57 protein-coding genes, 1 tRNA gene and 1 pseudogene (2 of these 59 only partly in view) are annotated in these 57671 nt (G+C 50.9%); 13 read left to right on the top strand and 46 right to left on the bottom strand.

Annotated features, from left to right (window positions below; all coding sequences use genetic code 11):
- The 4 genes from D9597_RS06625 to yfbV form a co-directional block, all read right to left on the bottom strand.
- Positions 1-1619: the 5' portion of an SLC13 family permease gene (locus D9597_RS06625; RefSeq protein WP_130221943.1), read on the bottom strand. Its footprint begins 214 nt before the window's first position; 1619 of the gene's 1833 nt are visible here — the first part of the coding sequence; it begins with the start codon at positions 1617-1619; its stop codon lies beyond the left edge, outside the window.
- 86 nt (positions 1620-1705) lie between these two features.
- Positions 1706-2356 carry a hexitol phosphatase HxpA gene (hxpA, locus tag D9597_RS06630; RefSeq protein ID WP_130216964.1) on the bottom strand — a complete coding sequence of 217 codons (651 nt, stop codon included), beginning with the start codon at positions 2354-2356 and terminating at the stop codon, positions 1706-1708.
- A 10-nt stretch (positions 2357-2366) separates the two neighbouring features.
- The gene (locus D9597_RS06635; protein ID WP_064526599.1) at positions 2367-2861 is read right to left on the bottom strand and encodes a YfbU family protein; all 495 of its coding nucleotides are present in this window, start codon (positions 2859-2861) and stop codon (positions 2367-2369) included.
- A gap of 83 nt (positions 2862-2944) precedes the next feature.
- Positions 2945-3400, bottom strand: a complete 456-nt coding sequence (yfbV, locus tag D9597_RS06640) for a terminus macrodomain insulation protein YfbV (RefSeq protein ID WP_000106627.1) — start codon at positions 3398-3400, stop codon at positions 2945-2947.
- Positions 3401-3739: 339 nt separating this feature from the next.
- Between yfbV and ackA the strand changes: the two genes are divergently transcribed.
- From ackA to yfcC, 3 genes are all read left to right on the top strand, one after another.
- On the top strand, positions 3740-4942 hold the full coding sequence (gene ackA, locus D9597_RS06650; RefSeq protein WP_130207228.1) for an acetate kinase: 1203 nt from the start codon (positions 3740-3742) through the stop codon (positions 4940-4942).
- 73 nt (positions 4943-5015) lie between these two features.
- Positions 5016-7160 carry a phosphate acetyltransferase gene (pta, locus tag D9597_RS06655; RefSeq protein WP_130207230.1) on the top strand — a complete coding sequence of 715 codons (2145 nt, stop codon included), beginning with the start codon at positions 5016-5018 and terminating at the stop codon, positions 7158-7160.
- Between the two features lie 190 nt (positions 7161-7350).
- Positions 7351-8871 (top strand): putative basic amino acid antiporter YfcC, encoded by a 1521-nt coding sequence (yfcC, locus tag D9597_RS06660; protein ID WP_130207232.1) that lies wholly within the window; start codon positions 7351-7353, stop codon positions 8869-8871.
- A gap of 204 nt (positions 8872-9075) precedes the next feature.
- Here the strand turns inward: yfcC and yfcD are convergent, their stop codons facing one another.
- The 3 genes from yfcD to yfcF are packed head-to-tail and all read right to left on the bottom strand — an operon-like array spanning position 9076 to position 10928.
- On the bottom strand, positions 9076-9618 hold the full coding sequence (gene yfcD, locus D9597_RS06665; RefSeq protein WP_130207234.1) for an NUDIX hydrolase YfcD: 543 nt from the start codon (positions 9616-9618) through the stop codon (positions 9076-9078).
- Between the two features lie 58 nt (positions 9619-9676).
- The gene (gene yfcE, locus D9597_RS06670; protein ID WP_064526570.1) at positions 9677-10228 is read right to left on the bottom strand and encodes a phosphodiesterase; all 552 of its coding nucleotides are present in this window, start codon (positions 10226-10228) and stop codon (positions 9677-9679) included.
- A 55-nt stretch (positions 10229-10283) separates the two neighbouring features.
- Positions 10284-10928 carry a glutathione transferase gene (gene yfcF, locus D9597_RS06675; RefSeq protein WP_130216958.1) on the bottom strand — a complete coding sequence of 215 codons (645 nt, stop codon included), beginning with the start codon at positions 10926-10928 and terminating at the stop codon, positions 10284-10286.
- A 134-nt stretch (positions 10929-11062) separates the two neighbouring features.
- On the opposite strand from yfcF, the gene yfcG reads away from it, so the two are divergent.
- From yfcG to D9597_RS06690, 3 genes are read left to right on the top strand one after another with little or no spacing between them, the layout of a single operon-like run.
- Complete coding sequence (yfcG, locus tag D9597_RS06680; RefSeq protein WP_130216956.1) at positions 11063-11710, top strand: GSH-dependent disulfide bond oxidoreductase; 648 nt, start codon at positions 11063-11065, stop codon at positions 11708-11710.
- Between the two features lie 56 nt (positions 11711-11766).
- Positions 11767-12129 (top strand): dihydroneopterin triphosphate 2'-epimerase, encoded by a 363-nt coding sequence (folX, locus tag D9597_RS06685; protein WP_130221944.1) that lies wholly within the window; start codon positions 11767-11769, stop codon positions 12127-12129.
- A gap of 20 nt (positions 12130-12149) precedes the next feature.
- Entirely contained in the window at positions 12150-13043 is an 894-nt protein-coding gene (locus D9597_RS06690; RefSeq protein ID WP_130221945.1) for a TIGR01777 family oxidoreductase, read from the top strand.
- 47 nt (positions 13044-13090) lie between these two features.
- On the opposite strand, the gene D9597_RS06695 is transcribed toward D9597_RS06690, so the two are convergent.
- From D9597_RS06695 to pdxB, 16 genes are all read right to left on the bottom strand, one after another.
- Positions 13091-13981: an Rpn family recombination-promoting nuclease/putative transposase gene (locus D9597_RS06695; protein ID WP_130221946.1), complete on the bottom strand. Its 891-nt coding sequence runs from the start codon at positions 13979-13981 to the stop codon at positions 13091-13093.
- A gap of 196 nt (positions 13982-14177) precedes the next feature.
- A complete protein-coding gene (gene hisP, locus D9597_RS06700) occupies positions 14178-14951 on the bottom strand; it encodes a histidine ABC transporter ATP-binding protein HisP (RefSeq protein ID WP_130216950.1) in 774 nt (257 codons plus the stop codon).
- 7 nt (positions 14952-14958) lie between these two features.
- Positions 14959-15675, bottom strand: a complete 717-nt coding sequence (locus D9597_RS06705; protein WP_000569948.1) for an ABC transporter permease — start codon at positions 15673-15675, stop codon at positions 14959-14961.
- Positions 15672-16358, bottom strand: a complete 687-nt coding sequence (hisQ, locus tag D9597_RS06710) for a histidine ABC transporter permease HisQ (protein WP_064526547.1) — start codon at positions 16356-16358, stop codon at positions 15672-15674. The genes D9597_RS06705 and hisQ overlap by 4 nt, the downstream gene beginning before the upstream one ends.
- 90 nt (positions 16359-16448) lie before the next feature.
- Positions 16449-17231 (bottom strand): histidine ABC transporter substrate-binding protein HisJ, encoded by a 783-nt coding sequence (gene hisJ, locus D9597_RS06715; protein WP_000737621.1) that lies wholly within the window; start codon positions 17229-17231, stop codon positions 16449-16451.
- Between the two features lie 220 nt (positions 17232-17451).
- Entirely contained in the window at positions 17452-18234 is a 783-nt protein-coding gene (gene argT / locus D9597_RS06720; RefSeq protein WP_130221947.1) for a lysine/arginine/ornithine ABC transporter substrate-binding protein ArgT, read from the bottom strand.
- A 264-nt stretch (positions 18235-18498) separates the two neighbouring features.
- Positions 18499-19068 (bottom strand): flavin prenyltransferase UbiX, encoded by a 570-nt coding sequence (gene ubiX / locus D9597_RS06725; protein ID WP_130216946.1) that lies wholly within the window; start codon positions 19066-19068, stop codon positions 18499-18501.
- A gap of 94 nt (positions 19069-19162) precedes the next feature.
- Positions 19163-20680 carry an amidophosphoribosyltransferase gene (gene purF / locus D9597_RS06730; protein ID WP_130207254.1) on the bottom strand — a complete coding sequence of 506 codons (1518 nt, stop codon included), beginning with the start codon at positions 20678-20680 and terminating at the stop codon, positions 19163-19165.
- A 36-nt stretch (positions 20681-20716) separates the two neighbouring features.
- Positions 20717-21205 carry a colicin V production protein gene (gene cvpA, locus D9597_RS06735; RefSeq protein WP_000262113.1) on the bottom strand — a complete coding sequence of 163 codons (489 nt, stop codon included), beginning with the start codon at positions 21203-21205 and terminating at the stop codon, positions 20717-20719.
- A gap of 349 nt (positions 21206-21554) precedes the next feature.
- On the bottom strand, positions 21555-22217 hold the full coding sequence (gene dedD / locus D9597_RS06740; protein ID WP_130207256.1) for a cell division protein DedD: 663 nt from the start codon (positions 22215-22217) through the stop codon (positions 21555-21557).
- Complete coding sequence (gene folC, locus D9597_RS06745; RefSeq protein WP_130221948.1) at positions 22207-23475, bottom strand: bifunctional tetrahydrofolate synthase/dihydrofolate synthase; 1269 nt, start codon at positions 23473-23475, stop codon at positions 22207-22209. The genes dedD and folC overlap by 11 nt, the downstream gene beginning before the upstream one ends.
- A gap of 73 nt (positions 23476-23548) precedes the next feature.
- Positions 23549-24463, bottom strand: coding sequence for an acetyl-CoA carboxylase, carboxyltransferase subunit beta (gene accD, locus D9597_RS06750; protein WP_064526523.1), 915 nt, complete (start codon positions 24461-24463; stop codon positions 23549-23551).
- A gap of 155 nt (positions 24464-24618) precedes the next feature.
- Positions 24619-25278 carry a DedA family protein gene (locus D9597_RS06755; protein ID WP_000364330.1) on the bottom strand — a complete coding sequence of 220 codons (660 nt, stop codon included), beginning with the start codon at positions 25276-25278 and terminating at the stop codon, positions 24619-24621.
- Between the two features lie 82 nt (positions 25279-25360).
- Positions 25361-26173, bottom strand: coding sequence for a tRNA pseudouridine(38-40) synthase TruA (gene truA, locus D9597_RS06760; protein ID WP_001283597.1), 813 nt, complete (start codon positions 26171-26173; stop codon positions 25361-25363).
- The gene (locus D9597_RS06765) at positions 26173-27186 is read right to left on the bottom strand and encodes an aspartate-semialdehyde dehydrogenase (protein ID WP_130216940.1); all 1014 of its coding nucleotides are present in this window, start codon (positions 27184-27186) and stop codon (positions 26173-26175) included. Before D9597_RS06765 ends, truA begins: the two co-directional genes overlap by 1 nt.
- A gap of 65 nt (positions 27187-27251) precedes the next feature.
- Entirely contained in the window at positions 27252-28388 is a 1137-nt protein-coding gene (gene pdxB / locus D9597_RS06770) for a 4-phosphoerythronate dehydrogenase PdxB (RefSeq protein WP_130221949.1), read from the bottom strand.
- Between the two features lie 99 nt (positions 28389-28487).
- On the opposite strand from pdxB, the gene flk reads away from it, so the two are divergent.
- Positions 28488-29480, top strand: a complete 993-nt coding sequence (gene flk / locus D9597_RS06775; RefSeq protein ID WP_130216936.1) for a flagella biosynthesis regulator Flk — start codon at positions 28488-28490, stop codon at positions 29478-29480.
- Here the strand turns inward: flk and D9597_RS06780 are convergent.
- Together D9597_RS06780 and fabB are read right to left on the bottom strand one after the other, a co-directional pair.
- Positions 29477-30655, bottom strand: coding sequence for an MFS transporter (locus D9597_RS06780; RefSeq protein ID WP_130221950.1), 1179 nt, complete (start codon positions 30653-30655; stop codon positions 29477-29479). The genes flk and D9597_RS06780 overlap by 4 nt on opposite strands.
- A 265-nt stretch (positions 30656-30920) precedes the next feature.
- Complete coding sequence (fabB, locus tag D9597_RS06785) at positions 30921-32141, bottom strand: beta-ketoacyl-ACP synthase I (protein WP_000817178.1); 1221 nt, start codon at positions 32139-32141, stop codon at positions 30921-30923.
- A gap of 158 nt (positions 32142-32299) precedes the next feature.
- Between fabB and mnmC the strand changes: the two genes are divergently transcribed.
- The gene (gene mnmC, locus D9597_RS06790; protein WP_130221951.1) at positions 32300-34306 is read left to right on the top strand and encodes a bifunctional tRNA (5-methylaminomethyl-2-thiouridine)(34)-methyltransferase MnmD/FAD-dependent 5-carboxymethylaminomethyl-2-thiouridine(34) oxidoreductase MnmC; all 2007 of its coding nucleotides are present in this window, start codon (positions 32300-32302) and stop codon (positions 34304-34306) included.
- Between the two features lie 121 nt (positions 34307-34427).
- On the opposite strand, the gene D9597_RS06795 is transcribed toward mnmC, so the two are convergent.
- Genes D9597_RS06795 through prmB form a run of 6 tightly spaced genes read right to left on the bottom strand, consistent with a single transcriptional unit; the run spans position 34428 to position 38977 of the window.
- Positions 34428-34706, bottom strand: coding sequence for a YfcL family protein (locus D9597_RS06795; protein WP_000559761.1), 279 nt, complete (start codon positions 34704-34706; stop codon positions 34428-34430).
- A gap of 33 nt (positions 34707-34739) precedes the next feature.
- On the bottom strand, positions 34740-35288 hold the full coding sequence (gene epmC, locus D9597_RS06800; RefSeq protein WP_001089241.1) for an elongation factor P hydroxylase: 549 nt from the start codon (positions 35286-35288) through the stop codon (positions 34740-34742).
- On the bottom strand, positions 35288-36097 hold the full coding sequence (locus tag D9597_RS06805) for a sulfite exporter TauE/SafE family protein (protein ID WP_064526496.1): 810 nt from the start codon (positions 36095-36097) through the stop codon (positions 35288-35290). Before D9597_RS06805 ends, epmC begins: the two co-directional genes overlap by 1 nt.
- A complete protein-coding gene (mepA, locus tag D9597_RS06810; protein WP_130221952.1) occupies positions 36097-36921 on the bottom strand; it encodes a penicillin-insensitive murein endopeptidase in 825 nt (274 codons plus the stop codon). The genes D9597_RS06805 and mepA overlap by 1 nt, the downstream gene beginning before the upstream one ends.
- Before the next feature lie 3 nt (positions 36922-36924).
- Positions 36925-38010 (bottom strand): chorismate synthase, encoded by a 1086-nt coding sequence (aroC, locus tag D9597_RS06815; protein WP_001353064.1) that lies wholly within the window; start codon positions 38008-38010, stop codon positions 36925-36927.
- A gap of 34 nt (positions 38011-38044) precedes the next feature.
- The gene (prmB, locus tag D9597_RS06820; protein ID WP_130221953.1) at positions 38045-38977 is read right to left on the bottom strand and encodes a 50S ribosomal protein L3 N(5)-glutamine methyltransferase; all 933 of its coding nucleotides are present in this window, start codon (positions 38975-38977) and stop codon (positions 38045-38047) included.
- A 166-nt stretch (positions 38978-39143) separates the two neighbouring features.
- Between prmB and smrB the strand changes: the two genes are divergently transcribed.
- Entirely contained in the window at positions 39144-39695 is a 552-nt protein-coding gene (gene smrB / locus D9597_RS06825; protein WP_000730806.1) for an endonuclease SmrB, read from the top strand.
- 44 nt (positions 39696-39739) lie between these two features.
- Here the strand turns inward: smrB and D9597_RS06830 are convergent, their stop codons facing one another.
- The 11 genes from D9597_RS06830 to D9597_RS06880 all read right to left on the bottom strand — a co-directional run bounded on the left by D9597_RS06830 (position 39740) and on the right by D9597_RS06880 (position 51374).
- Positions 39740-40561: a StfH/YfcO family fimbrial adhesin gene (locus D9597_RS06830; RefSeq protein ID WP_130221954.1), complete on the bottom strand. Its 822-nt coding sequence runs from the start codon at positions 40559-40561 to the stop codon at positions 39740-39742.
- A gap of 1 nt (position 40562) precedes the next feature.
- Positions 40563-41048, bottom strand: coding sequence for a fimbrial protein (locus D9597_RS06835; RefSeq protein WP_240779317.1), 486 nt, complete (start codon positions 41046-41048; stop codon positions 40563-40565).
- 41 nt (positions 41049-41089) lie between these two features.
- The gene (locus tag D9597_RS06840; protein ID WP_130221956.1) at positions 41090-41569 is read right to left on the bottom strand and encodes a fimbrial protein; all 480 of its coding nucleotides are present in this window, start codon (positions 41567-41569) and stop codon (positions 41090-41092) included.
- On the bottom strand, positions 41566-42063 hold the full coding sequence (locus D9597_RS06845; RefSeq protein ID WP_130221957.1) for a fimbrial protein: 498 nt from the start codon (positions 42061-42063) through the stop codon (positions 41566-41568). The genes D9597_RS06840 and D9597_RS06845 overlap by 4 nt, the downstream gene beginning before the upstream one ends.
- A 15-nt stretch (positions 42064-42078) precedes the next feature.
- Complete coding sequence (locus tag D9597_RS06850) at positions 42079-42780, bottom strand: fimbria/pilus periplasmic chaperone (protein WP_135387025.1); 702 nt, start codon at positions 42778-42780, stop codon at positions 42079-42081.
- A gap of 70 nt (positions 42781-42850) precedes the next feature.
- On the bottom strand, positions 42851-45487 hold the full coding sequence (locus D9597_RS06855) for a fimbrial biogenesis outer membrane usher protein (protein ID WP_130221959.1): 2637 nt from the start codon (positions 45485-45487) through the stop codon (positions 42851-42853).
- Between the two features lie 82 nt (positions 45488-45569).
- Positions 45570-46136 (bottom strand): fimbrial protein, encoded by a 567-nt coding sequence (locus tag D9597_RS06860; RefSeq protein ID WP_130207292.1) that lies wholly within the window; start codon positions 46134-46136, stop codon positions 45570-45572.
- A 631-nt stretch (positions 46137-46767) separates the two neighbouring features.
- Positions 46768-47253 (bottom strand): phosphohistidine phosphatase SixA, encoded by a 486-nt coding sequence (gene sixA / locus D9597_RS06865; protein WP_130216911.1) that lies wholly within the window; start codon positions 47251-47253, stop codon positions 46768-46770.
- A gap of 202 nt (positions 47254-47455) precedes the next feature.
- Complete coding sequence (gene fadJ / locus D9597_RS06870; protein WP_130221960.1) at positions 47456-49600, bottom strand: fatty acid oxidation complex subunit alpha FadJ; 2145 nt, start codon at positions 49598-49600, stop codon at positions 47456-47458.
- Positions 49600-50910: an acetyl-CoA C-acyltransferase FadI gene (gene fadI / locus D9597_RS06875; protein WP_130221961.1), complete on the bottom strand. Its 1311-nt coding sequence runs from the start codon at positions 50908-50910 to the stop codon at positions 49600-49602. The genes fadJ and fadI overlap by 1 nt, the downstream gene beginning before the upstream one ends.
- Before the next feature lie 179 nt (positions 50911-51089).
- Positions 51090-51374, bottom strand: coding sequence for a YfcZ/YiiS family protein (locus D9597_RS06880; RefSeq protein WP_001296261.1), 285 nt, complete (start codon positions 51372-51374; stop codon positions 51090-51092).
- Between the two features lie 371 nt (positions 51375-51745).
- Here D9597_RS06880 and fadL point away from each other — a divergent pair, with 371 nt between their 5' ends.
- Positions 51746-53086, top strand: a complete 1341-nt coding sequence (gene fadL / locus D9597_RS06885) for a long-chain fatty acid transporter FadL (protein ID WP_130221962.1) — start codon at positions 51746-51748, stop codon at positions 53084-53086.
- Between the two features lie 61 nt (positions 53087-53147).
- Here fadL and mlaA read toward each other — a convergent pair whose 3' ends face one another.
- Together mlaA and D9597_RS06895 are read right to left on the bottom strand one after the other, a co-directional pair.
- Entirely contained in the window at positions 53148-53903 is a 756-nt protein-coding gene (gene mlaA / locus D9597_RS06890; protein WP_130207304.1) for a phospholipid-binding lipoprotein MlaA, read from the bottom strand.
- A 26-nt stretch (positions 53904-53929) separates the two neighbouring features.
- A complete protein-coding gene (locus D9597_RS06895) occupies positions 53930-54118 on the bottom strand; it encodes a hypothetical protein (RefSeq protein WP_130221963.1) in 189 nt (62 codons plus the stop codon).
- A 78-nt stretch (positions 54119-54196) separates the two neighbouring features.
- Between D9597_RS06895 and D9597_RS06900 the strand changes: the two genes are divergently transcribed.
- The gene (locus tag D9597_RS06900; RefSeq protein ID WP_130207308.1) at positions 54197-55129 is read left to right on the top strand and encodes a formate/nitrite transporter family protein; all 933 of its coding nucleotides are present in this window, start codon (positions 54197-54199) and stop codon (positions 55127-55129) included.
- A 75-nt stretch (positions 55130-55204) separates the two neighbouring features.
- A tRNA-Arg gene (locus D9597_RS06905) sits at positions 55205-55279 on the top strand.
- A gap of 150 nt (positions 55280-55429) precedes the next feature.
- Here the strand turns inward: D9597_RS06905 and D9597_RS23085 are convergent.
- Together D9597_RS23085 and D9597_RS06920 are read right to left on the bottom strand one after the other, a co-directional pair.
- Positions 55430-55585, bottom strand: a complete 156-nt coding sequence (locus tag D9597_RS23085; RefSeq protein WP_165383532.1) for a hypothetical protein — start codon at positions 55583-55585, stop codon at positions 55430-55432.
- 389 nt (positions 55586-55974) lie between these two features.
- Positions 55975-56634 (bottom strand): annotated as a pseudogene (locus D9597_RS06920) (transposase); the annotation flags it as partial.
- Positions 56635-56920: 286 nt separating this feature from the next.
- On the opposite strand from D9597_RS06920, the gene D9597_RS06925 reads away from it, so the two are divergent.
- Positions 56921-57671, top strand: the 5' portion of a protein-coding gene (locus D9597_RS06925) for an FAD-dependent oxidoreductase (protein ID WP_130221964.1). The gene runs 365 nt beyond the window's last position; the window shows 751 of its 1116 coding nt (coding positions 1-751); its start codon is at positions 56921-56923; its stop codon lies off the right edge, out of view.

Here is a 57671-nt window from a genome sequence, read left to right on the forward strand (position 1 = left end):
GCCGCGGCCAGCGCAATCGGCGCCATCAACACAGCCGTTGCCGTATTCGAAATAAACAAACCAATCACCGCCGACAAGACAAACAAACAGCCAAGCATCATATGTGGCCCGTAACCGCCGCCGATGTCCATTAACCCTTTCACCGCCAGCGCGACACCGCCTGTTTTCTGTAGCGCCACCGCAAACGGCATCATCCCAACGATCAAAATAATGCTCGGCCAGTGAATGGATTTATAGGCGCTTTCAGCATCGATACAGCGGAATTTCCCCATCAGCAGGCAGGCAATGATAGCCGCGATGGGATTAGGGATTTCATCAGTCAGCATTAACGCCACCATCAACACCAGACAGAAAATGGCATGGGGTGCCTGACTGTGCGCAGGCGATGCTTCACTCACCTCTTCCGGTAAGTTCAGCGCCACGAAGTCGCGGCCCTGTTTTGCCAGCATACCGATAAGCTTCCAGTTACCGACGACCAGAATGATATCGCCCAGCAGCAGAGGCTCATCCGCCAGCGAACCTTCCAGCGCCACGCCGTTGCGTTTCAGGCCCACCACATTCAGTCCGTAGCGCGTACGAAAGCCAATTTCGCGCACCGATTTACCAATCAACTCAGACTCAGGAATTAATGAAATCTCCGCCATGCCAACATCAAGGGCTTGATCGGAAAAATACTCGCCGCGCAGCACCATCGGTTCCAGCAATTGTTCACTACAAAATTGTCGGAGATCGACATCAGCCGCAGACATATCAATAAGCAAAACGTCACGCGCCCGGAATTCAGAAACCCCGTTCACGTTCACAATAACGCGACGAAAACGCCGCCAGCGTTCAACACCGATGACGTTAGCGCCATAACGTTCACGTAATTTGAGATCGTCCAGTCGCTGGCCAATCATCGGCGAACCGGGACGAATGGCCAGGCGACGCGCGCGCCCGGTAAGTCGGTATTCACGGATAAGATCGCGGAAGGTACGACGCGTCCAGCCTTCGCGCTGCGGGGACTGGGTATCCCCTTTCAGCATGAAACGCATCACTAACATATACAAGATGCCCAGCACCAGTACGACCAGGCCGATGGGGGTTACGCTAAAGAAACTAAAACCATGATAGCCTTCACGCAGCAATTCACTGTTAATCACCAGGTTAGGTGGCGTTGCCACCAGCGTCATCATGCCGCTGATCAGCCCGGCAAAACTCAACGGCATCATCAGGCGCGACGGCGACGTTTGCATGCGCATAGCGACGCTTAACACCACAGGGATAAAGATAGCGACGACGCCCGTTGAACTCATAAACGCGCCAAGGCCCGCAACGGTCAGCATCAACAAAACCAACATTTTGATTTCACTGTTGCCTGCCACTTTAACCAGCCATGTCCCCATTACAGTGGCGACACCCGTGCGGACTAAACCATCGCCAATAATAAACAAGGCGGCGATCAGTACCACGTTAGGATCGGAAAAACCGGAAAACACTTCAGGGACGGTCAGCGTACCGCTTAATGCAAACGCAACAATGACAAACAAAGCGACCGCATCCATACGCACTCTGCCAGTCGCAAACAAGACGATGGCAACCGCCAGTAATGAAAGAACCCAGATCAATTCACCGTTCACAACGTATCCTTGTTAATTGAGGGGGATGGCCTGATTCTGCCACAAAAAAGCCCCGTCGGGACGGGGCTAAATCATGATCTGGCGTTTCACGCAATAATAACGTCACCATTTGGCTGTTTGATCACAGTAATTTGTTCCAGACTATGGAGGACCAAATCTACCTCATTCAGACGCGGGGTATCAGCCGGTGAGTTAACCGCAATGACATGACATCCCGCGGCCAGGCCTGAAAGCACGCCAGCGGGAGCATCCTCCACCACCACACATTCCTGCGGTGCAAGGCCCAACAGTTGTGCACCTAACAGATATGCATCCGGCTCTGGTTTTCCACGTTTAACCCGCTCTGCGGTAACAAACACTTCCGGCGCGGGAAGTCCGGCGACTTTGTGACGTGCTCGCGCAACAGGCATGGAACCAGAAGTGACAATGGCCCACGGAATCCCCGCTTTATTCAAATGATTGAGTAAAGCTATCGCCCCTGGGAGTGCGGTAATACCTTCGGTTTCCGTGGCCTCGATTTGTTCCAGACGGGTAAACTCGGCGGCAATTTCCGTCTCCGATTTGCCCATCATGAAATGGCGCAGAGACGTAATCGCCTGTTTACCATGAATAAACGCCAGCACATCTTCCGGTGCTAGCCCATGACGTCTGGCCCAGTTGCTCCACGCTCGCTCTACCGCGGGCAGAGAATCCACCAGCGTTCCATCCAGATCAAAAAGAAAACCTTTACACCGCACGCGGGCCTCCTCAGGCGTTGATGATTTGGTTAATTTCGTTAGCGCTCAGGTGATACTGACGCGGGCAGGCATGCCAGACATTCAACATGCGCAGATATTTCTCCCACATTGGCGTCTGGGCATTAAAGCCGTGAGTTCCGGCATCAAAATGGGTGTAACGCCCTTCAACGTTAACCATAAAGCGGACATATCCGAGATAACGCGCTTCGGTGGCGGCGTCAAAGCCGAGGAAGGTGACACGACGTTCATCGATGGATTGCTGATCCTGTAAATTAGACCAGGAAACATGCAGCGCGTGATACATCTCCATAATGTCGATGATAGTGCGGCAGGTTTCTTCTTTCAGCTCGCCAAACTCGCGATCCAGTTCGCGCATTTGTAAACCATAACCACGCTCAATGATTGTTTGCAGGCGACGGTAACGTTCAGCATTTGCCGGATCGAGCATAGTCATCATTTTGTACTGGTTAGACAAAATAAGACGTTGCGCGTTGGTCATTTCCATTGTTGACTCCTGTATCACTCTACTACGGTGAAAAAAAAGAAGGCCGATGTCTGCCTTCTTTTATATGCGTAATCAGGGGTCAATTACAAATCATCAAGGAAAGTTTTATCCAGTTGTTTGAAGGCGCGCTTAAGCGTGTCAGCTAATGCCTGGTAATCAGGCTTGCCTTCAACAGGTGCCAGCACCTGTCCAGACTCCTGCAATTTACCGCGAACTTCATAAAACCAGTTGAGGATTGCAGGTGGTAGTGGCGTTACAGAACGCTTGCCCAGCCACCACAGTCCCTGCATGGGTAAGCTTAGGGCGAACAACGCAGTGGCGACTGCCGGACCAAGCTGACCGCCCAGCGCAATCTGCCAGCAGAGAGTAAACACGGCGATCGGCGGCATAAAGCGGATCGCATAGCGCGTCATCTTAATGACGCGATTCTCAACAAAGACCGGGGCAAGGCGTTTTTCCAGCGGCCACGTCTTTGAGTAATGCTGTCCCCGGCGAAACAAGCTAAAAAAATTAACAGAACGATTATCCGGCGTTGACATGCTTCACCTCAACTTCACATATAAAGATTCAAAAATTTGTGCAAATTCACAACTCAGCGGGACAACGTTCAAAACATTTTGTCTTCCGTACCCACAATCAGGTATCCTTTAGCAGCCTGAAATGGCCGAGTAGTACATATTCATTGAGTCGTCAAATTCATAAACATTATGCCATTGGCTGAAAATTACGCAAAATGGCATAGACTCAAGATATTTCTTCCATCATGCAAAAAAAAATTTGCAGTGCATGATGTTAATCATAAATGTCGGTGTCATCATGCGCTACGCTCTATGGCTCCCTGACGTTTTTTTAGCCACGTATCAATTATAGGTACTTCCATGTCGAGTAAGTTAGTACTGGTTCTGAACTGCGGTAGTTCTTCACTGAAATTTGCAATCATCGATGCAGCGAATGGTGAAGAGTACCTTTCTGGTTTAGCCGAATGTTTCCACCTGCCCGAAGCACGTATCAAATGGAAAATGGACGGCAATAAACAAGAAGCGGCTTTAGGTGCAGGCGCCGCTCACAGCGAAGCGCTCAACTTTATCGTTAATACTATTCTGGCACAAAAACCAGAACTGTCTGCGCAGCTGACCGCTATCGGTCACCGTATCGTACACGGCGGTGAGAAGTATACCAGCTCCGTAGTGATCGACGAGTCTGTTATTCAGGGTATCAAAGATGCAGCTTCTTTTGCACCGCTGCACAACCCGGCTCACCTGATCGGTATCGAAGAAGCACTGAAATCTTTCCCGCAGTTGAAAGATAAAAACGTTGCTGTATTTGACACGGCGTTCCACCAGACTATGCCGGAAGAGTCTTACCTCTACGCCCTGCCGTACAACCTGTACAAAGAGCACGGCATCCGTCGTTACGGCGCGCACGGTACCAGCCACTTCTATGTAACCCAGGAAGCGGCAAAAATGCTGAACAAACCGGTAGAAGAACTGAACATCATCACCTGCCACCTGGGCAACGGTGGTTCCGTTTCTGCTATCCGTAACGGCAAATGCGTTGATACCTCTATGGGTCTGACTCCGCTGGAAGGCCTGGTAATGGGTACTCGTTCTGGTGACATCGATCCGGCGATCATTTTCCACCTGCACGACACCCTCGGCATGAGCGTTGATGCCATCAACAAACTGCTGACCAAAGAGTCTGGCCTGCTGGGTCTGACCGAAGTGACCAGCGACTGCCGCTATGTTGAAGATAACTACGCGACGAAAGAAGACGCGAAGCGCGCAATGGACGTTTACTGCCACCGCCTGGCGAAATACATCGGTGCATACACCGCGCTGATGGATGGTCGTCTGGACGCTGTTGTATTCACCGGTGGTATCGGTGAAAACGCTGCGATGGTTCGTGAACTGTCTCTGGGCAAACTGGGCGTGCTGGGCTTTGAAGTTGATCGCGAACGCAACCTGGCTGCACGTTTCGGCAAATCTGGTTTCATCAACAAAGAAGGTACCCGTCCTGCGGTGGTTATCCCAACCAACGAAGAACTGGTCATCGCGCAAGACGCGAGCCGCCTGACTGCCTGATTTCACACCGCCAGCCCAGCTGGCGGTGCTGTTTTGTAACCCGCCAATCGGCGGTAACGAAAGAGGATAAACCGTGTCCCGTATTATTATGCTGATCCCTACCGGAACCAGCGTCGGTCTGACCAGCGTCAGCCTCGGCGTGATCCGTGCAATGGAACGCAAAGGCGTTCGTCTGAGCGTTTTCAAACCTATTGCTCAGCCGCGTACCGGTGGCGATGCGCCCGATCAGACAACGACTATCGTGCGTGCGAGCTCTTCCACCACGACAGCCGCCGAACCGCTGAAAATGAGCTACGTTGAAGGTCTGCTTTCCAGCAATAAAAAAGATGTGCTGATGGAAGAGATCGTCGCGAACTACCACGCTAACACCAAAGACGCTGAAGTGGTTCTGGTTGAAGGTCTGGTACCGACACGTAAACACCAGTTTGCCCAGTCTCTGAACTACGAAATCGCCAAAACGCTGAACGCGGAAATCGTCTTCGTTATGTCTCAGGGCACCGACACCCCGGAACAGCTGAAAGAGCGTATCGAACTGACTCGTAACAGCTTCGGTGGTGCCAAAAACACCAACATCACTGGCGTTATCGTTAACAAACTGAACGCACCGGTTGATGAACAGGGTCGTACTCGCCCGGATCTGTCCGAGATTTTCGACGACTCTTCCAAAGCTAAAATCAACAATGTTGATCCGGCGAAGCTGCAAGAATCCAGCCCGCTGCCGGTTCTCGGCGCTGTGCCGTGGAGCTTTGATCTGATCGCGACTCGTGCTATCGATATGGCACGCCACCTGAACGCCACCATCATCAACGAAGGCGACATCAACACTCGCCGCGTGAAATCTGTCACTTTCTGCGCACGCAGCATTCCACACATGCTGGAGCACTTCCGTGCAGGTTCTCTGCTGGTAACTTCCGCAGACCGTCCTGACGTACTGGTTGCCGCTTGCCTTGCTGCCATGAACGGCGTAGAAATCGGCGCCCTGCTGCTGACTGGCGGCTACGAAATGGACGCGCGCATTTCTAAACTGTGCGAACGCGCTTTCGCTACCGGCCTGCCGGTATTCATGGTAAACACCAACACCTGGCAGACATCTCTGAGCCTGCAGAGCTTCAACCTGGAAGTTCCGGTTGACGATCACGAGCGTATCGAGAAAGTTCAGGAATACGTTGCTAACTACATCAACGCTGACTGGATTGACTCTCTGACTGCCACTTCCGAGCGCAGCCGTCGTCTGTCTCCGCCTGCGTTCCGTTATCAGCTGACCGAACTGGCGCGCAAAGCGGGCAAACGTATCGTTCTGCCGGAAGGCGACGAACCGCGTACCGTTAAAGCAGCCGCCATCTGTGCTGAACGTGGTATCGCAACTTGCGTACTGTTGGGTAACCCGGCAGAGATCAACCGAGTTGCTGCGTCTCAGGGCGTAGAACTGGGCGCAGGCATTGAAATCGTTGATCCAGAAGTGGTTCGCGAAAAATATGTTGCTCGTCTGGTCGAACTGCGTAAGAACAAAGGCATGACCGAAACTGTTGCCCGCGAACAGCTGGAAGACAACGTGGTTCTCGGTACCCTGATGCTGGAACAGGATGAAGTTGATGGTCTGGTTTCCGGTGCTGTTCACACCACCGCAAACACCATCCGTCCGCCGCTGCAGCTGATCAAAACTGCACCGGGTAGCTCTCTGGTATCTTCCGTGTTCTTCATGCTGCTACCGGAACAGGTTTACGTTTACGGTGACTGTGCGATCAACCCGGATCCGACCGCAGAACAGCTGGCAGAAATCGCGATTCAGTCCGCAGATTCCGCCGCAGCCTTCGGTATCGAACCGCGCGTGGCTATGCTCTCCTACTCCACCGGTACTTCTGGTGCAGGTAGCGACGTAGAGAAAGTTCGCGAAGCCACTCGTCTGGCGCAGGAAAAACGTCCTGACCTGATGATCGACGGCCCGCTGCAGTACGACGCTGCGGTAATGGCTGACGTTGCGAAATCTAAAGCGCCGAACTCTCCGGTTGCAGGTCGCGCTACCGTGTTCATCTTCCCGGATCTGAACACCGGTAACACCACCTACAAAGCGGTACAGCGTTCTGCCGACCTGATCTCCATCGGGCCGATGCTGCAGGGTATGCGCAAGCCGGTTAACGACCTGTCCCGTGGCGCACTGGTTGACGATATCGTCTACACCATCGCGCTGACTGCGATTCAGTCTGCACAGCAGCAGTAATCTCGTCATAATCCGCAGCCTTACTGCTGCGGATATCAGAACCGGAAATAGCCACTATTTCCGGTTTTTTATTCTCTTAATTTGCATTACTCCTTTCTGATTATCTTGCTTAACTGCGCTGCATCAATGAATTGCGTCATCTCACTTTGCATACTTACCACTTTGTCTTGTGCAAGGGAAAATTTGCGCTATGTCAGCAATCACTGAATCCAAACCAACCAGAAGATGGGCAATGCCCGATACTCTGGTGATTATCTTTTTTGTTGCTATTTTAACCAGCCTCGCCACCTGGGTTGTTCCGGTGGGAATGTTTGACAGTCAGGAAGTGCAATATCAGGTTGATGGTCAGACAAAAACACGCAAGGTTGTAGACCCTCACTCATTTCGCATTCTGACCAACGAAGCGGGCGAACCAGAGTATCACCGCGTGCAACTGTTCTCGACGGGCGATGAACGTCCCGGCCTGATGAACTTCCCGTTTGAAGGGCTAACTTCTGGCTCGAAATATGGGACCGCCGTTGGCATCATCATGTTTATGCTGGTGATTGGCGGCGCGTTTGGCATCGTGATGCGCACAGGAACTATTGATAACGGCATCCTGGCACTTATCCGCCACACACGAGGGAATGAAATTCTTTTCATTCCGGCGTTATTTATTCTCTTTTCACTCGGTGGTGCGGTATTTGGCATGGGGGAAGAGGCAGTCGCCTTTGCCATCATCATCGCGCCACTCATGGTACGGCTGGGTTATGACAGTATCACCACCGTCCTGGTAACCTATATCGCTACGCAAATCGGTTTTGCCAGCTCGTGGATGAACCCGTTCTGCGTGGTCGTCGCCCAGGGGATCGCTGGTGTTCCGGTGCTTTCTGGCTCCGGTTTGCGCATCGTGGTATGGGTAATCTCTACTCTGATTGGCCTGGTCTTCACCATGGTGTACGCCTCACGGGTGAAAAAGAATCCTCTGTTGTCACGCGTTCATGAGTCCGATCGTTTCTTCCGCGAAAAACAGGCGGATGTCGAACAGCGCCCATTTACCTTTGGTGACTGGCTGGTATTAATTGTTTTAACCGCCGTCATGATCTGGGTGATTTGGGGCGTTATCGTCAATGCCTGGTTTATTCCTGAAATTGCCAGCCAGTTCTTCGCTATGGGTCTGGTAATTGGCATCATCGGCGTTGTCTTCCGTCTGAATGGTATGACGGTAAACACCATGGCTTCATCATTTACCGAAGGCGCGCGAATGATGATAGCCCCCGCCCTGCTGGTTGGTTTCGCCAAAGGGATTTTGCTGCTGGTAGGTAACGGCGAAGCCGGTGATGCCAGCGTACTGAATACCATCCTCAACAGCATTGCCAATGCCATTAGCGGCCTTGATAACGCGGTCGCGGCGTGGTTTATGCTGCTCTTCCAGGCGGTATTTAATTTCTTCGTGACATCCGGTTCTGGCCAGGCCGCGTTAACCATGCCGTTACTGGCACCGCTTGGCGATCTGGTCGGCGTTAACCGTCAGGTTACCGTGCTGGCCTTCCAGTTTGGCGATGGCTTCAGTCATATCATTTACCCGACCTCGGCTTCATTAATGGCCACGCTCGGTGTTTGCCGGGTGGACTTCCGTAACTGGATCAAAGTGGGGGCAACACTGCTTGGACTGCTGTTTATTATGTCCAGCGTGGTGGTGATAGGCGCCCAGTTGATGGGCTACCATTAAAAACGTTAAGAGCCGCGATTGCGGCTCTTAGATTGATGACAACGGAAAAATTGCCTGATGCGCTACGCTTATCATGCGTACATGGCCCATGCAATATATTGAATTTGCAATATTTTGTAGGCCGGATAAGGCATTTACGCCGCATCCGGCATAAACAAAGCGCACTTTGTCTACAACCTGAGAGCCGCAACTGCGGCTCTTTTTTCATTCTGCCGTTTCAGTCTCTACGGCTTCATTGTTGGCATTGCGCTTCATCCACAACGCCAAAGCTTTTAGCGAGTCTGGTGTGAACTCATCGCAACGAGCGGTGATTTCTTCTGGCGTCAGCCAGCAGACCTCGCTGACTTCATCTTCCTGAAGGGCGAAGGGACCGTGAGAAACACAGCTGAACAACGCGCCCCAGACACGGCAATTTTTGTCTTCAAAATAGAACTGCCCGTGCTCGGCAAAGGGGACACCGGCAATGCCCAACTCTTCTTCCGCTTCGCGACGTGCGGATTCCAGCAGTTGTTCATCAGCCTGGACCACACCACCAGCAGTAGCATCTAACATGCCGGGTAAAAAGTCTTTTGTCTCGGTACGACGCTGGACCAGAATTTTGCCCATACCATCATGCACGACGATGTAAGTTGCACGATGACGCAGACACTGTGCCCGCATTTGTTCCCGGCTGGCTTGTGCAATGACTTCGTTATCTTCATTGACAATATCCACCCATTCAGTACTTGCCAAACGACGCTGTTCCATTATCAGGAAACCTTCTTTTTCTGGCGCTCTTACGGCGCATTTTGAGTTGTTGGGTAAATTACGGATTAATCGCGACCTGCGCAATGATACTTTGATCATTGAGTGCGATTACGCTTAGTACGTCATCTTCGAGCATGCCGTAGCTCGCCAGATTGCCGCCTTTCGGAATGCTAACCGAACCGGGGTTGAAGTGGAAAATCTCCCCCCGCTGCTCCGCCACCGGCAGATGGGTATGACCATACACCAGCACGTCGTTCTGGTTTAACGCCGGCAGATTATCCGGGCCAAACAGATGCCCATGTGTCAGAAACAGGCGCTGTTTTTCCAGCAACACCTGTTGCCATGGCGCGGTCATTGGGAAATGCAGCAGCATTTGGTCCACTTCACTGTCGCAGTTGCCACGTACAGCGATGACTTTATGCGCCACTTCATTCAAGCGTTCCGCCACCTTTGCCGGCGCATAGCCCTCCGGTAAAGCATTGCGTGGGCCGTGATTCAGCACGTCGCCAAGAATCACCAGCCACTGCGCGCCGCTTTGGGCAAACAACTCCAGTACACGTTCCGTCGCCGGTAACGACCCATGAATGTCCGATGCAAACATCAGTTTCATCACTCACTCCTCGTCGAAAAAACGTAAGCTATGATACTGGATTCTGTCGCTGCTATCAGCCAGATTGCTTTGCTGAAAGTGCAATAAAACGCTGAACTGAAGCCCGCTGCCACTGGAATGCCGCATAATCCACCAGACGCTCCGGCACCTCATCGCCGTGCAGCACCAGACGATTAATCATTAGCGCTAAATCAGTGTCGGCAATGCACCACTCGCCAAACAAATTAGGCTGGTTATGCGTCAGTAAATGTTCTGCCATTGCGAACAGTTTCTGCGCGCTGGCTTTTCCCTCCGCCGTTAGCGGTGCTTTTTTTACGCCAGCAAAAACGACATCCGTCGAACGCTCTTCACGCAGAGGCATCAGGTCGCTCCGCAGCCATGCCTGAATTTGCCGTGCACGCGCCCGGTTTTGCAGATCTAATGGATAAATGCGTTCCCAGGTCGGCGGCGCAAAACGGTCTTCCAGATATTCCGCTATGGCAGAGGATTCACTCAACTCAAAATCATCAATCTGTAACAAAGGCACGCGGCGTGTCTGCCCGTAACCTTGCCACGTCGGCTGTAAATGTTCACCGCTGTCAAGGTCGATAGTCTTTATATGAAAAGGTAGTCCTTTCTCCTGCAACGCCACCCAGGCGGATAACACGTAGGGTGAGAAAAAATGGGCATCTGACCAAAGCGTGATAGCGGGTTTACTCATTATATCCTCGGCGATAAAGGGGCTTGCTCTCAAACTATAGAGCCTTTTTGTCACGGTTACTTGATGAAAACTCACGCGAGTCTCCGGGGTTTCTATACTTGAGATGTTCAGATTATTAGACAACCGGAGCTGCAATGATCGATCTCTATTACGCCCCTACCCCAAATGGCCACAAAATTACGCTGTTTCTCGAAGAGGCTGGCCTGGAATATCGTTTAATCAAGGTTGACCTGGGGAAAGGCAGTCAGTTTCGCCCGGAGTTTTTGCGCATATCGCCGAACAATAAGATTCCGGCAATTGTTGATCATTCACCGACTGATGGCGGCGAACCGTTAAACCTCTTTGAGTCAGGTGCAATTTTGTTGTATCTGGCAGAGAAAACGGGACTATTTTTAAGTCACGACCCGCGTGAGCGCGCCACCACCTTACAATGGTTATTCTGGCAGGTTGGCGGCCTGGGGCCAATGCTCGGACAGAATCATCATTTTAATCATGCTGCGCCACAGACTATTCCTTACGCTATTGAACGTTATCAGGTTGAAACCCAGCGTCTGTATCACGTACTCAATAAGCGCCTGGAAAACGCCCCCTGGCTTGGCGGCGAAGATTACAGCATTGCGGATATTGCCTGTTGGCCGTGGGTAAATGCATATGCTCGTCAGCGGATTGACCTTGCTATGTACCCGGCAGCGAAGAACTGGCATGAGCGGATCCGTTCGCGCCCTGCCACCGGGCAATCACTATTAAAGGCTCAATTGAATGATGAGATCTCAGATAGTTAACTGAGAAAGGTTCTCGTGTATTATTCCTGTCTAAGTAAAACAACAGGGAACCTGCAATGTCACAACCTGCCGCTATTATTCGTATAAAGAACCTTCGTTTACGTACATTTATCGGAATTAAGGACGAAGAGATTAACAACCGTCAGGATATCGTTATCAATGTCACGATCCACTACCCCGCCGATAAAGCGCGTACCAGTGAAGATATTAATGACGCGCTGAACTATCGCACCGTCACCAAAAACATCATTCAACACGTAGAGAATAACTGTTTCTCTTTGCTGGAAAAATTAACTCAGGATGTGCTCGATATCGCACGTGAACATCACTGGGTAACCTATGCTGAAGTGGAGATCGATAAACTGCACGCGCTGCGCTACGCCGATTCGGTATCAATGACCTTGAGCTGGCAGCGTTAACCGCCATATCGGGAGGCTGCATGAATATAGTGATCACCGGAGGGACGGGATTAATTGGTCGCCATTTAATCCCGCGTTTGCTGGAGTTGGGCAATCAGGTCACAGTGGTGACGCGTAACACGCAGAAAGCCAATTCAATCCTCGGCCCCCAGGTGACACTATGGCAAGGGCTTGCCAATCAAAGCAACCTCAACGGCGTTGACGCGGTAATCAACCTGGCTGGCGAACCGATTGCCAACAAACGCTGGACTCGCGAGCAAAAAGACCGACTGTGCCAAAGTCGCTGGAATATTACCCAAAAACTGGTGGATTTAATTAATGCCAGCGACACGCCGCCGTCAGTCCTTATTTCCGGTTCGGCGACGGGATATTACGGTGATTTAGGTGAAGTTGTCGTTACCGAAGAAGAGCCTCCGCATAACGAATTTACCCATAAACTCTGCGCTCATTGGGAAGAAATTGCCTGTCGGGCGCAAAGCAACAAAACGCGTGTGTGCCTGCTGCGTACCGGTGTGGTACTGGCACCAGATGGCGGTATTCTCGGCAAAATGCTGCCGCCGTTTCGCCTCGGTTTAGGTGGCCCGATTGGCTCTGGTCGGCAGTATCTGGCCTGGATTCATATCGATGATATGGTCAACGGGATTCTCTGGCTGCTGGATAACGATCTACGCGGACCGTTTAATATGGTTGCCCCCTACCCGGTACGCAATGAACAATTTTCCCATGCGCTCGGCCATGTACTGCATCGCCCAGCGATTATGCGCGTCCCCGCGACCGCCATTCGGCTGTTAATGGGCGAATCTTCAGTTCTGGTGTTAGGTGGACAACGCGCGTTACCTAAAAGGCTGGAAGAAGCGGGGTTTGCGTTTCGCTGGTACGATTTAGACGAGGCACTGGCAGATGTCGTTCGCTGATGTGGTTTACCGCGAACATCCGCCAGTTAGTGCCTGGTAATTCAGAATTAGTGGCTTTTCGCCAAAAGGTCGTCTGGCGAAAGTCGGGTCAACATCAGGATGACTTCGCGGTCAAATCCTTTTTCCAGCATCTCCTGAGCAATTCGCAGGGCTTCTTCGTGTTTGCCCTGCATTGCGCCTTCTTCACGTAATCTGTCAGCAATGGTCATCAGTTTCTCCTTTTCTTGTGGTGCACGTTCCGCTATCTCACCAATAAATGAGCGGAAGCGCTGGGCATCCCCCGTTTGTAATACGTAATTAAACAGGGCTTTTAGCTGCCTGTCATTAGTGTTGCCTGTAATAAGCAGAGAAACTATTTGATCGACTAATCCCAACAGATCGCGCTGGCGAATATGTTTCTGCATTAACTCCAGCAACGCCATTTTGCGGTGTTGCATAATCTCGTCATCCGGCACTACGGTAATATCCACCAGCGGAAAAGCCGATGAATAAATTTGGCGGGCAATAGCAGGTTCTGCAAATTCATCAAGCCAACATAGAGAATAAGGATAAGGACTTCTGCAACCATGATAAAACAGCATCGGGATCACCAAAGGCAGTTCTTTATAGCCTGCATCAAGATGGTTTTGCATTGCCGCGATAGAATAGCGCATCATGCGAAAAGCCATTAATTCTTCCGCCTTACTTTGGTGTTCAATGACGACATAAATATATCCCATCCCCTCCTCAGTTTTCACTGACCACAAGATGTCGGAATAATATTGCCGCAGGTTTTCATCAATAAAACTGTTTGGTTCCAGTTTTAACGTCGATAAATCGCAAAGTTTACGTAGCGGCGCAGGAAGGTGAATATCAATAAAATCCCGTGCGGTGTCCGGGTGACGTAAAAAGGATTTAAATACCGCATCATGCGGTGTGGAAGTTGTCGATATGGTCATGGCGTTCCGTCACCCCTCAAATTTAAGATGACGAGACAATAACCACCCTTTATAAGCAATGCAGCAGGCAGTTTTTATATCTGGACAGCGAATTCAGAACTATTTTAAGTGGACTGCAATATATACATGTCAATGGAAGCCAACTCGCAAATTAGCCTTGAAAATACTCCGGCAGCATTAGCCACCGGAGAGGAAATTATTTCAGCGATCCCTTAAGGAACTGTTGCAAACGAGGACTTTGCGGGTTGCCAAATAATTGTTCTGGCGCTCCCTCTTCTTCGATTTTCCCCTGATGGAGGAAAATAACATGTGTGGAGACATGGCGAGCAAATTCCATTTCGTGGGTTACCACCACCATCGTTTTCCCCTCTTCCGCCAGCTGCTGCATAATGCGCAGCACTTCGCCCACCAGCTCTGGGTCAAGGGCCGATGTAGGTTCATCAAACAGCAGAACTTCTGGTTCCATTGCCAGCGCCCTTGCGATGGAAACACGCTGTTGCTGACCGCCAGAAAGGTGCACCGGATATTTCCCCTGCGCACGTTCGTCTATGCCGACCTTCGCCAGATATTTCACCGCTCGCTCGCGCGCTTCCTGCTTGCTCAGGCCCAGCACCTGAATGGGCGCTTCCATGACGTTTTCCAGCACCGTCATGTGGCTCCAGAGATTGAAGTGCTGGAATACCATCGTCAGGCGTGTGCGCAGCAAGCGCAGCTGATTTTTATCGGCGACTTTGAGTTGGCCGTCTTTATCCCGCACCAGATTGATAGTCTGGCCGTTAACCACGATCGAGCCTTCACTCGGTTTTTCGAGGAAGTTAATGCAGCGCAGAAAGGTACTTTTCCCCGATCCCGACGATCCGATGATGCTGATCACATCCCCGGCGTTCGCTTGCAGTGACACCCCTTTCAGCACTTCATGTTCGCCGTAGCGTTTGTGCAAATCGATAACGTTTAATTTATTCTCGGACATCGTATTCTCAGTGCGTTGAAGAAGGTTTCACATGCTGCAACCAGCGTTTTTCCGCTCTGCGAAAGAGGCTGATCAGGACATAAGAGATGATTAAATAGAGTACCGCAGCAATGCCAAAGGCGGTAAAAGGTTGATACGTCGCGGCGTTGATATCACGGGCAATTTTCAGCAGATCCGGCACCGTGGCAGTAAACGCCAGCGCAGTCGAGTGCAACATCAGGATCACTTCGTTGCTGTAGGCCGGTAAAGCAATGCGCAGCGCCGACGGTAAAATAATGCAGCGATACATTTTAAAGGTCGAGAAACCATAGGCCCTGGCAGCTTCAATTTCCCCGTGCGGCACCGAGCGGATCGCTCCGGCAAAAATCTCGGTGGTGTAAGCACAAGTGTTAAGCGTCAGCGCCAGCACGGTACAGTTCAGGCCACTGCGGAAAAAGGCGTTAAGGAACTCGGTCCCTTTAACAATCTCCAGCGTGTACATGCCGGAATAGAACACCAGCAACTGCACATACAGCGGCGTACCGCGAAAAATATAGGTAAATAACCAGATTGGAAACTGGATGTATTTATTACTAGAGACGCGACCAATCGCCAGAAACAGCGCCAGAATTCCACCTATCACTACTGACAAAATCAGCAACCAAAGGGTAATCGCCACGCCGGTAAAGCGATAACCGTCGGTCCACAACAGCGGTTTCCAGTATTCATGTAAGATTTCGATCACAGGTCAGCCCTCTTCACACCCACGGAGTAGCGGCGCTCAAGGAACAGCAGCACACCATTGGAAACGGTGGTGAAAACCAGATAAATCACGCCACAGACGATGGCGAAATAGAACGGTTCCCATGTACTTTTGCCTGCCAATTGGGTGGCTTTCACCACATCTTCCAGGCCGAGTAACGAAACCAGGGCGGTCGATTTGAGGATCACCTGCCAGTTGTTGCCAATGCCCGGCAGAGCGTAACGCATCATCGCCGGAAACATAATCCGCCGAAATACTTGCCCGCGAGTAAAACCGAACGCCGTAGCCGCCTCTATTTGTCCTTTCGGCACCGCCATAAACGCGCCACGGAACGTTTCGGTGAAGTAAGCACCGTAAATAAAACCCAGGGTGATAATACCGGCAACCATCGGGTCAATATCAATCTGTCCGACGCCCATCGCCTCCGTCACCGTATTTAACGCAATCTGCAAACCGTAAAATATCAGCAGCATCAACACTAAATCCGGCACACCGCGAATCAGCGTGGTATATCCTTCGAAAATCAGCCCCGAGAGTCGATTTTGCGAAAGCTTACCGCCAGCGCCAATTAAACCGATGATTACAGCGAGCACTACAGAGCTGATGGCCAGCTCCAGCGTGACGAGCGCCCCCTGTAAAATAACACCTGAAAACCCATACAACATGCAGCCTGTCCTGTCGTGTGTGGTGAATTTCCTGCCTCTTGTCTCCCTCCGGTTACCCAAAGGGAGCGGGCTTTCTTTCACCGATGGTGATTAACCACCATAAACATCAAAATCGAAGTACTTTTTCGCTAATTTCTCGTAAGTACCGTCAGCGCGCATTTCGGCAAAGGCTTTGTTCAGTGCCTCGCGCAGTTCGTTATCTTCTTTACGCAGGCCCATGCCGGTGCCTACGCCAAACAGTTTTTCATCTTTAACAGACGGGCCACCGAATTTGTAATCTTTACCGACGGGCTGTTTGAGGAAACCTTCGCTGGCGGCAACTTCGTCCTGGAACGCGGCATCAATACGCCCGGCGGTCAGGTCAGAATAAATGTTGTCCTGCCCCTGATAAGAGACGATTTCAATGCCTTTTGGCGCCCAGTGCTCGTTACCAAATGTCTCCTGGGTCGTGCCCTGCAATACGCCCACCCGCTTGCCTTTCAGCGATTCTACTGTCGGCTGAATGTCGGAATTTTTCGCCACAACCAGGCGAGAATCGGCGGCGTACAATTTGTCGGTGAAGGCTATTTCCTGCTGACGTTTTTCGGTGATGGAAAGCGATGACATGATGGCGTCAATCTTCTTCGCTTTTAATGACGGAATTAACGCATCCAGCGGGTTTTCGACAAATGTACATTGCGTATTGATGCGTTTGCACAGTTCCTTCGCCAGGTCGATATCAAAGCCAACCAATTCACCTTGTGAATTTTTTGATTCAAACGGTGCATAAGTTGGGTCAGTACCGATGCGAATATTTTGCGGAATAGCAGCAAAAGCAGCAGTCGCGCTGGAGAAGGCCAGAACCAGAGAGAGCGATAGCACCAGTTTTTTCATAATGTCCTCAACTGACAGTCTTTTAATAGGGAATATTTACAGGTTTGTTACACTTATCGTGCCATAAAATTGACCAACAAGGCAAAATATCCTGGCCAGTTAATCGTATTATTTTTCATTAAAATTGCTTAAGTATGCATTTCAATGCACCACGATAGTGCAACAAACCTATAATGCACCATGATAATGACGCTATCAGATGCAGCTTCCCTGCGACGTATCAGTCACCATAGACATTAAAATCGAAGTACTTTTTCGCCATCTTGTCGTAAGTACCATCCTGGCGCAGCTCGCCAAGCGCTTTGTCAAAGGCGGCTGTCAGTTCGGCATCATCTTTACGCAGCCCGACACCGGTACCGTCACCGAAGTATTTTTTGTCTTTCACTGAAGGGCCAGCAAAGGCGAACTCTTTACCGGCAGGTTGCTTAAGGAATCCTTCACTAGCGGCGACTTCATCTTGTAACGCAGCATCCAGACGCCCCGCAGCAAGATCGGAATAGACTAAATCCTGGTTGGCATAGGCCACAACATCAATACCTTTACTGCGCCAGGTATCGTTAGCGTAGGCTTCCTGAGTGGAGCCTTGCAGCACTCCGACATGTTTACCTTTCAGTGAATCCAGCGTTGGCTGAATCGGCGAACCTTTAGCGGCAATCAGACGGGAATCCGCGGCGTACAGCTTGTCGGAGAAAGCAATCTCCTGCTGACGTTTATCGGTAATGGAGAGCGACGAAATAATGGCGTCGATTTTTTTCGCTTTCAGTGAGGGGATCAGCGCATCAAAGTCACTGGCAACCCAGATACATTTCACCTGCATCCGTTTGCACATCTCATTACCGAGATCGATATCAAAGCCAACAAAGTCACCTTTGGCATCTTTCGATGAGAACGGTGCATAGGTGGTATCCGTTCCGATACGTACCGTCTCCGGCAGCGCCGCGTAGCTGGAAGCGACTGCGGAGATACCGACTAACAAAGACAGAGCGAGAATCGACTTCTTCATACATAACCCTCAAGTGAAATGGCTTTTTTATATTGTGTATTGTGTTGTGTGTTTGCAGGCTCGTTCATGCAGGTCTTATGCCATCTTGCCGACAGCAGCAACATTCAACGTAAAATATGTTAATAAGACGTTGCATTATTGTCCTGAAATTGAAGATAGCAGGTATGGCGGTTGAATCGCAGCGTTTCGATTCAATGGAAGGAACAAAATGTCGAGGATTTGATCACGGTTGCAAAATTGCCCTGAAACAGGGCAACAGCGGAGTTAAGCGCCCTGCCAGCGGGCAAAGAGATCTTCGGGAAGGGTTATCGAAAACTGGTCAAGAACACGGTTAACCGTCTGATTTATCACATCATCAAGGGATTGCGGGCGATGATAAAACGCCGGAACGGGAGGCATAATCACCGCACCGATTTCAGCCGCCTGAGTCATTAAACGCAGGTGGCCTAAGTGCAACGGTGTTTCACGCACGCAGAGCACCAACGGGCGACGCTCTTTCAGCACCACATCTGCCGCGCGGGTCAACAGGCCATCGGTATAGCTATGGACAATGCCGGAAAGGGTCTTGATTGAACAGGGTAAAATCACCATGCCCAGCGTCTGGAAAGAACCAGAAGAGATGCTGGCAGCAATATCACGCGCATCATGAGTTACATCGGCTAACGCCTGCACTTCGCGCAGGGAAAAATCCGTTTCGAGGGATAAGGTCTGGCGCGCCGCCTGGCTCATGACCAGATGCGTTTCGATGTCTGCAACATCGCGCAGAACCTGTAATAAGCGCACGCCATAAATCGCGCCGCTGGCACCACTGATGCCTACAATGAGTCGTTTCATAGAGAGTTGCCCTGTCAGACTTGCTGGCAGACTTTGCAGGATTTCGGCGAGAGTTGCAAGTCAGGGTGCCAGACTGGCACCCTGAGTGAAGGCATCATCCTTCGTTATGCATTTCCAGGTTTTCCACTTCGTTCTGACGTTGCAATGCTTTGGCGTCGTCATTACGTAAAGTATCGAGAAAATCGAGGTAGCCCTGATCAACATCTTTGGTGACGTAGACGCCGTTGAACACCGAGCATTCAAACTGCTGGATATCCGGATTTTCAGCGCGAACGGCTTCGATCAGATCGTTGAGATCCTGGAAAATCAAACCGTCGGCACCGATGATCTGGCGAATTTCATCCACTTCACGGCCGTGAGCGATCAGTTCCGTGGCACTCGGCATATCAATACCATAAACGTTCGGGAAGCGAATTTCCGGTGCCGCAGAGGCGAGGTACACTTTCTTCGCTCCGGCTTCGCGTGCCATCTCGATAATTTGTTCAGAGGTGGTGCCGCGCACGATGGAGTCATCAACCAGCAGGACGTTTTTATCGCGGAACTCAGCGCGGTTGGCGTTCAATTTACGGCGCACAGATTTACGACGCAGTTGCTGACCCGGCATGATGAAGGTACGACCAACATAGCGGTTTTTAACAAAGCCCTGGCGGTACGGTTTGCCCAGAATTCGGGCAATTTCCAACGCGATATCGCAGGAAGTTTCCGGGATCGGGATCACCACGTCGATATCCAGATCTTCCCATTCACGGGCAATTTTCTCGCCCAGTTTCGTGCCCATATTCACACGCGCGCTGTAAACGGAAATTTTGTCGATGAACGAGTCAGGACGGGCAAAGTAAACATACTCAAACAGGCACGGATTGCTGACCGGATTGTCAGCACACTGACGGGTAAACAACTGCCCTTCTTCAGTGATGTAAATCGCTTCGCCTGGGGCGACGTCACGCAGGAACTCAAAGCCCAGCGTATCGAGCGCAACGCTTTCGGAAGCGACCATATATTCTGTGCGATTCTCGTCGATATCGCGTTTCCCCAGTACCAGCGGACGAATACCGTTAGGATCGCGGAAAGCAACCATACCGTGGCCGATAATCATCGCCACACAGGCATACGCGCCGCGAATTTGGCGGTTAGTCGCGGCAATGGCGGAGAAAATGTTGTCGGCTTCCAGCGGGTAGTGGCGGAAGTTATCCAGCTCGCTGGCGAAGATATTCAGCAGAATTTCCGAGTCGGAAGTGGTGTTGATGTGGCGGCGTTTTTCTTCAAACAGTTTTTTACGCAACTCGTGAGCGTTGGTCAGATTGCCGTTGTGGGCAAGCGTAATACCATACGGAGAGTTAACGTAAAACGGCTGCGCTTCAGAGGCACTGGAGCTGCCAGCCGTAGGGTAACGCACATGACCAATGCCCATATTGCCCTGCAAACGCTGCATATGGCGAGCTTCAAATACATCGCTCACCAGCCCGTTCGCTTTACGCAAACGGAAGCAGTTATTGGCATCTATGGTGATGATGCCGGCGGCATCCTGACCGCGATGCTGAAGCACCGTTAAGGCATCATAAATCGACTGGTTAACCGGCATAACACCGGCGATACCGACAATACCGCACATACGTCTTTTTCCTCGTTAAGCCACATCTCAGAGCACTTACGCCCTGGGCAAGAAACTTGACGAGCTTTGCAGATAATCAAAAAACCATCTGATGATAAAACTGAACTGCGGGATCAGCTGTGATTTGCTCCAGTCTTCGCTTTTCGACACTCCAGTAAAGGAGTCGAGAAAGAAGAGAATGGCAGCAACAATCAACACACCGCGCAACGCACCGAAGCAGACGCCCAGCACCCGATCGGTGCCTGACAACCCCGTTTTCTCCACCAGCTGGCCTATCACGAAGTTCACGATAGCACCAACGATCAGGGTAGCGATAAACAGTACCGCGATGGCAATCCCATTTCGAACCAGTTCGTCTTCAAAGCCCGTAAACCAGACTGACAGGTAAGTGTAGTAATGACTGGCGACAAAGAAAGCACAACCCCATGTCACCAGCGATAACGCTTCACGAACAAAGCCGCGGATCAGGCTAACCAGAGAGGAAAAAGCAATCACCGCGATTATGGCGTAATCAATCCAGACCATATGTGTCCCACGATTTTACGCCCTGTCATCCTGTTCGGGGCGCATTCTAACAGAAAAAGAAAACGTTTGCGTAGGGATTTCCTTCCCGCGCATCAATAAAAATGGCGCTGAAAAAATATTCAACGCCATCGACTTTTTATGCCTTTGCGGCATCGGGCAACCATTGTCGGATGCGGCGTGAACGCCTTATCCGACCTACAGTTCTGCTCCAGCACAGGCCTGATAAGACGCGCCAGCATCACATCAGGCAACGGCTGTCGGATGCAGCGTGAACGCCTTATCCGACCTACGGTTCTGCTCCAGCACAGGCCTGATAAGACGCGCTGGCGTCGCATCAGGCAAAACCGTATTAATTCGGCGTGTAGCCCATAACCACGCCGCTCAAACCAGAGATCTGCTTCAGTTCGCCAAGCGATCCTTTCAGCTTATCTTTTGAGGCATCTGGCCCCACGAGAATACGGGTAATTTTACCCTGCACTGGCGTCGACGGCGAAGTATAAACCCGATATCCCGCGCCACGCAGCTTACCGACAATCTCATTCACTTTATCGGCATTTTTCAGTGCGCCCAGTTGCACAACATAGGCTTTACCCGTCGGCGCTGCCTTTTCTTCAACAACCGGTTTCGGTTCTGGCTTCGGCGGGGGCGGCACTTCAACCTTCGGCTTAGGCGGATCCACCGGTTTCGGTTTCGGTGGAGCGACCGGTGCAGGCTCAGGTTCAAACACGGTATTATTGGCCGCAATGGTTGTCGGGTCGAGCGAAGGCGCTGCGGCATCACCTGCCCGCACCTCTTCTGCCGCGCCTTCTGGCGGCTGTGTCGGCAACGCCTGAGTGGCGGCTGGCATCATATCTGGCTCGTCACGATCGCCCGCTTTCGGCACCAGCGGGATCGCTGCGAACTCATCCTGATAATGTTTTTTCTGCCCATCAAGCAATCCTGGAAGCACAATAACTCCCAGAGCTACCAGCACAATAGTGCCAACTAACCGATTCTGAAACTTACTCGCCACCGCTTCTCCTCGCGTCAATCACTTCCATGACATGTGCGACCGTATGGAACGAACCACACACCAGCACGGTATCTTCCGGTTTAGCGTCCGCCATTGCGGCTTCCCATGCCTGCGCAACGCTATCGAATGGTTTGCCGTTCCCCAGATGCTCAAGCAATTGTGCTGCCGTGGCACCGCGCGGCCCTTCCAGTGGCGCACAATACCAGTCATCAACCACGCTTTTCAACCAGGCCAGTGTTCCGGCAATATCTTTATCATGTAGCATACCGATAACCGCCAGCACGCGCCCGTTTTTCGGTAACGCTTTCATGCGTCCGGTAAGATATTCCGCCGCATGAGGATTATGGGCGACATCAAAAATAACGCGTGGCGTCTCGCTCACAATCTGGAAACGTCCAGGCAAAATTGCGCTGGCGATACCGTCGCGAATTGCCTTTTCACTGACTTCCAGGCCGCTGGCACGCAGTGCCGCCAGCGCCGTTGCGGCATTCGGTTGCGGGACAAGTGGCAACGGTAATCCCGCCAGCGTGCCGTGAGCATCGGTAAATGACCAGTCATGGTCAGTGACGGAATAATTCCACTCAACGCCACAACGTTGCAACAGTGCGCCTTTCTCCTGTGCTACATCGGCAATGGTGTAAGGCATTTCCGGTTCACCGACGATTGCCGGTTTTTCGCTGCGGAAGATCCCCGCTTTCTCACGACCAATGCTTTCACGATCTGGCCCCAGCCAGTCGGTATGATCCAGCGCGATACTGGTTACCACGGCAACATCAGCATCGACAATGTTAGTCGCATCCAGACGACCGCCCAGACCTACTTCCAGAATCACCACATCGAGTTGCGCCTCTTTGAACAACCACAATGCCGACAGCGTACCGTATTCAAAATAAGTCAAAGAAATATCGCCGCGCTCGGCCTCAATCTCGGCAAAAGAAGCTGTATGAGCCGACTCCGCCAGTTCTTTGCCCTGTATACGAACGCGCTCGGTATAACGCACCAGATGCGGCGAACTGTAGACCCCCACCCTGTACCCTGCCGCCATCAGAATCGACTCCAGCGTACGGCAGGTCGTGCCTTTGCCATTAGTTCCCGCAACGGTAAACACAAACGGTGCAGGTTTAAGGACGCCAAGACGCGCCACAACCTGGCTGACGCGATCAAGGCCGAGATCGATAGTTTTACTGTGCAGGTTTTCCAGATAAGAAAGCCACGAAGCCAGAGGCGACGCGGCTTGAGGAGTGCGTTTGATAATCATGGTATCCGCTGATTCGTTACGGGGAGAATAAATAGCAAAAGGGCAGAGCCAGTGGCCCTGCCCTTATCAGTTATCAGGCCTCTGGTTCCTGATCCGGCACCGGTGGCACCACTTCGCCTTCACGCGGCGCATCAGGATTAGGCGCTGGCAGATTCATCAGCTTCGCCAGAATGCTAGCCAGTTTCAGGCGCATTTCCGGTCGACGGACGATCATATCGATGGCGCCTTTCTCGATCAGGAATTCACTGCGCTGGAATCCTGGCGGCAGTTTTTCGCGAACGGTCTGTTCGATAACGCGCGGACCGGCAAAGCCGATTAACGCTTTCGGTTCAGCAATATTGAGATCGCCCAGCATCGCGAAGCTTGCAGAAACACCGCCCATCGTCGGGTCGGTCAGTACAGAAATGTACGGTAACCCGCGCTCCTGCATTTTTGCCAGTGCCGCAGAGGTTTTCGCCATCTGCATCAGCGACATTAACGCTTCCTGCATACGTGCGCCACCAGAAGCGGAGAAGCAGATCAGCGGGCAGTTATCTTCCAGCGCTTGCTCAACGGCACGCACGAAACGAGCGCCAACCACTGAACCCATTGAACCGCCCATAAAGGCGAATTCGAATGCCGCAGCGACAACCGGCATACCGTACAGAGTGCCTTTCATCACCACCAGCGCGTCTTTTTCGCCGGTTTCTTTCTGCGCAGAGGCCAGACGGTCTTTATACTTTTTGGAGTCACGGAACTTCAGCACATCTTTCGGCTCAAGCTCGCTACCCAGCTCCACAAGGCTGCCTTCATCTAACAAGCTATGCAGGCGGTTACGCGCCGACATACGCATGTGATGGTCACACTTCGGACAGACCTCAAGATTACGTTCCAGTTCAGCGCGGTATAAAACCTGACCGCAGCTATCACACTTAGTCCACACACCTTCAGGAATGCTCGCCTTGCGGGTGGGAGTAATGTTGCTTTTAATTCGTTCAATCCAGCTCATTAGGGACCTTTCTGTCTGAACCTGGTTCGATGCCAGTTTTATCTTTGGGGACGCATAATGCCATTTTTGCCCCCAACAGACCATGAATGTTGCACATTAAAACATAACAGCCCGAAACTTTGGATAAAAAAGTGGTCGAACCGCGGAGTTACTTTTTATTTTGCGGCGCGTGCCGCTGCGCGTTTGTGACGAATAAATTCGAAAACCCCAGGCAATATTGAAACAAAAATAATGCCAACAATCATCAGTTTAAGGTTACTCTGAATGAAAGGGAGCGTGCCGAAGAAATAACCTGCGTAGGTAAAAATCAGTACCCACAACAGTGCACCAATCACGTTAAAAGCGGCGAAATGACGATACGACATGTGGCCCATTCCCGCAACGAACGGCGCGAACGTTCTGACGATCGGTACAAAACGGGCGAGAATAATTGTTTTGCCGCCATGTCTCTCGTAAAACTGATGAGTCTTATCAAGATAACTACGACGGAAAATTTTCGAATCCGGATTACTGAACAGTTTGTCACCAAATAACCGCCCAATGGTGTAGTTGACCGCATCACCCACAATTGCAGCAATCAACATCAGTACCACCATCATATGGACGTTGAGATCATTAGTCTCCAGAGATGCCAACGCGCCAGCGACAAACAGCAACGAATCACCAGGCAGGAATGGCGTTACCACAAGCCCGGTTTCACAGAACAGAATCAAAAACAGAATGGCATAAACCCAGACGCCGTACTCTGCGACCAGTTCCGCCAGATGCACATCAATATGCAAAATAAAATCGATGAGGAAATAAATCAGGTCCATAATTGCCTATGCCTTGTACTCTTCATTTCTCAGGCTGTAACTGCATTGGCTACAGCCTGTAATTTTTAGAGCATTATTCTCATTAGTCCGCCAGAAACAGCGGGCCCATTGGCGGTTTTGGAAGATCAAATCGGTCAGGGTAATCTACCGCAACCAGATACAGCCCTTCCGCTTTCGCCGTTGCTGCCGCCAGCGTTCTGTCCTTTGCCGCTAACAGCTCTGCTATCCAACTCTCTGGCTGGTTGTGGGCGCCTACTTCCATCAGGCTACCGACAATATTCCTCACCATATGATGTACAAAGGCATTCGCTTTGATATCTACCACCACATAAGGACCATGTCGCGTGACGTTAATATGCATAACGTTGCGCCACGGCGTTCGGGACTGGCACTGCACCGCGCGAAATGAGGTGAAATCATTCTCGCCCAACAAGCATTGCGCAGCCCGATGCATCCGTTCGGCATCCAGCGGTTCGTAGAAGTGGGTCACACCTTTACTCAGCACTGCCGGGCGCAGCCGATGATTGTAGATGATGTAGCGATAACGGCGAGCCGTGGCGCTAAATCGGGCATGAAAATCATCAGGTACAGCTTTAACCCAACGCACGGCGATGTCACCAGGTAAATTCGCATTTACGCCTAATGTCCACGCGGCGTCTTTGCGCTGCGCGGTGGTTTCGAAATGCACTACCTGCCCGGTGCCATGTACGCCTGCGTCAGTACGCCCGGCGCAGAAGACGGTGATGGGCTCGTTCGCCACCTGGGAGAGCGCCTTTTCCAGCTTCTCCTGCACACTGCGGACTTCGTTCTGCCGTTGCCAGCCGTAATACCTACTGCCGTCGTACTCAATGCCCAGCGCAATTTTATAAACTGGCGGTTGTTGCTGGTCGGACATTAGTACAGATACTCCTGCACCAGTTTCTCGGCGATTTTCACTGCCATCAGTGCGCCGCCAAAACGGACGTTATCGGCCACCGACCAGAACTGGATTTGCTCTGGAATACCGTAATCATTGCGCACGCAGCCCACAGAAAGATGCGGCGTACCGGAAGCATCACCCACCTGCGTCGGGAATTCGTTCTCTTCGGAAAGCACAATATCTTCGCCCTGAGCAAACGCATCACGCGCTTCTTCTGCTGCCAGCGGACGCAGAGCTTCAAAGTTGACCATCTGAGCGTGACCGTAAAATACCGGTGCCTGCACGACGCTTGCCGAAATCATCAGCCCTTCGTCCTGCATGATTTTGCGCACTTCATCGACGATACGACGTTCTTCGCGCACGCTACCTTCCCTGTCCGGCAGTAACGGCAGCATGTTGAACGCCAGCTGACGTCCGAAGAAATCTTCTTCGTCAATCGGAATGCCGTTGAGCAATTTCGCACTCTGCCCCGCTAACGCATCGACCGCTTTTTTGCCCTGTGCGGAGGCTGAAATCAGGCTGGTAACGCTAATACGCGACAATCCGCCCTGATCGATTAACGGTTTCAGAGAAGCCAGCAGCTGGCTGGTCAGGCTGTCCGGTACGGCGATAACATTACGGTTACGGTAATCAGCAAGTACAAACGGGTTTACTTCCGGCACCACCAGCGGTACGTCGGGTTCGAGAGCGAACAATCCGCTGCTGTCGATAACCAGGCAGCCTGAGTTGGTTGCTTCTTCAACCCAGGTCGCGGTCGCTTCTTTGCCTGCGACAAAAAACGCCAGTTGCGCCTGCGTCCAGTCAAATTCGGCGGCATCCTGCACGGTGATTGTCTTACCACCAAAGCGCAGATGTTCGCCTGCGCTTTCGTTACGTGCCAGTGCATAAATTTCCCCAACCGGGAACTGACGTTCAGCCAGCGTTTCAATCAGGGCTTCGCCCACAGCGCCAGTTGCGCCCAGGACGGCAATGTTCCAGCCTTCAGACATGGTGGTTTACTCCAGAAAATGCAAAGCTCCCTGCCTATGTTACAGCAGAGAGCATGAAGAAGAGATTAACGAGCCGGATGATGAACGGCGTTAAAACCCAGTTTACACAGTAATGCCGCCGCGCTGGCGTCATCACAGATCACATACAGAGACGACCATTCGCGGCGCTCAAGATAGTTTTTGCGCAGTTTATCGAACTCACCCGGTATTCCGGCGACTTTACGCAGCGGTGCGTCGTCGCGGCGCACATCATACACCAAATGCACCAGCCTTTTTAGCGTCGGCTGATCGAGCGGACCATGCAGCGTGATGCGGCCAAACTCCGGCGCGGGCAGTAAAGTATCCAACGCCACGTGCTGTTCATGACCAATAAACTTGCTGTAGGCTTCAAACACTTGCGTTGTGCCACGCGCTTTACCTTCGAGGGTATAGCCCGCGATATGCGGCGTGCCGATATCCACTTTTTGCAGCAGCTCGACGTTGAGTTCTGGCTCGCCTTCCCAGACATCCAGCACCACGCTTAACTTCTGACCTTCATTCAGGCAGGTCAGCAGTGCGGTATTATCGACAACGGCACCACGGCAGGCGTTAATCAGAATTGCCCCCGGCTTCAGGCTGCGAATCAGTTTTTCATCCGCCAGATGCCGCGTTTTGTACGGACCATCTTTAAAGAGTGGCGTATGGAAAGTCAGAATGTCTGCTTGCGCGACCAGTTCATCAAGAGGACGGAAATCCCCCTCATCCCCACGATCGGCGCGTGGTGGATCGCAAAGTAATGTTTTGATCCCCCACGCTTCCAGCCGTGCCTGTAAACGTCGCCCGACGTTGCCGACGCCCACGATCCCCACGGTACGCTCGTGCAGTGAAAATCCATCGCGTTCGGCAAGCATCAGCAGTGACGAGAAAACATATTCCACTACCGCAATCGCATTGCAGCCAGGTGCAGCAGAAAAACCAATTCCCGACTGCTTTAACCACGCTTCATCGACATGGTCCGTCCCCGCAGTCGCGGTGCCAATAAATTTTACCGGCTTTCCTGCCAGCAAATATTCATTCACTTTCGTGACCGAACGCACCATCAAAGCATCTGCATCATCCAGTTCAGCAACTGGAATTGGACGCCCCGGAACCGCTTTCACCTCCCCCAGACGACTAAATAATTCGCGGGCATAAGGCATATTTTCATCAACAAGGATTTTCACGTTTGTGGTACCTGTATGAGAACGAGAGTTAACCGGACAAGTGTGCCATAATCTCGCGGCCAGGCATACTTGCGATGATTTCAGGTATAAGGATACGTAATGATACAACCAATTTCCGCCCCTCCTGGGCAACCACCGGGTCAGGGGGATAAACTGTCGTCTGGCGCAGGCAATCAGCCTTTATCCAGCTTACAACGTACAGTGCTGGAAAGTTTGATAACCAAAGTGACTTCGCTGACGCAACAGCAGAGCGCGGAATTGTGGGCCGGTATAAAGCACGACATCGGTCTGCCGGGCGATTCACCGTTACTTTCACGCAATTTCCCCGCCGCAGAACAAAACCTTGCACAACGTTTACTGGCCGCGCAAGAAAGCCATTCTGTCCGCCAGCTTTTGGCGCAATTGAGCGAGTATTTACGGCTGGGGAATAATCGTCAGGCGGTCACAGATTACATTCGTCATAACTTTGGTCAGACGCCGCTGAATCAACTCTCACCGGAGCAATTAAAAACCGTCCTGACGCTGTTACAGGAAGGGAAGATGGTTATCCCGCAGCCGCAACAGCGCCAGGCGACCGATCGCCCTTTGCTACCGGCAGAACACAATACGCTTAAGCAACTGGTGACTAAACTCGCGGCGGCAACAGGAGAACCCAGCAAACAGATTTGGCAATCTATGCTGGAACTTTCTGGGGTAAAAAATGGTGAGTTGATCCCGGCAAAAATGTTTACCCACCTGGTTACCTGGTTGCAGGCACGCCAGGTGTTAAGTCAGCAAAATACACCGACGCTGGAGTCGCTTCAGATGGCGCTAAAACAGCCACTGGATGCCAGCGAGTTGACAGTATTATCGAGCTATGTTGAGCAAAAATATGGCCTTTCTCAGCAATCAGCCCTGACTTCCGCACAGGCCGAGGATATCCTCAACCAGCTTTATCAACGGCGGGTGAATGGGATTGAACCGCGAGATATTCAACCGTTACTCAATCCCTTTACGCCATTCATTAACACGATGCAAGAAATGGCCATGCGCCCCAGCCTGTGGATATTGCTGACCGCCATCATCGTGATGTTGGTCTGGTTATTGAGTTAACCACGACGAAATGACAGTATCGTCACGATAATCCCCAGCACCGCCGATATCGCCCCGGCAAGGAATACCGACGAGTAGCCAAATGTGGTCGCCAGGACACCTGCCAGTGGCCCGGAAACACCGAGGGCGATATCCTGAAACGCCGCATAACCGCCGAGCGCAGTACCGCGAACCTGAGACGGAACGCGCTTAACCACTTCCACACCAAGCGCCGGGAAGATAAGTGAACACCCTGCCCCGGTTAACGCCGCACCAGCTAATGCCACCCACGCGCCAGGCGCTTGCCAGAGCAGCAACAAACCTACCGTTTCGACAAGCAAAGAGACAATCGCCACTTTCACGCCGCCAAAACGGTCTGGCATCCAGCCGAACATCACGCGCATCACGACAAATGCGCCGCCAAATGCGGTGAGTGTAAAACCTGCCATCGCCCATCCTTTGCTGGCAAAGTAGAGCGATACAAAGGTTCCGATAACCGCAAAGCCAACGCCCTGAAGCGCCAGACCAAGACCCGGTTTCCAGATAAGTCCGACAACACTCCACAGCGATGGACGTTCTCCCGCCATTGCCGGTACTTTGCGGACTGTGCCGTTACAAGCCCACGCCAGTAAAGGCAATGCCATTGTCGTAAGCGCCAGTGCGGCAAAACCGTAATGGCTATGAATCAACAAGCCTAGCGGTGCGCCCACCGCCAGTGCGCCATAAATCGCCATCCCGTTCCACGACATCACTTTGCCTGAGTGTTTCGGCCCGACAATGCCCAATCCCCAGGTCAAAGCGCCCGTCAGCAACTGGCTTTCACCAAAACCAAGAATCAAACGCCCGACGACCAGCAGGGCAAATTTAATCGGTGCGGAGACAGGCAAAAGCGCCGCCAGCAGCAGCGCGCCGCCAGCCAGACCGCAGGCGAACATACCCTGAAGCGCCGAACGTTTTGCACCATATTGATCGGCCAGCCGTCCGGCGTAGCCACGCGTCAGCACCGTAGCCAGAAACTGAATCCCGACGGCAATCCCGACCAGGGTGTTGCCATAGCCCAGTTCATGATGAACAAACAGCGGGATAACCGGCAACGGCAGCCCGACGGTCATGTAGGTGAGAAAAACCGCAAAAGCGATGCGGAAGAGCGAAAAATTGGCAGAAGATCGTGTTTCTGTTTGGCTTACAGCAGTCATGCTTTACTCCAGAATGCAGCGCAAGGCGAGGAGTCTCCCCGTCTCATCTCTCTGGTTTTCAGGGTTACGGTGCGTTGGCAGGATTTAACGCGAACGTCTTTTCAGACGGAAATCGACAAAGCGGGAAGTTTGCCTGGAACAGGCGGCGATTGTCAATGATGTGAAAAAGGGAACCATCGGGTTCCCTTATTCTTTAGTGCTGGAGGCAGCATTGCCGCGTATCGTCGGATGCGACGCTGACGCGTCTTATCCGACCTACTCCGAATTAATCTTTCAGCTTACGCATTACCAGCGTGGCGTTGGTGCCGCCGAAGCCGAAGCTGTTAGACATCACGGTGGTCAGTTCGCGATCGGTCGTTTCGGTCACGATGTTCAGACCCGCAGCCTGCTCGTCCAGCTCTTCAATGTTGATACTCGGGGCGATAAAGCCGTGTTCCAGCATCAGCAGAGAGTAGATAGCTTCCTGTACGCCAGCAGCGCCCAGAGAGTGACCGGTCATTGCTTTGGTTGCAGAAATCGCCGGGCTCTTATCGCCGAACACTTCACGGATAGCCGCCAGCTCTTTCACGTCGCCAACCGGAGTCGAAGTACCGTGGGAGTTCAGGTAGTCGATTGGGGTATCAACACCGTGCATCGCCATCTTCATGCAGCGCACTGCGCCTTCGCCAGACGGAGCAACCATGTCTGCGCCATCAGACGTTGCGCCGTAGCCAACGATTTCAGCGTAGATATGAGCACCACGTGCCAACGCGTGTTCCAGTTCTTCGACCACCACCATACCGCCGCCGCCAGCGATAACGAAACCGTCACGGTGAGCGTCATAAGTACGGGAGGCTTTTTCCGGGGTGTCGTTGTATTTGGTAGACAGCGCGCCCATTGCGTCGAATTCGCAAGCCATTTCCCAGCACAGCTCTTCACCGCCACCAGCAAACACGATGTCTTGTTTGCCCAGTTGGATCTGCTCTACTGCGTTACCGATACAGTGTGCGGAAGTCGCACACGCGGAGCTGATGGAGTAGTTAACGCCGTGGATTTTGAACGGCGTGGCGAGGCAGGCAGAAACGCCAGATGCCATCGCTTTAGTGACCACATACGGGCCAACCGCTTTCAGGCCGCGCGGGCCGCGCATTGCGTCAGCGCCGAACACCTGAAAACGCGGAGAGCCGCCGCCGGAACCTGCAATCAGGCCAACGCGCGGGTTATTCTGGTAAGCTTCCGGGGAGAGGCCAGCATCTGCAATTGCCTGCTCCATAGAAAGGAATGCATAAATGGATGCGTCGCTCATAAAGCGCACAACTTTGCGGTCAATGAGGCCAGTGGTATCCAGTTTTACGTTGCCCCAAACGTGGCTACGCATGCCGGAATCCTTCAGCTCCTGAGAGAAAGTGATCCCTGAGCGTCCTTCACGCAGAGATGCCAGGACTTCCTGCTGGTTATTACCGATGCTGGAAACAATGCCCAGGCCAGTAATCACTGCACGTTTCATTCAATACCTCTGTAAGTCGCACATAGAGTAAGTTTCGAATGCACAATAGCGTACACTTGTACGCCGAACAAGTCCGATCAGCCAATTAATAGAGAAATTTGCGCAGCCTGGCACACATCGCTAAGATCGAGCCACCGCCTGTAAGACGAGTAACTTACGTGAAACACTACTCCATACAACCTGCCAACCTTGAATTTAATGCTGAGGGTACACCTGTTTCCCGAGATTTTGACGATGTCTATTTTTCCAACGATAACGGACTGGAAGAGACGCGTTATGTTTTTCTTGGGGGTAACCAATTAGAGGCACGCTTTCCTGAGCATCCACATCCTCTGTTTGTGGTAGCAGAGAGCGGCTTCGGCACCGGATTAAACTTCCTGACGCTATGGCAGGCATTTGATCAGTTTCGCGAAGCGCATCCACAGGCGCAATTACAACGCTTACATTTCATTAGTTTTGAGAAATTTCCCCTCACTCGTGCTGATTTAGCGTTAGCGCACCAACACTGGCCGGAACTTGCGCCGTGGGCGGAACAGCTTCAGACACAGTGGCCTTTGCCCCTACCCGGTTGCCATCGTTTATTGCTCGATGAAGGCCGCGTAACGCTGGATTTATGGTTTGGCGATATAAACGAACTGACCAGCCAACTGGACGATTCGCTAAATCAAAAAGTAGATGCCTGGTTTCTGGACGGCTTTGCGCCAGCGAAAAACCCGGATATGTGGACGCAAAATCTGTTTAACGCCATGGCACGACTGGCGCGTCCGGGCGGCACGCTGGCGACATTTACTTCTGCTGGTTTTGTCCGCCGCGGTTTGCAGGAAGCCGGATTCACCATGCAAAAACGTAAGGGCTTTGGGCGCAAACGGGAAATGCTTTGTGGGGTGATGGAACAGACATTACCCCTCCCCTGCTCCACGCCGTGGTTTAATCGTACGGGCAGCCGCAAACGGGAAGCAGCGATTATCGGCGGCGGTATTGCCAGCGCGTTGTTATCGCTGGCGCTATTACGTCGCGGCTGGCAGGTAACGCTTTATTGTGCGGATGAGGCCCCCGCGCTGGGTGCTTCCGGCAATCGTCAGGGGGCGCTGTATCCGCTCTTAAGTAAACACGATGAGGCGCTAAACCGCTTTTTCTCTAATGCGTTTACTTTTGCTCGTCGGCTTTACGACCAATTACCCGTTAAATTTGATCATGACTGGTGCGGCGTCACACAGTTAGGCTGGGATGAGAAAAGCCAGCATAAAATCGCACAGATGCTGTCGATGGATTTACCCGCAGAGTTGGCTGTAGCCGTTGAGGCAAATGCGGTTGAACAAATTACGGGCGTTGCGACAAATTGCAGCGGTATTACTTATCCGCAAGGTGGCTGGCTGTGTCCGGCGGAACTGACCCGTAATGTGCTGGAACTGGCGGAACAGCAAGGTTTGCAGAATCGTTATAACCACCGATTGCAGAATTTATCCCGTAAGGATGATTGTTGGTTGTTGAATTTTGCAGGTGATCAGCAAGCGACGCATAGTGTAGTGGTACTGGCGAATGGGCATCAAATCAGCCGTTTCAGCCAAACGTCGTCTCTGCCAGTGTATTCAGTTGCCGGGCAGGTCAGCCATATTCCGACAACGCCGGAACTGGCGAAGCTGAAGCAAGTGCTGTGCTATGACGGTTATCTCACGCCGCAAAATCCGGCGAATCAACATCATTGTATTGGTGCCAGTTATCATCGCGGCAGCGAAGATACGGCATACAGTGAGGAAGATCAGCTGAAGAATCGCCAGCGATTGATTGATTGTTTGCCGCAGGCACAATGGGCGAAAGCGGTTGATGTCAGTGATAAAGAGGCGCGCTGCGGTGTGCGTTGCGCCACCCGCGATCATCTGCCAATGGTAGGCAACGTGCCTGATTATGACGCTACACTCGTGAAATATGCGTCGCTGGCGGAGCAGAAAGAGGAGGCGGTAAGCGCGCCGATTTATGACGATCTCTTTATGCTTGCTGCTTTGGGTTCGCGTGGTTTGTGTTCTGCCCCGCTGTGTGCCGAGATTCTGGCGGCACAGATGAGTGAAGAACCGATTCCGATGGATGCCAGTACGCTGGCGGCGTTAAATCCGAATAGGTTATGGGTGCGGAAGTTGTTGAAAGGTAAAACGGTTAAGGCGGGGTAATCTGCTTTGGCATTGTTTGTCGGATGCGGCGTGAACGCCTTATCCGACCTACGTGTGACGTGTAGGCCTGATAAGACGCGATAAGCGTCGCATCAGGCATGGTGCTCCAGACGCCAACAACTTACTGCTGTGACGCCTGCTGAAACAGGTGTTCCCACATATCGGTTACCAGCGCCTGGTCACGCGGCGACAATTCACCAGCACCAATGGCTTTTTCCAGACTCTGGCTAACGGTCGTATGCACCGCCTGAGCGGAGTGGTCATCACCACTTTCCAGTTCTGCGATAGCTAATGTCAGGTGGCCACGCAAATACCCACTGGCAAACAACTCATCATCACTGGCATGGTCAACCATACCGTCGATTAATGCCAGAATGCGTGATTCAAACTCCGCGATCATCTTCTTTCCTCATTGTAAAACGTGGCGCCGGCTTCAGTTGAGCGCTTCCGGCCACGGGAATTGTTCCGCCGTAAGTTCCGGCGTGTGATAATAATTTTGTAGTGCTTTAATGAAGCGTGCCGGGCGTTCCGGAATGCCATTTGTCAGATAATCCATCACCTGCGCATGTACCCGCCGTTGAAACACCACACGATCCGGTTCGAAGTCGCCTTCCAGATTGTCGCAACTGACGTTAAACGGATATCCCGCCGCCACGCAGAACAACCAGTCAAGCGCCTGCGGCTTCACTTCAACATCTTCAAACTGGCTTTGCGTTTGGGCATCGCGACCGTCCGGGCAATACCAGTAGCCGAAATCAACCAGCTCACGGCGCGCTTTCCCGGCAATGCACCAGTGCGAAATCTCGTGAATTGCGCTGGCATAAAAGCCGTGGGCAAAGACGATTCGGTTATACGGTACTTCCGCATCAGCAGGAAGATAGATCGGTTCGTCGTCGCCTTTAATCAGACGGGTATTAAATTCATCGGCAAAGCAGCTATTAAAAATTTCAATCAACTGCTCATAGTGGTGTGTACTGTTCATTAGTTCATCCCCAACCAGTGGAGGATCTCCTGTCCGTGGCTATCATAAAGTAATTTGGCACTCATCACCGCCGAGACAATAACGATCATCGGGCGGATCAGCTTTTGTCCTTTGCTCAACACCAGTCGGGAACCCATGCGCGCCCCGAGGAACTGCCCCACCAGCATCACAAATCCCGTCGCCCAAATCACTTTGCCGCCGAGAATAAACAGCAGCAAACCGCCGATGTTTGACGTTGCGTTAAGTAATTTGGCGTGAGCCGTGGCTTTGGCGAGGTTGAATCCACACAGCGTAACGAAAGCCAGCGCGTAAAACGATCCGGCAGCCGGGCCAAAGAATCCGTCATAAAAACCGACACAGCCACCGGCAATTAACGCGAAGGGTAAACCGTACATCCGGCGCTGGCGATCTTCTTCACCCAGCTTTGGCATCAGCAAGAAATAGAGGCCGATGCAAATCACGAGGATGGGCAATATCTGCCGTAATATATCGGCCTGAACATATTGCACCAGCAGTGCGCCACTCATTGAGCCGACAAAGGTCATGGCGATATTGAGTTTCTGATCGCTTAGGCTAACCACTTTGCGGCGAATAAAGTAGATAGTGGCGGAAATAGAGCCACCGCAGGCTTGCAGTTTATTGGTTGCCAGCGCGTTAGCGGGAGACATCCCCGCCGCCATCAATGCCGGAATGGTGAGTAACCCACCGCCACCGGCAATCGAGTCGATAAATCCCGCCAGCATGGCGACAAAAAAGAGGACTCCCAGCAACAGCGGGGAAACCATAAACAGGCTATTAAACGTTTCCATTAGATCACGTGCTCATCCAGTAGCGCCTGGCAGGAAGGCGGCAACGGAGGCGGTGTCTTCTTCTCAGGCTTTGTTGTTCCCGGTTTTGGAGGTTCAAACCAGCTTTGCAGTTCTGCCCCGCAACCATCGCCTGGTGGCGGTAAAGGTTGATCTTCACACTCCAGACTATCGGCAGGACAACGTAATCGTACATGCATGTGTGCGCGATGCTGGAACCAGGGTCGCACTTTGCGCAACCAGTCGCGATCGGTACCCGCATCAAGGCAAAGTTGTTGTTTAATCGCCGGATTAACAAAAATGCGCGTGACGTCTTTGTCCTGGGCGGCGAGTTTGATCAAGCTGAAAATTTCTGGCTTCCACAGCGTGGAGACAACGTGTTTACCGTCGCGGGAAACTAAGTCCAGTGCTTGCGGGCGCAAGAGCTGCGCGGAGGTCCAGCGTGTTTTCGGCAGTTGCAGGAAGATATCGACATCCAGTCCGGTCTGGTGGCTGGCGTGACCGCCGTTGAAACGCCCACCAGCAGGCATTCCCATATCGCCAATCAACACCGTACCCATGCCCAGATTGCTCACCTGGCTACTCAGGCGCTGGATAAACATCACCAGATCCGGGTGTCCGAAATAGCGACGCTGATCGGTACGCATGACCTGATAATGTTCGGACTGTATCGGCAACGTGTCAGCGCCGACGATACAACCATTGGAAAAACTGCCTATCGATTGTGCGCTACCCGGCACAGGTTGGGTTATTTTTTGCCACGGCGTCGCTGCCAGGCTGGTGCTACTGGCAAGCAGGGCCAGCAGCGCAATCGCGGTTTTGTTCATTTTTTACCAGCGTGGAATATCAGTCTTCACATCGGCATTTTGCGCCCGTTGCCGTAACAGGTGATCCATTAAAACGATCGCCAGCATCGCTTCAGCGATCGGCACTGCTCGGATCCCGACACAGGGATCGTGACGGCCTTTGGTGATCATCTCAACTTCTTCGCCAAAGCGGTTAATGGTGCGCCCCGGCACGGTAATGCTGGAGGTCGGTTTCAGCGCCATATGGGCAATGATTTGCTGCCCGCTGCTGATACCGCCGAGAATGCCGCCCGCGTGGTTGCTCTGGAAACCGTCTTTGGTGATTTCGTCGCGATTCTGGCTGCCGCGCAGCGCCACCACGTCAAAACCGTCGCCAATTTCCACACCTTTCACCGCGTTGATGCTCATTAGCGCATGGGCGATGTCGGCATCCAGGCGGTCAAAGACCGGCTCGCCAAGTCCGGCGGGGACGCCACTGGCAACAACGGTGACTTTCGCGCCGATGGAGTCGCCCTCTTTTTTCAGCGCGCGCATCAGTTCATCTAAGGCTTCGATTTTGTCCGGGTCCGGGCAGAAGAACGGATTTTGCTCGACCTGCGACCAGTCTTTGATTTCCAGCGGAATGTCGCCCATCTGGGTCAGGCAGCCGCGGATTTCAATGCCAAATTTCTCGGCGAGATATTTTTTGGCAATAGCCCCTGCCGCCACGCGCATGGCGGTTTCACGGGCGGAAGAGCGTCCACCGCCGCGATAGTCGCGCAAACCGTATTTTTGTTCGTAGGTGTAATCGGCATGGCCTGGACGGAAAACGTCCTTAATTGCGCTGTAATCCTGAGAACGCTGGTCGGTATTTTCTATGAGTAGGCCAATGCTGGTGCCGGTGGTCACACCTTCAAAAACACCGGAGAGAATTTTGACCTGATCCGGCTCGCGGCGCTGGGTGGTATAGCGCGATGTCCCAGGGCGACGACGGTCAAGGTCATGTTGCAGGTCCGCTTCCGTCAGCGGAATGCCTGGCGGAACACCATCGACGATGCAGCCGAGTGCCAGCCCGTGCGATTCTCCGAAGGTGGTTACGCGAAAGAGTTGTCCAATTGTGTTTCCAGCCATCACGGCTCCGTTATTGTTGTGTTTGCGTGTTTATTTAATCTTTATAAATCGCGAAATGTTCACGTGCGGCAATAAGCTGCGCTTTGGTGAGCATAAACACACCGTCGCCGCCGTTATCAAACTCCAGCCAGGTGAACGGAACATCCGGATATTGTTCCATAAGATGTACCATGCTGTTGCCGACTTCACAAATCAGCACGCCATCATCAGCGAGGTAATCTGCCGCGTTTCCGAGAATGCGACGCGTCAATTTCAGGCCGTCGGTGCCAGATGCCAGGCCCAGTTCCGGCTCGTGGCGGTATTCGTTTGGCAGGTCGGACATATCTTCCGCATCGACATACGGCGGGTTAGTGACAATCAGGTCGTACTGCACTTTCGGCAAGTCGCGGAACAAATCGGACCGAATAGGAATGACGTTGTGGATCAGACCGTGTTCTTCGATGTTCTGTTCAGCAACCGCCAGCGCGTCGGGAGAGATATCTACCGCGTCGACTTCTGCATCCGGGAAGGCATAAGCACAGGCAATGGCGATGCAGCCGCTACCGGTACACATATCTAAAATATGCTGCGGTTGCTTGCTGATGAGTCCGGCAAATTTATTGTTGATCAGTTCACCAATCGGCGAGCGCGGCACCAGCACGCGTTCATCGACGTAAAATTCATGGCCGCAGAACCAGGCTTTGTTGGTCAGGTAAGCCACCGGAATGCGCTCGTTGACGCGGCGGATCACGCGCTCAACAATACGGTGTTTTTCGCTGGAGGTCAGACGCGCATTGCGCATATCTTCCGGAATATCCAGCGGCAGGTAGAGCGACGGCAACACCAGTTGCACCGCTTCATCCCACGGGTTATCGGTACCGTGACCGTACCAGATATTTGCCGCGCTGAAGCGGCTAACCGACCAGCGCAACATGTCCTGAATGGTTTGCAGCTCATTTACTGCTTCATCAACGAAAATTTTATCCACGTATTCCTCCAGGGCATGATCGCAATAATTTCGGCGGCTAGTTTGCCATGAAGATGACGATAAATCAGCATTCACGCGGCGATGACGCAGGAAAATTATGTTTTGTCCGATCGATTGGGCTGCGAGTCGGGTAAACTGTAGGAAAAGAAAAAATAGAGATGCATAGATGAAAAAGAAAACAACACTTAGCGAGGAGGACCAGGCTCTGTTTCGCCAGTTGATGGCGGGGACTCGCAAGATTAAGCAGGACACGATTGTCCACCGACCGCAGCGTAAAAAAATCAGCGAAGTGCCGGTTAAGCGGTTGATTCAGGAGCAGGCTGATGCCAGCCATTATTTCTCAGATGAGTTTCAGCCGTTATTGAATACCGAAGGTCCGGTGAAATATGTCCGCCCGGATGTGAGTCATTTTGAGGCGAAGAAGTTGCGCCGTGGCGATTATTCGCCGGAGCTGTTTTTGGATTTACACGGTCTGACTCAGCTACAAGCCAAACAGGAACTAGGCGCGTTGATTGCCGCCTGCCGCCGCGAACATGTGTTTTGTGCCTGCGTGATGCATGGTCACGGGAAGCATATTTTGAAACAGCAAACACCACTGTGGCTGGCGCAACATCCGCATGTGATGGCGTTTCACCAGGCCCCCAAAGAGTACGGTGGTGATGCGGCGTTATTGGTGTTGATTGAGGTGGAAGAGTGGCTGCCGCCTGAGTTGCCCTGAACGCAAAACCGGATACGGCATAAACGCCGTATCCGGTTTGGTCGCTACAACATATTCAGCACATACTGGAATCGGCAAGTGGAATCTATAGGTTGCGGTGTAGTGGTATCGACACGTACCACAATATCGTGCAGTTGCTTGTCAGTTATCGCATGTCGGTTTGGTATGGTTGTCACTTTGTTATCGGTACAACCATATGACGTAAAAGTGATCATTTGCGATACAAAGCGACAATATGCGCCACGATCGTCAAATTGGCTACCATCACACAACTTGCCATCCTTCATCAAAAAGGTGGGGAGTGTATTTTCGATTACCCCTCCAGTGGATTTCAATGATAATAGCTTGCTACGTACTACCGAATTTGGGCTCCATGAAACATCATAAGGGTCTAAAGGAATCGGCGGACATGTGGAGTTAAAAGTCGAAGGTCCCATATAAACAACACCACTTCTTCTTGATTGTGATTTGATATTACTGGTCACTATCCAGGGACAGCCACCAGGATCTCCTTCAACGATGATGTCCATGATCACCTTGTTACAAGTAAATTCTCCCGATGCCGGCAGCCCTGGACAATTCGATGAATCAATAGATTCCCCACTTTTCACATTAATTTTGGGTGCTGGCCCTGGCCCATTCCAGGATATATTCGGAATATCTCCGGCCAGAAGAATATAACCATCCCGGTGATATTCTCCCTGATATACACCTGATGAGGTTTGAACATTAAGTTCATACCAGATTGAGGTATTAAAGTTACCGGCATAACCCATGTCGGTGTGCATATCACGAAACGTTATTGATGCCATCGCGGTAGGTAACATCAATACAAATAAGCAAAAAAAATAGCGTAATTTTTTCATTTTAAAGGTACTCAAACGTTGCGGTTAGCTGAGCGGTAAAATTACCGGGAGTCACATCACGACCGCTTTTTGCCTGTAACCAGGCGCGAAAATTTAAGCTATTGCTGCCATTATTAAGTACAAAGGTCGCACCAATAGTACTGTTGATGGCGACAGGTGTGCCGTCGTTTTTTTCCATACCTATACCTACTCCCTGCGCACCCGATGACGCATCCAGCGCCAGAATACCCGGCTGTTCGCTATCTTCCGTGCCGGTCAAGGTTACCTTTACGTTGTATGAGGTTGGCCCCTTACAGTCTTTCAGTTGAAAAACTACAGGCTGGCGGGCCGACTGCCCGGCGACCATTAAATCTTGTGTACTCACCGTAGGAAACTGCACTTCTGCCAGCAATCCTTGTGTCTCTACTGGCGTACAGGTTTTATTCAATAGATTACCGTAAAAATGCAGGTTATCAGTCGCCTGCACCGTCGTCGCCCAGGTCAGCATTAAACTCCCCAGCAGTGTTGCGAGAACATATTCTGGTGTTTTCATTGGTAATCCACCTGTAGCGTGGCATAAGCGGAAAATGCTCCGTCTCCCAACGCCGCGTCGCTGGCTTTCACCGGTACCGCCTTGAGCGTTGGGGGGCTGGCAGGATCAATACTCAGAGGCTTATCCAGCTCAAACGGACTGCCGTTTTGTTGCATTTCAATGCCCAGGTCAGTAACGCTGGTCTGGACCGCCGACGTATTGTAATTGGTAGGTGTCCCCTTCCAGGTCAGTGTCATTTCCCAAACCGCATCTCGAACACCAGAATCACAGGTGATCTCATATGGCACAGTCTGAAGAAAGTTAACACCGTCAATGTCATTAATAAGGATGTCACCAAAATCCACTTCAATGGTTTTCCCGCCGCTAATGGTACAAACAGGCGGTGATATCAGAGTTCCGTGAAAAGTAATGTCCGGTGTAGCTGCCTGTACCACGCTACAGCAACTGCAAATCACAAAAAAAACGAGTCGTTTCATTGATAATCCACCACCATGGTCATACTGGCGTTAAATTCCGATGCCGCGAGTGATACACCGCTCTCTTTTACTGGCACCGCTTTCAGCTTCGGTTGGCTGTTGATGTTGAAAGGCATCCAGTTGTTTTCGCCAATCGGAAACAGCGAATTATCAGCCGCATTTTCAATTCGAATCCCAAATCCAGAAATCCCTGTGCTCAACACTGTTTCGCCATTAATCGTGGTAGTCGCTCCCTTAAACTGCATTTGCAGGTCGTCACTTAGACTTCCCTTACAGTCCAGTTTGTACTCAGCATTCATGCGATAGTTGGTGCCATTGATCTTTTTGATGATCACATCACCAAACTCCACAGCACTACCCGTTACTGAACAAGGTGGTGGAGCATCGACCAGCACCCGCAATATCAGATCAACGGATTTCGATTCTCCGCCTGCCGCAGGATGGCTCACCACACCAAAAACCAGCAGTAATTTAACCAGAAACATCTTTCTCATCGGATTCTCCTGGAATCAGCCTTTGCTGCTTAGTTCTTCATCCACCAGACAGGCACTACCGCTACAGCGGAAAAAGAGCGGCATACGCGCACCATAGTCGTTGACATAGGTCAGCACTGGTGTGCTATCCATTTTCACGTTTAACGGGGCGTTGGTTTTGGGCGGCATGACTAACGGCGAGAAACCCGCCGCTGGATTGCCATTTTTCTGCGTACTGGCGTTGCTGATGATGACGTAATACGCCGTTGGGTTATTGACGGTAAATTCCTGGCCGCTGCGGGTTAGGGTCACTTTATGCTGCCAGGGAGTTTGTGTGCTGCTTTTTTCCAGTGCCTTAGGACGCCAGAAAAGTTTGATACGTGTCTGCAGAGCAATTTGCAGCGTGTTAGCTTTATTCGATTTAGGCGGGATCTCGCGAACGTTAAAGTAGAACATCGTTTCGCGATCGGCAGGCAATTTGTGGATATCTGGCAATCCCTGAATTTTCACCTGACCGTTCATCATCGCATCAATACGCTGTACAGGAGGTAAAACAGCTAATGGTGAACTCACCTTGTTACCCTTTTCATCTTCAATCCAGCTTTGCGCCAGGTAAGGAAGTTTAGGATCGTTATTACGTAGGGTAACACTAATAGATTTATCACTTTCGTTAAAAATCAAACGGGTACGATCGGGCGTCACTGAAGCCTGTGCGTAAAAACTTGCAGCCGCCGCCATCAACGTCAATGCAGTGACGATCTTTTTTGAAGAGATATGTTTAGACATGGATCATTCCTTAATCACGTTATTAATTCGATGAAACAGACATTGGTGGTTCCATTGGTGTCACCTGTTGTGTCTGCTCCTGAATGACGGGCTGAATATCATGTGATATTGCGGGAGCACTTCCCCCAATTTGCTGGCATGGCAACAGCAAACCATTGAAGAGATCATCCGGTAGCGGGTCCGGCAGACTGATATCGCAGTGGGATTCTCCCTCCCAGGATACCGTCATGCGTTCACCCGGTTTAACGCCCGCCAGATAGACATTCCCTTCATCATCAACCAGACCAACTTGCTGTTTATTAACATTTTTCACTTCCGCACCAAATGGCGGATGACTACCATCCTGCAATCGCAATACCGCCATTGCTTTCTGCCCACTGATCACTGCAAATTTACGATAACCAATGGCACCTTCCGTTAGCGTTGCCTGGACCACCGACTGGGTGGCCTCAGCATTTTCTGGCAGGTTATTCAAATCGATATAAGCCTGATTACGGTAGTAGTCGTTAACATCGGCCACCACGGCTTTACCAAACATGTTGGTATAAACAGCAGCACCATTGCCTTCTACTGGTACATTGGCAACGCCATCGGCATCAATCAGCAGACGCGTACCGCCCATATTCTGCGTGCGATGCAGCGCGCCGCCGTGAGCAGTCAGCGTTGCCCCGCCCTGTAAAGAGATACCCGCGGAAGTGTATTGCCCTTCATGATAGTTGGCGCTCAGATCAACTTTTGCCATCGTGCCATCGTGGCTGTAATAACCATCTACACTGGCGTGGTTTTCACTGGTGCCTGCACTCAGCGTATAGTGGCTGGCATCATCAATTCGATGGTACAAACTCGCCTGACTGCTGTCGGCACCGCTGCCATAGTTGCCGTTGTAACTGATGGTGCTGCTGTCGCCCCACGGCAGACTTAAGGAAAGATAAATACCTTTATCGGCGTTGTTATCGTATTCATAGCGATAACCGGTCAGAGAAACGCTCATGTTTCTGATACTTCCCATATTGAAATAATGAGAAAGCATCATGTTGTAGTTGGTTTGATCTTCGCGGTCCCAGTAGGTGTGGTGGGAATAGTTGAGATAGACCGAAACACGCGCATCCCTGAAGTTCTGGTTGTAAGTGACCGTATACATCTCTTTGTCGTTACCCGTGCGCGCCCGATCGGCGTTGTTAGCATCCAGGTATTCGCTCATGGTCATGTAGTTTTTTTCAGAGAAGCGATATCCGGCAAAGGTCACACGGCTGTTGAGTTCATCAAAATCTTTGGCATAACTGACACGATAAGAGTTACCATCCAGCGTTTTGTTGCCGTATACGCTGTTGTCGTCAAAACGAGTACGGGAGTGGGTAACATCAAACGCTAACGCGCCGAACAGCGCCAAATCGCGCCCAAGCCCAATTGCTGCTGATTGATAGTTTTCATCCGCTAACGCGCCGCCGTAAAGTGACCAGCCATTGGCGATCCCCCATGACGCTTCGCCTCCTGAGAAGAAACTCCCTTCGACGTGATGATCCCAGTTTTGCGGGCGCCCCATCGACACTTTATATCGCACCTGACCCGGTCGGGTCAGAAACGGCATGGAAGCCGTGCTGACGTCATATTCCTGCACCTGACCGTTTTGTTCTTCGATGCGGACATGCAGCGTGCCAGATACCGAATCACCAATATCCTGAATACGGAACGGGCCTGCGGGGACCTGGGTTTCATAAAGGACGCGTCCCATTTGCGTTACGGTCACTTTCGCAGAGGTATGTGCGACGCCGGAAATATCCGGAGCGTAGCCGCGAAGGTTTGGCGGCAACATTTGATCGTCGGTGCTGATGCTACCGCCAATGTAGCTAAAGCCATCAAAAATATCGGAGTTGAGGTAATCTTCACCCAGCGAAAGTTTGGCTTTTAATGACGGCAAGGCGCGCCAGGCGTAATAACGGCTCCACTCCCAGTTTTTTTGCGTGCCGCTATCGTTAGCATCACCATCATCGTTACTGCGGGTATGCTGATAGTCGCTCTGCCAGTCGGCACGCAGGCGCCACGGGCCAACGTTAACGCCAACCGTACCATTACCACTAATATCGTTAGTATCATCCCCACCCTCTTCATGCCGGGTCTGGGCGTTGATACTGTAATCGGCAATAAGACCGGGAATACCTTCATCCCAACGTGAAGGTGGATCCCATTCACTGTCGGTATATTCAAGATAAGCCTGTGGCAAAGAAATCACGAGAACTGACTGGCTTAAATCACCAGTCATTTCCATGCCATTTAACGGTTCAGTATTCAGACACTGACCATCACGAATCCATTGCAAGTTTTTCGTGATATCTTCTTTAAAGCCTAACTGAGCAACCAGTTCAGGCGGTAAGCAGGCATACGATTTATCAGGATTGTTTTCGACTGCGTACCAGTAGATATCGTATTCATCAGGTAAGGATTGGTTATTTACATGAACCTGTAAATTATATTTACCCGGTTCAACATAACCTTTTTGGGAAAAACGCCCCAAATCAATTTTGGTATTCCCTTTTAACTCCAGAAATCGGGCATCAAACTGAATGGTATCATCTGCCAGGGCATAAAATGGACTTCCGGAAATTGCCAGAGCAATCCACCACGAAAGCCCCCGTAAACGGAGAAAAGAATGTTCGGGCATTTACGTATCCATCCGTAATTATTATATTTTAATTATCTTTTATTTAAAAACCCCATAACTTTACAGTTATGGGGGAATCACATTAGAGATACGTGATCTGGAACGTTGTTAGCGTTTCAAACGGAGCCGGAGTTGGTGTTACCGCAGCAGTTTCACCTACTAACCAGGCTTTAAATTTCAGCGTTTGTTTCTGTTTGCCTTTACCCGTTGAACTGTCCATTGCGATGGCCTGATCGATACCTTTGCCCAGGTCATAGCCTTTACCACGCTGGTCGCCAATCACCAGACTTACGTTTGGAACTTCGGTGCCATTATCCAGGTTAGACAGGGAGTAATTATTTGGATTACCGGAATATGGATTACCGGTAAATGTCGTGGTCATCGTTGTTTCAGTATTGAAATTGCAATCCTGTAAACGAATCTGGAAATCCTTTGGTGTGGTAGTTTTGCCACCCGTTAAAGAACCGGTACCGATGCTCCCCATATCCACTTCCAGCTTATGGTCATCAGGAACAATTGAGCACGGAGAGTCTTCAATTATACCGAAAAATCTCACTGTACCGTTGTTCCCTGCGGCTACGACCGATGCTGAAGTCAGCGCCCCCATAAGCATTGCTGTGGCGACGGCTGCTTTTACAAACTTACTCATTATTTGTCCTTAAATCATAAATAATTAAAATGTCAGCCAACTGACATATTAATACTGAATATAATAACTTTCAGTGTAATTTGCAGTGGCTTATAACCCACCATTGAATAGGATTTCTGAGGTCACGTGAGATGATATTCTTTGGCGTGGCGAGCATGTTGATATTATAGAGCGCGTGACACAATTTAAATTTACTAACAACAATATTTAGAAATATTTAAATGATTAACAAAACAAATAACATTTGAGAATTTCCCTGGAATTACGTGATAAATGACTAAAATATGGTATAAACACATCATGGAGTGAATGATTAAAGAGCAAAAAACAACCAACAACAAATAACACGATTGTATTTTTATTTTTTGCCGATACAATATTAAAACACTATAATTAATATAAAATCAAGACCAAAAAATATCTCTTTTCTACTCTCTTATTCTGCGTTCACAGTGGTTAACTCTGGAAATAAAATACAAGAAAAGGTAATGAATATTTCTAGATGTAACTTTATGCAAATCGGCGATTAAACGCTAAAAAGATGCCATCTGCATCGTTATGGGGAGAATTTCAATAAGGTATGAACAATTCAGGCCCGATAGCTTGCGCCATCGGGCACTTTACGATCACATCAGATTGCTTTTGCCATTTTCAAATTACACGGGCTCATCTGCCAGTTGAACTCGCCTTTTCCGCTTTCATCAAGCGTTACGCTGGCAATGGCCGAAGTGGTAAACATAGGCGGCGTTTCGCCCGGACATAACTCGGCAACCAGATACCCGACTAACGGTAAGTGGGAGATAACCAGTACCGAAGCGACACCTTCGTTGGTCAGCGCCTGTAAATATGCACTGACCAGCCCTACATCGCCGCAGGGTGTCAACTCCGGCAGAACTTCCACGTTGGAAGGCAGGTTCATACAATCACCTACTTCCTCCAGTGTTTGCTCGGCTCGCAGGAACGGGCTCACCAGAACACGTTCGACTTCCACTTTTTGACCTTTCAACCAGTTCGCCATCAGGCGAGATTCGTCACAACCGTTAGTGGTCAGAGGACGAACCGAATCACTGGCGGCATCGAGGGCTGCGTCGCCGTGACGCATGATAAAAACTTGCATATTGCACCGCTTTTGTTAACCAGATTCGCCCGCCTTGTTTCATCTGAAACCAGAGAAACAAGGCGGTGGCCGGCATTGTGCCTTATCCATTCACCGAATGAAACGCTGTTTTTTACCTCAATGGCGCAAGTATAGTCAACATGCGTTTACATTTTGACCAACCCTCCGCCATTCAGCGCGGATTCATATAGCTTTGACCCTTTTATTGAGGGTCAGTTGCACTTGTTTTCCAAAAACTTTCCCCGCGCTCGCTCATCTCTAATAAACGCTCGCAAGGGGTAAAACGAGAACCATACTGCGTGGCCAGTCGTTGCATTGTTGCAACGACTTCCCCCGCGCCGAGAGCATCGATATATCGGAACGGGCCACCAAGAAACGGTGGGAAGCCTATTCCAAATACCGCGCCAATATCCCCGTCACGCACACTTCGGATAACCTGCTCGTCCAGACAACGTACTGCTTCATTCAGCATCAACATCACACACCGTTCAGCAACCTGCGGTGCGGAGAGTCGCCCCTGCCCTTGTACACCAATTAGCGGGTAAATGGCGGGATCGACCTGTTTTTTGCTTTTACGCCCTTTTTGGCCATAAAGATAGAAACCTCGGCCATTTTTTCTGCCTTTGCGATCATCATTCAAAATTGAAGAAACAACATTTGCAGGCGCGCTAAAACGTTCTCCATAAGTTGCTTCCAGTACAGGAATAATTTTAGTCCCAGTATCAATTCCTACCTCATCCAAAAGTTGGATTGGCCCCACCGGAAAACCAAATTTCACCAGCGCGGCATCAATATGCTCAACACGTTCGCCTTCGGTCAACATGCGGATAGCTTCATTAATATACGGCGCCAGGATGCGATTGACATAAAACCCAGCTTTATCCTTTACCACAATCGGCGTTTTGCCCTGTTTTTTCGCCAGTTTTACCGTGGTGGTGATGGTTTTCGCCGATGTCCCCGTATGAGGAATGATTTCCACCAGCGGCATTTTTTCCACCGGGCTGAAGAAATGCAGGCCGATAACTTGCTCTGGTCGCGTGGCGTGCGCGGCAATATCGCTAATCGGTAAAGAGGACGTGTTCGAGGCAAAAATGGTATGAGAAGCGCAGTTTTGCTCAACTTCTGCCACCATCTGCTGTTTTAATTCGAGATTTTCAAACACCGCTTCAATAATCAGATCTCGATGGGCAAAGCCACGGTAATCCGTCGTCCCCGAAATTAAAGCCAGTTGCTTGTCGCGTTCGCTGGCTTTGAGATGACGACGGCGCACTTTACCCTCCAGCTGCTCCCAACTGTATTTCAGCGCATGATTTATGCCCTGGGCATTGATATCTTTAATTCTTACCGGCAGACCCGCTTTACAGGCAGTAACGTAGGCAATTCCACCGCCCATCAACCCGCCGCCTAAAATCCCCACGCTGTTTAATGGCGCAAGAGGAGCATCACTGCCGGGATCTTTCTTCACTTCAGTACTGGCAAAAAAGATATTGCGCAGCGCCTGCGATTGCGGCGTCATCGCCAGTTCACCAAACGCCCGAGCTTCGGCGTCATAGCCACTGCTGGTCCCCTGCGCTAAACCGGTTTCAATAACGTCAAGAATGCGTTTTGTCGCTGGATAGTTACCCTGAGTTTTTTGCTCTGTTTTCTTGCCTACCATTTTGAACAACAATGCACGACCTAACGGCCCCGCCAGAATACGCTCGCGTACAGGTAGAGGGCGGGAAGATGGACGATCCTGCTTTGCCAGCTCAACAGCGGCTTCCAGCAAAATGGAGTGCGGAACGACGTCATCCACCAGCCCCAACTTTAATGCCTGTTTCGCCCGAAGTTGTTTTCCGGTGAGGATCATCTCTAATGCTGTGCTGACACCTGTCAGGCGTGGCAAACGCTGAGTTCCGCCTGAACCTGGCAATAATCCAAGCTGAACCTCCGGCAAACCGAGCACAGTTTTAGGATCGTCAGTACAGACACGGCCATGACATGCCAGCGCCAGCTCCAGCCCGCCCCCCAGGCAAGCGCCGTGAATAGCGGCAATAACCGGAACAGGCAGAGCATGAATCTCCGCCATCAACTGTTGGCCCTGCCGCGCCAGTGCTTCCGCTTCTTGCGCCGTTTTGCAGTTACCGATCATGTTGATGTCTGCGCCAGCAATGAAGTTGTCTGGTTTAGCGGAGACAAACACCACGCCGCGCAACTCTTTGTTTTCACGGAGTTGCTTAATAATGGCGCGCACCTGCGAGGCAAATTCCGCCTTCAGGGTATTCATTTTCTCGCCGGGAACATCAATGGTGATAATGGCAATGTTGTCCAGACGGACGCTGAGGGTAAACGCTGATGCCATTTCCATTATTCCGCCTCCACAACCATTGCCGCGCCAAGCCCACCTGCAGCACAGGCAGTCACCAAACCAAACCCACCGCCGCGACGCCGCAGTTCATGTAAGGTCTGAGTAATCATCCGCGCGCCGGTAGCCGCGAAGGGATGGCCATAAGCAATCGAGCCGCCAAGCACGTTAAATTTGCTATCGTCAACTTCGCCAGTGGCATGTGCACGCCCCAGTACGTCGCGAGCAAAACGTTCGCTGCCAAGCAACTGAATATTGGCCAACGTCTGGGCGGCAAACGCTTCGTGCATATCAATCAACGTCAGATCGGCCATTGTCAAACCAGCACGTTCCAGCGCCAGCGGTGTTGACCAGGCCGGACCGAGCAGCATGTCCTGCCAGACATCAATAGCGGTAAATGCGTAGCTGCGCAGATATCCCAGCGGCACCAGCCCTAATTCTTTCGCCCGGGATTCAGTCATCAGGATCACCGCTGCCGCGCCATCGGTCAGCGGCGTACTGTTTGCCGCCGTTACCGTTCCGTGTTTGCGATCAAACGCCGGGCGCAGCTTTGCGTAATCGGCAAGCGTGGAATTGCCGCGAATATTATTATCTTCCGCAAGAGGCTGTTTATAAGGCGGGATATAAGCGGTCATGACTTCTTCTTTTAATTTACCGTCTGACCACGCCTGGGCGGCACGTTGATGCGAACGGTGGGCCAACGCATCTTGCTGTTCACGGGTGATGCCGTACGTTTTCGCCATTTGTTCGGCGGTGTCGCCCATCCGTAATCCAGTGGAGTATTCCGCCACTGCCGGAGGCACCGGCATTAAGTCACGCAAACGTAAGCGAGAAAAAAGTTTCAGGCGCTGGCTCATGGTTCGAGCTTTGTTGACATCAACCAGCACGCGCGCCAGTTTTTTACTGACGCCAATTGGCAATACGGAAGAGGAATCTGCCCCGCCGGCAATCCCCGCTCGAATAGTTCCCGCCATCAGGCTTTCTGCAACGTTTGCAACCGCCTGGAAACTGGTAGCGCAAGCGCGGCTGACGCTGTAAGCATCGGTATGCACATTCATTCCAGTACCGAGAACAATTTCACGCGCAATGTTGGGCGCTTCCGGCATTTGCACAACCTGACCGAAGACCAGTTGCTCAATCACTTCTGCGGGAATTTCGCTGCGTGCCAGCAATTCGCCCACAACCATCTTCCCCAAATCAACAGCAGGAATGCCATGAAAAGCCGTCGCCTGGCGGGCAAAAGGCGTACGTAACCCGCTAACGATGGCGATACGATCGCCCTGACGGGTAATCAGCGGTAAAACCTGACCCATAACACTCCCCTGTAAAAAAAAATATAAAGTGGTCTGACCTGATCATAGTCTTAACCATTTTTTTACATTTAGCCAAGCGGAGAAAAGGGAAAGTGGGAGCTATGACACAGTGAAGACAGGAGAAAGAAAAGAAAACGCCCCTGCCTGTTGCTGGCAGGGGCGTACGTACCCGAGAGGAATTAACGCAGACCCAGCTGGAAGATCAGCATTTCAGCTTCGCAGGCAAAAGTGAAATCGATATCCAGGCGCACACCGTCAGACTCTTCAGTGAAAGTCGGGGTGATTTTGCACGGTTCGGATTCCACGCTACGGGCTTTTTCAGTCAGCGCCGCCAGCGTTTGTTCTGCTTCTGCGCGGTTTGCAAACACGCGGCTGTAAGACGCGGTGCAGTCGGAGTTGTCCATAATGGTGCCAACATCCATACAGCAGCAAACCGGGGTTTCATCAGCACTACATTTACTCATCGTTGATTTCCTCTGTATGTGCACCTAAGGTGCCAGATAAACGTTGCGGATATTTTACGCTTCTGAAAAGTGCCACTCCAGTTGTTAATTCTGCAAAATCGGATAAGTGACCGAAATCACACTTAAAAATGATCTAAAACAAAATTCACCCAAATCTATGAGTGCGCCACCTCCAAATTTTGCCAGCTGGATCGCGTTTCTTAGATCATATTTGAAAAAACATAGAAACATACTTGCAACATTCCATCTGGTCCGACCTATACTCTCGCCACTGGTCTGATTTCTAAGATGTACATCAGACCCTACACTTCGCGCTCCTGTTACAGCACGTAACATAGTTTGTATAAAAATAAATTATTGAGGTTATGGTCATGAGCCAGAAAACCCTGTTTACAAAGTCTGCTATCGCAGTCGCAGTGGCACTTATCTCCACCCAGGCCTGGTCGGCAGGCTTTCAGCTAAACGAATTTTCTTCCTCAGGCCTGGGCCGGGCTTATTCAGGGGAAGGCGCAATTGCCGATGATGCCGGTAACGTCAGCCGTAACCCCGCGTTGATTACCATGTTTGACCGCCCAACTTTTTCAGCGGGCGCGGTTTATATTGATCCGGATGTGAATATCAGCGGAACTTCTCCGTCTGGTCGTAGCCTCGACGCAGATAACATCGCACCTACGGCATGGGTTCCGAACGCACACTTTGTTGCGCCGATTAATGACCAATTTGGTTGGGGGGCTTCCATTACCTCTAACTATGGTCTGGCAACAGAATTTAACGACACTTATGCAGGCGGTTCTGTCGGCGGTACAACTGACCTTGAAACCGTGAACATGAACTTAAGCGGTGCCTACCGCTTAAACAACGCCTGGAGTTTCGGTCTTGGTCTGAACGCCGTCTATGCTCGTGCGAAAATTGAACGTTTCGCGGGCGATCTGGGGCAACTGGTTGCTGGTCAGATTATGCAATCTCCCGCCGGGGCGACTCTACAAGGACAGCAACTGGCAGGCATGGCTAATAGTATCCCAAGCGATGAGAAAATTGCCCATCTGAATGGTAACAAATGGGGCTTTGGCTGGAATGCCGGCATCCTGTATGAACTGGATAAAAATAATCGCTACGCGTTGACCTACCGTTCTGAAGTTAAAATTGACTTCAAAGGTAACTACAGTAGCGATCTGCCAATTGCTATTAACAACTACAATTTCGGTCTGCCAACGGCTACGGGCGGAGCTACGCAGTCAGGTTATCTGACGCTAAATCTGCCTGAAATGTGGGAAGTGTCTGGTTATAACCGTGTCGCGCCGCAGTGGGCGATTCACTATAGTCTGGCTTACACCAGCTGGAGTCAATTCCAGGAGTTGAAAGCTACGTCCACCAGCGGTGATACGCTGTTCCAGAAGCATGAAGGCTTTAAAGATGCTTACCGCATCGCACTGGGTACCACTTATTACTACGATGATAACTGGACCTTCCGTACCGGTATCGCCTTCGATGACAGCCCCGTTCCGGCACAGAACCGTTCGATTTCCATTCCGGATCAGGACCGTTTCTGGCTGAGCGCAGGTACGACATATGCATTTAATAAAGATGCATCTGTTGATGTTGGTGTCTCTTATATGCACGGTCAGAGCGTGAAGATCAACGAAGGCCCGTATCAGTTCGAATCTGAAGGTAAAGCCTGGCTGTTCGGTACTAACTTTAACTACGCGTTCTAATAACACGTTAGTTTAATAACAAAAAAGGTGAGTTTTTCAACTCACCTTTTTTATTGGCTTCTTATTCAGAATCGATATCTTTTAAATCATCCTGAATCGCTTGCGCGTTCGGGTTTTCCTGCGGTTTGAGCTCTCCGCCATTGGCGATGAAATCATGACGCTGGAAGTACGCCTCGCGCACCATGACGTAAGGATCGGACGACTGACGAAGCAGGCCATCAGAATCCAGCAGTTGCGCACGCGTTTCGATACCTTCAAGTGTCCATTTACCTACCGACATCGGCCAGGTCAACCACGAAAGTACTGGATAGAGGCCATCAGCCATATCACCGCCGTCATCACGCAGCGTGAAGCTACCGTAGAACGGTAACTGAACATAAGGCCCATACCCCACGCCATAGTGACCGAGCGTGCTACCAAAACGGTGAGGTTCCGTTCGTTGCAGTTTCGGATTCGCCATCCCTGCAACATCAATAAAACCGCCCATCCCCAAAATAGTGTTCAGGAAAAAGCGGGTAAAGTGGACCATCCCCTGATAAGGGTCGCCCTGCAGGAAGTAGTTAACCATCACTGCAGGTTCTTCAAGGTTGCCAGTAAAGTTGCTTAACCCATTACGTGCCGGTTGCGGAACATAATCACGCCACACGACAGCCACCGGTCGAACCACATACGGGTCTAACACATTGAAGTTAAAATTGTACATAGTGCGGTTGAACCCTTCTAACGGGTCAGAACGCCCTTGCTGATCTGTTCCGGAACTCGCACACCCCACCAGAAGCGTAGTTCCCAGAGCAAGCGCCGACAGGCGAAGCTTCATAAATGTCTCCCTGTTTTTTTTATGGCTTATGCAGTTTGCCATCCATGACGGAACGATACCGTATCCGCCTGTTTAGGTGTGGGCGATTGTAACAGCACGCCAAATGATGTCCATACGCCCTGTTTTGCTGATTTGATCATAGCCTGGTAATCACCGACCTGTAGGCTACTTGATTCTATAGAAACAGAAAAAGGCAAACGTTGCCTTTTATTCATTTTCAGAGTAACTCCCGCCAGTTGCGAGCAAAAAAGCCGCTACGCTTTAGCTATACGTGCTAATCAAGAGAACTCACCATGGATAACGATAAAATTGATAAACACAGTGACGAAATTGAAGTCGAGAGTGAAGAAAAAGAGCGCGGAAAAAAAATTGAAATAGATGAAGATCGGCTCCCTTCCCGGGCAATGGCTATCCACGAACATATTCGTCAGGACGGCGAAAAAGAGCTGGAACGCGACGCAATGGCGCTACTGTGGTCAGCTATTGCAGCAGGTCTGTCGATGGGGGCGTCGCTACTGGCAAAAGGGATCTTTCATGTCGAACTGGAAGGCGTGCCGGGGAGTTTCTTGCTGGAGAATCTCGGTTATACCTTTGGTTTTATTATCGTTATTATGGCACGCCAGCAATTATTCACCGAGAATACAGTTACTGCGGTACTGCCCGTAATGCAAAAACCGACAATGGGCAATGTTGGTTTATTGCTGCGACTTTGGGGCGTTGTTCTGTTAGGTAATATTCTGGGAACGGGTATTGCGGCGTGGGCTTTTGAGTATATGCCTATTTTTGATGAAGAAACCCGCGATGCGTTTGTCAAAATCGGCATGGATGTGATGAAGAACTCGCCCAGCGAGATGTTTGCCAATGCGATCATTTCCGGCTGGCTAATAGCTACTATGGTATGGATGTTTCCGGCGGCGGGTGCGGCAAAAATAGTAGTGATTATTTTGATGACCTGGCTTATCGCCCTGGGAGACACCACTCATATCGTTGTCGGTTCCGTAGAGATCCTCTATCTGGTATTTAACGGCACACTACACTGGAGCGATTTTGTCTGGCCATTTGCGCTTCCCACTCTGGCGGGAAACATCTGTGGCGGCACCTTTATCTTCGCGTTGATGAGTCATGCGCAAATTCGCAACGACATGAGCAATAAGCGAAAAGAAGAAGCACGTCAGAAAGCAGAACGTGCGGAAAACATTAAGAAAAATGATAAAAATCCGGCATGAGTGGCGAGCGTTTAAGCAATCGAGCGGCAGTGTACTTACCCCGCAGTCCATTAGCGGGTATACTCATGCCGCGCTGTCCTCTTAGTTAAATGGATATAACGAGCCCCTCCTAAGGGCTAATTGCAGGTTCGATTCCTGCAGGGGACACCAGTATCAGTTCGCCCCATCCGTACCAGTCCGCAAAATCCCCTGAATATCAAGCCTTCCGAATCCACCGTTCGTCATGGTCCGAGTCAGATCGTAACAGCCGCACTCCATGACGGGTAAAAAGTGGATAAAGTTATTTTACCCACCGGATTTTTACCCATGCATACCGTTAAACAGATTGAAGCAGCAAAGCCGAAAGAAAAACTGAGGAGGCTGCCCATCGCACTCTTTATCCTTGCTTGCCGCAAGTTGGCAGAAGTCAGCAACGCGAACGTGATGGACGCTGCTGTCCAGGTGTTTCGCATACATGTCAAAACACCTTCGACGGGCAGTGCTTACATATCACTGCCCGTTACTTCTGCACGGCCTGTCAGATCACGTAGGCCGTGGTGACGTTTTCAACCCACAGAGGCGGATTAACGAGTTAATGTTCTTCAGCCTTTCAGCACTCAACCTTGAGGATCATCCTGGCTTAGTGATCTCGCTTCAATCCCCGTTGTCAGCGGGTTACATCACCCTGCGGGCATGCCGCAGGTCACTGCCGCTCAGGTTCTCCCCCATCACCCCCGGTGGGATTGTTGGGTTTCTCATCGTGAGTTATCGGTTCAATATTCCAGACAGACTCGTGGTTTATTTGAGCCTCCATGCTCGCCCTGAACTCCGGGCACACTATACGTTACGTCGCCACATCACACTTAATTTGGCTCTGTCACGGCGAACTGCCGTTCAAGATAGTTAGGGATAGCAACATGTTCATGACCGACTCGCCTGTACCGGTGAGTCGGCTGCTGGCAACTGACCAGTCCCAACTCTTTCATAAGTCTGCCAGCAAGCCAGCGCCCCATCTGATAGCCTCTCTGGGTTGCCATTGTGGCGATGCTTCTTGCTCCTGCCGAACCGTGGCTGATGCTATGTAGCTCAGTACCTGACTGCGTAATACAGCCCGTCTGCCGCCTGGTTTTCCAGAACGGTTTTTCCAGTATTTGTAGCTACTGCGATGAACCCCGAACACGTGGCAGAGAGTGACCACAGGATAACGCGCCCTGAGTTTCCCGATTATCGAGAACTGTTAAGATAGTCCGACATCAAGAGCACGGTAGCCTTTTTTAATATTTCGTTTTCCATTTCAATTCGTTGTAGCTTTTTCTTTAGCTCACGTATTTCGATTTGTTCCGGAGTTATTGGGGAGGCTTTTGGTGTTTTTCCCTGACGCTATCACGCAGTTGTTTGCCCCATCTTGTCATTGTGGAAAGGCCGACATCCATAGCTTTGGCGGCATCTGCCACCGTTTAGTTCTGGACAACAACCAGTTGAGCGGATTCGCGTTTGAATTCAGGACTAGATTTTCGGCTTTTCATTTGTGCACCTGTATTGTTCTGAGGTGAGCATATCACCTCTGTTCAGATGAACAAATTAAATAAACCACTAAAATTCACAATAGACTTCCATTCATCTAACGAATTAAGTATTATCCCAATATTAAGGATAATCTAAAAATATAACCGCAGTTAAATTTTTGTACGCCCAAACTTACCAACATTAATGCTTATCAACATTAATACTTATCAACGTTAATACTTATAAACATTAATACTTACCAATATTAATACTTCTAGTTTTAACGTATTTTCGGAGGTTTCGATTATGGGGAGTAAAAATATTGCAATCGCAGGAGGCGGTTTTTTTGGTTTGTATCTGGCAGAACAACTTGCATTGAAGGGTTGTAAAGTTACAGTTTATGAGAAAAGTCAAGAACTCATGTCCCGAGCATCCTATGTTAATCAGGCTCGAGTGCACAATGGCTATCATTATCCACGCAGCATCTTGACAGCGTTACGCTCTCGTATCTCTTTCCCCCGTTTTGTTACTGAATTTCGCGACTGCATTGAAGATGATTTTGCCAAATATTACCTTGTTGCAGGTGCGTTAAGTAAAATAACAGGTGCACAATTTAGCCGATTTTGTCAACGTATAGGTGCTGAATGTGAAGATGCTCCTCCGTCAGTGAAACGTTTGATTAATCCTGTACTTATCGATGCGGTGTTTACCACCCGTGAGTATGCATTTGATTCCCATAAGCTGCGTAATACAATGCTACAACGGCTTTCAGCGGCAAAAGTTACTATTGTAACGGACGCGGTTGTTGAAAAAGTTAGCAAATCTGGTGAGGGGTTAGAGGTAATCACAACAATATCTGGACAACCAGATATTAGCTATGTTGATCATCTTTTCAATTGTACTTATTCAAGAATTAATTATCTCTTGAATGGCTCTGAGCTTACATTAATTCCCCTTCGTCATGAAATGACGGAAATGTGCCTTGTAACTGTTCCAGACGAGCTAAAAAAAATGGGGTTAACACTAATGTGTGGCCCATTTTTTTCTGTTATGCCAT

It is taken from the genome of Escherichia sp. E13S3 (assembly GCF_004212325.1).
Taxonomy (GTDB): domain Bacteria; phylum Pseudomonadota; class Gammaproteobacteria; order Enterobacterales; family Enterobacteriaceae; genus Escherichia.

Coding starts and splice junctions, on each gene's coding strand:
- D9597_RS06635 (WP_064526599.1), bottom strand. CDS start 2,861: ATGGAAATGACCAACGCGCAACGTCTTATTTTGTCTAACCAGTACAAA.
- yfbV (WP_000106627.1), bottom strand. CDS start 3,400: ATGTCAACGCCGGATAATCGTTCTGTTAATTTTTTTAGCTTGTTTCGC.
- ackA (WP_130207228.1), top strand. CDS start 3,740: ATGTCGAGTAAGTTAGTACTGGTTCTGAACTGCGGTAGTTCTTCACTG.
- yfcC (WP_130207232.1), top strand. CDS start 7,351: ATGTCAGCAATCACTGAATCCAAACCAACCAGAAGATGGGCAATGCCC.
- yfcD (WP_130207234.1), bottom strand. CDS start 9,618: ATGGAACAGCGTCGTTTGGCAAGTACTGAATGGGTGGATATTGTCAAT.
- yfcE (WP_064526570.1), bottom strand. CDS start 10,228: ATGAAACTGATGTTTGCATCGGACATTCATGGGTCGTTACCGGCGACG.
- yfcF (WP_130216958.1), bottom strand. CDS start 10,928: ATGAGTAAACCCGCTATCACGCTTTGGTCAGATGCCCATTTTTTCTCA.
- yfcG (WP_130216956.1), top strand. CDS start 11,063: ATGATCGATCTCTATTACGCCCCTACCCCAAATGGCCACAAAATTACG.
- folX (WP_130221944.1), top strand. CDS start 11,767: ATGTCACAACCTGCCGCTATTATTCGTATAAAGAACCTTCGTTTACGT.
- D9597_RS06690 (WP_130221945.1), top strand. CDS start 12,150: ATGAATATAGTGATCACCGGAGGGACGGGATTAATTGGTCGCCATTTA.
- D9597_RS06695 (WP_130221946.1), bottom strand. CDS start 13,981: ATGACCATATCGACAACTTCCACACCGCATGATGCGGTATTTAAATCC.
- hisP (WP_130216950.1), bottom strand. CDS start 14,951: ATGTCCGAGAATAAATTAAACGTTATCGATTTGCACAAACGCTACGGC.
- hisQ (WP_064526547.1), bottom strand. CDS start 16,358: ATGTTGTATGGGTTTTCAGGTGTTATTTTACAGGGGGCGCTCGTCACG.
- hisJ (WP_000737621.1), bottom strand. CDS start 17,231: ATGAAAAAACTGGTGCTATCGCTCTCTCTGGTTCTGGCCTTCTCCAGC.
- argT (WP_130221947.1), bottom strand. CDS start 18,234: ATGAAGAAGTCGATTCTCGCTCTGTCTTTGTTAGTCGGTATCTCCGCA.
- ubiX (WP_130216946.1), bottom strand. CDS start 19,068: ATGAAACGACTCATTGTAGGCATCAGTGGTGCCAGCGGCGCGATTTAT.
- purF (WP_130207254.1), bottom strand. CDS start 20,680: ATGTGCGGTATTGTCGGTATCGCCGGTGTTATGCCGGTTAACCAGTCG.
- cvpA (WP_000262113.1), bottom strand. CDS start 21,205: ATGGTCTGGATTGATTACGCCATAATCGCGGTGATTGCTTTTTCCTCT.
- folC (WP_130221948.1), bottom strand. CDS start 23,475: ATGATTATCAAACGCACTCCTCAAGCCGCGTCGCCTCTGGCTTCGTGG.
- accD (WP_064526523.1), bottom strand. CDS start 24,463: ATGAGCTGGATTGAACGAATTAAAAGCAACATTACTCCCACCCGCAAG.
- D9597_RS06755 (WP_000364330.1), bottom strand. CDS start 25,278: ATGGACCTGATTTATTTCCTCATCGATTTTATTTTGCATATTGATGTG.
- truA (WP_001283597.1), bottom strand. CDS start 26,173: ATGTCCGACCAGCAACAACCGCCAGTTTATAAAATTGCGCTGGGCATT.
- D9597_RS06765 (WP_130216940.1), bottom strand. CDS start 27,186: ATGTCTGAAGGCTGGAACATTGCCGTCCTGGGCGCAACTGGCGCTGTG.
- flk (WP_130216936.1), top strand. CDS start 28,488: ATGATACAACCAATTTCCGCCCCTCCTGGGCAACCACCGGGTCAGGGG.
- D9597_RS06780 (WP_130221950.1), bottom strand. CDS start 30,655: ATGACTGCTGTAAGCCAAACAGAAACACGATCTTCTGCCAATTTTTCG.
- fabB (WP_000817178.1), bottom strand. CDS start 32,141: ATGAAACGTGCAGTGATTACTGGCCTGGGCATTGTTTCCAGCATCGGT.
- D9597_RS06795 (WP_000559761.1), bottom strand. CDS start 34,706: ATGATCGCGGAGTTTGAATCACGCATTCTGGCATTAATCGACGGTATG.
- epmC (WP_001089241.1), bottom strand. CDS start 35,288: ATGAACAGTACACACCACTATGAGCAGTTGATTGAAATTTTTAATAGC.
- D9597_RS06805 (WP_064526496.1), bottom strand. CDS start 36,097: ATGGAAACGTTTAATAGCCTGTTTATGGTTTCCCCGCTGTTGCTGGGA.
- mepA (WP_130221952.1), bottom strand. CDS start 36,921: ATGAACAAAACCGCGATTGCGCTGCTGGCCCTGCTTGCCAGTAGCACC.
- aroC (WP_001353064.1), bottom strand. CDS start 38,010: ATGGCTGGAAACACAATTGGACAACTCTTTCGCGTAACCACCTTCGGA.
- smrB (WP_000730806.1), top strand. CDS start 39,144: ATGAAAAAGAAAACAACACTTAGCGAGGAGGACCAGGCTCTGTTTCGC.
- D9597_RS06830 (WP_130221954.1), bottom strand. CDS start 40,561: ATGAAAAAATTACGCTATTTTTTTTGCTTATTTGTATTGATGTTACCT.
- D9597_RS06835 (WP_240779317.1), bottom strand. CDS start 41,048: ATGCTGACCTGGGCGACGACGGTGCAGGCGACTGATAACCTGCATTTT.
- D9597_RS06840 (WP_130221956.1), bottom strand. CDS start 41,569: ATGAAACGACTCGTTTTTTTTGTGATTTGCAGTTGCTGTAGCGTGGTA.
- D9597_RS06845 (WP_130221957.1), bottom strand. CDS start 42,063: ATGAGAAAGATGTTTCTGGTTAAATTACTGCTGGTTTTTGGTGTGGTG.
- D9597_RS06850 (WP_135387025.1), bottom strand. CDS start 42,780: ATGGCGGCGGCTGCAAGTTTTTACGCACAGGCTTCAGTGACGCCCGAT.
- D9597_RS06855 (WP_130221959.1), bottom strand. CDS start 45,487: ATGCCCGAACATTCTTTTCTCCGTTTACGGGGGCTTTCGTGGTGGATT.
- D9597_RS06860 (WP_130207292.1), bottom strand. CDS start 46,136: ATGAGTAAGTTTGTAAAAGCAGCCGTCGCCACAGCAATGCTTATGGGG.
- sixA (WP_130216911.1), bottom strand. CDS start 47,253: ATGCAAGTTTTTATCATGCGTCACGGCGACGCAGCCCTCGATGCCGCC.
- fadJ (WP_130221960.1), bottom strand. CDS start 49,600: ATGGAAATGGCATCAGCGTTTACCCTCAGCGTCCGTCTGGACAACATT.
- fadI (WP_130221961.1), bottom strand. CDS start 50,910: ATGGGTCAGGTTTTACCGCTGATTACCCGTCAGGGCGATCGTATCGCC.
- D9597_RS06880 (WP_001296261.1), bottom strand. CDS start 51,374: ATGAGTAAATGTAGTGCTGATGAAACCCCGGTTTGCTGCTGTATGGAT.
- fadL (WP_130221962.1), top strand. CDS start 51,746: ATGAGCCAGAAAACCCTGTTTACAAAGTCTGCTATCGCAGTCGCAGTG.
- mlaA (WP_130207304.1), bottom strand. CDS start 53,903: ATGAAGCTTCGCCTGTCGGCGCTTGCTCTGGGAACTACGCTTCTGGTG.
- D9597_RS06895 (WP_130221963.1), bottom strand. CDS start 54,118: ATGAATAAAAGGCAACGTTTGCCTTTTTCTGTTTCTATAGAATCAAGT.
- D9597_RS06900 (WP_130207308.1), top strand. CDS start 54,197: ATGGATAACGATAAAATTGATAAACACAGTGACGAAATTGAAGTCGAG.
- D9597_RS23085 (WP_165383532.1), bottom strand. CDS start 55,585: ATGTATGCGAAACACCTGGACAGCAGCGTCCATCACGTTCGCGTTGCT.